The 57,671-nt window shown below is 73.4% G+C and carries 49 protein-coding genes (2 of these 49 only partly in view); 37 read left to right on the forward strand and 12 right to left on the reverse strand.

The window, feature by feature from the left end:
• Together LNK82_RS21610 and LNK82_RS21615 are read right to left on the reverse strand one after the other, a co-directional pair.
• Positions 1–215: the beginning of an RICIN domain-containing protein gene (locus tag LNK82_RS21610; RefSeq protein ID WP_230568849.1), read on the reverse strand. The gene continues 1,204 nt to the left of window position 1, outside the view; 215 of the gene's 1,419 nt are visible here — the first part of the coding sequence; the start codon lies at positions 213–215; its stop codon lies off the left edge, out of view.
• A 28-nt stretch (positions 216–243) separates the two neighbouring features.
• A complete protein-coding gene (locus LNK82_RS21615) occupies positions 244–1,674 on the reverse strand; it encodes a pectinesterase family protein (RefSeq protein WP_230568850.1) in 1,431 nt (476 codons plus the stop codon).
• A 310-nt stretch (positions 1,675–1,984) separates the two neighbouring features.
• Between LNK82_RS21615 and LNK82_RS21620 the strand changes: the two genes are divergently transcribed.
• The 3 genes from LNK82_RS21620 (at position 1,985) to LNK82_RS21630 (ending at position 4,360) form a co-directional block, all read left to right on the forward strand.
• Entirely contained in the window at positions 1,985–3,538 is a 1,554-nt protein-coding gene (locus tag LNK82_RS21620) for an extracellular solute-binding protein (protein WP_230568851.1), read from the forward strand.
• Between the two features lie 313 nt (positions 3,539–3,851).
• Positions 3,852–4,196 (forward strand): hypothetical protein, encoded by a 345-nt coding sequence (locus LNK82_RS21625; RefSeq protein WP_230568852.1) that lies wholly within the window; start codon positions 3,852–3,854, stop codon positions 4,194–4,196.
• Positions 4,193–4,360 (forward strand): hypothetical protein, encoded by a 168-nt coding sequence (locus tag LNK82_RS21630; RefSeq protein WP_230568853.1) that lies wholly within the window; start codon positions 4,193–4,195, stop codon positions 4,358–4,360. The genes LNK82_RS21625 and LNK82_RS21630 overlap by 4 nt, the downstream gene beginning before the upstream one ends.
• A gap of 174 nt (positions 4,361–4,534) precedes the next feature.
• Here LNK82_RS21630 and LNK82_RS21635 read toward each other — a convergent pair whose 3' ends face one another.
• Positions 4,535–5,797, reverse strand: a complete 1,263-nt coding sequence (locus LNK82_RS21635; protein WP_230568854.1) for a COG1470 family protein — start codon at positions 5,795–5,797, stop codon at positions 4,535–4,537.
• Between the two features lie 171 nt (positions 5,798–5,968).
• Here LNK82_RS21635 and LNK82_RS21640 point away from each other — a divergent pair, with 171 nt between their 5' ends.
• The 20 genes from LNK82_RS21640 to LNK82_RS21735 all read left to right on the forward strand — a co-directional run bounded on the left by LNK82_RS21640 (position 5,969) and on the right by LNK82_RS21735 (position 27,117).
• Entirely contained in the window at positions 5,969–6,592 is a 624-nt protein-coding gene (locus tag LNK82_RS21640; protein WP_230568855.1) for a helix-turn-helix transcriptional regulator, read from the forward strand.
• 110 nt (positions 6,593–6,702) lie between these two features.
• Complete coding sequence (locus LNK82_RS21645) at positions 6,703–9,750, forward strand: beta-propeller domain-containing protein (RefSeq protein WP_230568856.1); 3,048 nt, start codon at positions 6,703–6,705, stop codon at positions 9,748–9,750.
• Positions 9,751–9,766: 16 nt separating this feature from the next.
• Complete coding sequence (locus LNK82_RS21650) at positions 9,767–10,438, forward strand: Pvc16 family protein (protein WP_230568857.1); 672 nt, start codon at positions 9,767–9,769, stop codon at positions 10,436–10,438.
• 88 nt (positions 10,439–10,526) lie between these two features.
• Positions 10,527–12,605: an AAA family ATPase gene (locus tag LNK82_RS21655; protein WP_230568858.1), complete on the forward strand. Its 2,079-nt coding sequence runs from the start codon at positions 10,527–10,529 to the stop codon at positions 12,603–12,605.
• A gap of 226 nt (positions 12,606–12,831) precedes the next feature.
• Positions 12,832–14,349 carry a phage tail sheath family protein gene (locus tag LNK82_RS21660; protein WP_230568859.1) on the forward strand — a complete coding sequence of 506 codons (1,518 nt, stop codon included), beginning with the start codon at positions 12,832–12,834 and terminating at the stop codon, positions 14,347–14,349.
• Positions 14,350–14,382: 33 nt separating this feature from the next.
• Positions 14,383–14,826 carry a phage tail protein gene (locus tag LNK82_RS21665; protein ID WP_053717825.1) on the forward strand — a complete coding sequence of 148 codons (444 nt, stop codon included), beginning with the start codon at positions 14,383–14,385 and terminating at the stop codon, positions 14,824–14,826.
• A complete protein-coding gene (locus LNK82_RS21670) occupies positions 14,826–15,284 on the forward strand; it encodes a hypothetical protein (RefSeq protein ID WP_230568860.1) in 459 nt (152 codons plus the stop codon). The genes LNK82_RS21665 and LNK82_RS21670 overlap by 1 nt, the downstream gene beginning before the upstream one ends.
• Positions 15,281–15,439: a DUF6760 family protein gene (locus tag LNK82_RS21675; RefSeq protein WP_230568861.1), complete on the forward strand. Its 159-nt coding sequence runs from the start codon at positions 15,281–15,283 to the stop codon at positions 15,437–15,439. The genes LNK82_RS21670 and LNK82_RS21675 overlap by 4 nt, the downstream gene beginning before the upstream one ends.
• 2,176 nt (positions 15,440–17,615) lie before the next feature.
• Positions 17,616–17,942: a hypothetical protein gene (locus LNK82_RS21680; protein WP_230568862.1), complete on the forward strand. Its 327-nt coding sequence runs from the start codon at positions 17,616–17,618 to the stop codon at positions 17,940–17,942.
• A gap of 36 nt (positions 17,943–17,978) precedes the next feature.
• Positions 17,979–18,404, forward strand: coding sequence for a phage tail protein (locus tag LNK82_RS21685; protein ID WP_230568863.1), 426 nt, complete (start codon positions 17,979–17,981; stop codon positions 18,402–18,404).
• Positions 18,405–18,413: 9 nt separating this feature from the next.
• A complete protein-coding gene (locus tag LNK82_RS21690) occupies positions 18,414–19,121 on the forward strand; it encodes a CIS tube protein (RefSeq protein ID WP_230568864.1) in 708 nt (235 codons plus the stop codon).
• Entirely contained in the window at positions 19,118–20,893 is a 1,776-nt protein-coding gene (locus LNK82_RS21695; protein WP_230568865.1) for a VgrG-related protein, read from the forward strand. The genes LNK82_RS21690 and LNK82_RS21695 overlap by 4 nt, the downstream gene beginning before the upstream one ends.
• 19 nt (positions 20,894–20,912) lie before the next feature.
• A complete protein-coding gene (locus LNK82_RS21700; RefSeq protein ID WP_230568866.1) occupies positions 20,913–21,218 on the forward strand; it encodes a PAAR domain-containing protein in 306 nt (101 codons plus the stop codon).
• Positions 21,218–21,625 (forward strand): GPW/gp25 family protein, encoded by a 408-nt coding sequence (locus LNK82_RS21705; protein WP_230568867.1) that lies wholly within the window; start codon positions 21,218–21,220, stop codon positions 21,623–21,625. Before LNK82_RS21700 ends, LNK82_RS21705 begins: the two co-directional genes overlap by 1 nt.
• Positions 21,626–23,560 carry a putative baseplate assembly protein gene (locus LNK82_RS21710; RefSeq protein WP_230568868.1) on the forward strand — a complete coding sequence of 645 codons (1,935 nt, stop codon included), beginning with the start codon at positions 21,626–21,628 and terminating at the stop codon, positions 23,558–23,560.
• The gene (locus LNK82_RS21715) at positions 23,557–24,105 is read left to right on the forward strand and encodes a phage tail protein (RefSeq protein WP_230568869.1); all 549 of its coding nucleotides are present in this window, start codon (positions 23,557–23,559) and stop codon (positions 24,103–24,105) included. The genes LNK82_RS21710 and LNK82_RS21715 overlap by 4 nt, the downstream gene beginning before the upstream one ends.
• 1 nt (position 24,106) lies before the next feature.
• A complete protein-coding gene (locus tag LNK82_RS21720) occupies positions 24,107–24,997 on the forward strand; it encodes a zinc ribbon domain-containing protein (RefSeq protein WP_230568870.1) in 891 nt (296 codons plus the stop codon).
• Positions 24,998–25,038: 41 nt separating this feature from the next.
• Positions 25,039–26,127 carry an NAD-dependent epimerase/dehydratase family protein gene (locus tag LNK82_RS21725; protein ID WP_230568871.1) on the forward strand — a complete coding sequence of 363 codons (1,089 nt, stop codon included), beginning with the start codon at positions 25,039–25,041 and terminating at the stop codon, positions 26,125–26,127.
• Positions 26,128–26,282: 155 nt separating this feature from the next.
• Entirely contained in the window at positions 26,283–26,903 is a 621-nt protein-coding gene (locus LNK82_RS21730) for a helix-turn-helix transcriptional regulator (RefSeq protein WP_230568872.1), read from the forward strand.
• A 19-nt stretch (positions 26,904–26,922) separates the two neighbouring features.
• Positions 26,923–27,117, forward strand: coding sequence for a hypothetical protein (locus LNK82_RS21735; protein WP_230568873.1), 195 nt, complete (start codon positions 26,923–26,925; stop codon positions 27,115–27,117).
• 573 nt (positions 27,118–27,690) lie between these two features.
• On the opposite strand, the gene LNK82_RS21740 is transcribed toward LNK82_RS21735, so the two are convergent.
• Both LNK82_RS21740 and LNK82_RS21745 read right to left on the reverse strand, forming a co-directional pair.
• Positions 27,691–31,143, reverse strand: a complete 3,453-nt coding sequence (locus LNK82_RS21740) for an ATP-binding protein (RefSeq protein WP_230568874.1) — start codon at positions 31,141–31,143, stop codon at positions 27,691–27,693.
• A gap of 51 nt (positions 31,144–31,194) precedes the next feature.
• Positions 31,195–34,602 (reverse strand): ATP-binding protein, encoded by a 3,408-nt coding sequence (locus tag LNK82_RS21745; RefSeq protein WP_230568875.1) that lies wholly within the window; start codon positions 34,600–34,602, stop codon positions 31,195–31,197.
• Positions 34,603–35,110: 508 nt separating this feature from the next.
• Here LNK82_RS21745 and LNK82_RS21750 point away from each other — a divergent pair.
• On the forward strand, positions 35,111–36,070 hold the full coding sequence (locus LNK82_RS21750; protein WP_230568876.1) for an ATP-binding cassette domain-containing protein: 960 nt from the start codon (positions 35,111–35,113) through the stop codon (positions 36,068–36,070).
• The gene (locus LNK82_RS21755; RefSeq protein WP_230568877.1) at positions 36,067–36,858 is read left to right on the forward strand and encodes an ABC transporter permease; all 792 of its coding nucleotides are present in this window, start codon (positions 36,067–36,069) and stop codon (positions 36,856–36,858) included. The genes LNK82_RS21750 and LNK82_RS21755 overlap by 4 nt, the downstream gene beginning before the upstream one ends.
• 10 nt (positions 36,859–36,868) lie before the next feature.
• Here LNK82_RS21755 and LNK82_RS21760 read toward each other — a convergent pair whose 3' ends face one another.
• From LNK82_RS21760 to LNK82_RS21770, 3 genes are all read right to left on the reverse strand, one after another.
• Positions 36,869–40,006 (reverse strand): ATP-binding protein, encoded by a 3,138-nt coding sequence (locus LNK82_RS21760; protein WP_230568878.1) that lies wholly within the window; start codon positions 40,004–40,006, stop codon positions 36,869–36,871.
• 57 nt (positions 40,007–40,063) lie between these two features.
• Complete coding sequence (locus LNK82_RS21765; protein ID WP_230568879.1) at positions 40,064–41,386, reverse strand: cytochrome P450; 1,323 nt, start codon at positions 41,384–41,386, stop codon at positions 40,064–40,066.
• A gap of 135 nt (positions 41,387–41,521) precedes the next feature.
• Entirely contained in the window at positions 41,522–42,163 is a 642-nt protein-coding gene (locus LNK82_RS21770) for a TNT domain-containing protein (protein ID WP_230568880.1), read from the reverse strand.
• Positions 42,164–42,406: 243 nt separating this feature from the next.
• Here LNK82_RS21770 and LNK82_RS21775 point away from each other — a divergent pair, with 243 nt between their 5' ends.
• A complete protein-coding gene (locus LNK82_RS21775; RefSeq protein ID WP_230568881.1) occupies positions 42,407–43,084 on the forward strand; it encodes a hypothetical protein in 678 nt (225 codons plus the stop codon).
• Between the two features lie 220 nt (positions 43,085–43,304).
• Positions 43,305–44,747 (forward strand): RICIN domain-containing protein, encoded by a 1,443-nt coding sequence (locus LNK82_RS21780; RefSeq protein ID WP_230568882.1) that lies wholly within the window; start codon positions 43,305–43,307, stop codon positions 44,745–44,747.
• A 73-nt stretch (positions 44,748–44,820) separates the two neighbouring features.
• On the opposite strand, the gene LNK82_RS21785 is transcribed toward LNK82_RS21780, so the two are convergent.
• Positions 44,821–45,732 (reverse strand): LysR family transcriptional regulator, encoded by a 912-nt coding sequence (locus LNK82_RS21785; RefSeq protein ID WP_230568883.1) that lies wholly within the window; start codon positions 45,730–45,732, stop codon positions 44,821–44,823.
• 74 nt (positions 45,733–45,806) lie between these two features.
• On the opposite strand from LNK82_RS21785, the gene LNK82_RS21790 reads away from it, so the two are divergent.
• The gene (locus LNK82_RS21790; protein WP_230568884.1) at positions 45,807–46,709 is read left to right on the forward strand and encodes a DMT family transporter; all 903 of its coding nucleotides are present in this window, start codon (positions 45,807–45,809) and stop codon (positions 46,707–46,709) included.
• A 22-nt stretch (positions 46,710–46,731) separates the two neighbouring features.
• Here LNK82_RS21790 and LNK82_RS21795 read toward each other — a convergent pair whose 3' ends face one another.
• A complete protein-coding gene (locus tag LNK82_RS21795) occupies positions 46,732–47,859 on the reverse strand; it encodes a transcription termination factor Rho, short form (RefSeq protein WP_308257247.1) in 1,128 nt (375 codons plus the stop codon).
• 490 nt (positions 47,860–48,349) lie between these two features.
• Between LNK82_RS21795 and LNK82_RS21800 the strand changes: the two genes are divergently transcribed.
• The 8 genes from LNK82_RS21800 to LNK82_RS21835 all read left to right on the forward strand — a co-directional run bounded on the left by LNK82_RS21800 (position 48,350) and on the right by LNK82_RS21835 (position 55,508).
• Positions 48,350–49,774 carry a WGR domain-containing protein gene (locus LNK82_RS21800; protein ID WP_230568885.1) on the forward strand — a complete coding sequence of 475 codons (1,425 nt, stop codon included), beginning with the start codon at positions 48,350–48,352 and terminating at the stop codon, positions 49,772–49,774.
• A gap of 264 nt (positions 49,775–50,038) precedes the next feature.
• Positions 50,039–50,668 carry a VOC family protein gene (locus LNK82_RS21805; protein ID WP_230568886.1) on the forward strand — a complete coding sequence of 210 codons (630 nt, stop codon included), beginning with the start codon at positions 50,039–50,041 and terminating at the stop codon, positions 50,666–50,668.
• A complete protein-coding gene (locus tag LNK82_RS21810; protein WP_230568887.1) occupies positions 50,665–51,111 on the forward strand; it encodes a pyridoxamine 5'-phosphate oxidase family protein in 447 nt (148 codons plus the stop codon). The genes LNK82_RS21805 and LNK82_RS21810 overlap by 4 nt, the downstream gene beginning before the upstream one ends.
• A gap of 85 nt (positions 51,112–51,196) precedes the next feature.
• Complete coding sequence (locus LNK82_RS21815) at positions 51,197–51,535, forward strand: PadR family transcriptional regulator (RefSeq protein ID WP_230568888.1); 339 nt, start codon at positions 51,197–51,199, stop codon at positions 51,533–51,535.
• Positions 51,532–52,452, forward strand: coding sequence for a hypothetical protein (locus LNK82_RS21820; protein WP_230568889.1), 921 nt, complete (start codon positions 51,532–51,534; stop codon positions 52,450–52,452). The genes LNK82_RS21815 and LNK82_RS21820 overlap by 4 nt, the downstream gene beginning before the upstream one ends.
• Before the next feature lie 512 nt (positions 52,453–52,964).
• Positions 52,965–53,102: a hypothetical protein gene (locus LNK82_RS21825; protein ID WP_230568890.1), complete on the forward strand. Its 138-nt coding sequence runs from the start codon at positions 52,965–52,967 to the stop codon at positions 53,100–53,102.
• Positions 53,099–54,310, forward strand: coding sequence for an FAD-dependent monooxygenase (locus LNK82_RS21830; protein WP_230568891.1), 1,212 nt, complete (start codon positions 53,099–53,101; stop codon positions 54,308–54,310). Before LNK82_RS21825 ends, LNK82_RS21830 begins: the two co-directional genes overlap by 4 nt.
• Positions 54,294–55,508, forward strand: coding sequence for a 3-deoxy-7-phosphoheptulonate synthase (locus LNK82_RS21835; protein WP_230568892.1), 1,215 nt, complete (start codon positions 54,294–54,296; stop codon positions 55,506–55,508). Before LNK82_RS21830 ends, LNK82_RS21835 begins: the two co-directional genes overlap by 17 nt.
• 19 nt (positions 55,509–55,527) lie before the next feature.
• Here the strand turns inward: LNK82_RS21835 and LNK82_RS21840 are convergent, their stop codons facing one another.
• Complete coding sequence (locus LNK82_RS21840; protein WP_230568893.1) at positions 55,528–56,895, reverse strand: permease prefix domain 1-containing protein; 1,368 nt, start codon at positions 56,893–56,895, stop codon at positions 55,528–55,530.
• Entirely contained in the window at positions 56,892–57,266 is a 375-nt protein-coding gene (locus LNK82_RS21845; RefSeq protein WP_230568894.1) for a PadR family transcriptional regulator, read from the reverse strand. Before LNK82_RS21845 ends, LNK82_RS21840 begins: the two co-directional genes overlap by 4 nt.
• 167 nt (positions 57,267–57,433) lie before the next feature.
• Between LNK82_RS21845 and LNK82_RS21850 the strand changes: the two genes are divergently transcribed.
• A protein-coding gene (locus LNK82_RS21850) for a response regulator transcription factor (RefSeq protein ID WP_443706261.1) crosses the window boundary here: on the forward strand, positions 57,434–57,671 show its 5' portion. 452 nt of this gene lie beyond the right edge of the window; 238 of the gene's 690 nt are visible here — the first part of the coding sequence; its start codon is at positions 57,434–57,436; its stop codon lies beyond the right edge, outside the window.

The following is a 57,671-nucleotide window of genomic DNA, read 5'->3' on the forward strand; positions in this document are numbered from 1 at the left end:
TGCCACTTGTCACCCGAACAGCTCCACTGCTGGACCACACCGCCGTTGGCCGTCGAGCCGCCGACGAGGTCCAGGCACTTGCCGCTCTTCGTGACGCTGACCTGGTAGGTGGTGCCCGCGACCGGCGTGGCCGCCTGAACGGGTGATGGGGCCACGACGATCGCGGCGAGGGTGGCGGCGACGGTCAGTGCCGACCGCCTGCGGTGCAAGCGCATGGGTTACCTGCCTGCCTCTCGAAGGTGGTCAGCCGACCGGGTTCCAGCCGTCGCTGCCGGCGAGGTACTTCTGCGGGGTGTGGTTCGCGGCTTGGGCGTCGGTGAGCTGCGGGCGGTTCGTGCCCGTGCCCGCGCCAGGGCCGGTGTTGCGGTACTCGGAGAACCGCGCGTTCCGCCAGCTGTTGCCCGACATGTCGGTCCACGGCTGCGAGGTCTTCACCAGCGCGTTCAGCGTGGACTCGCGGTAGACGACCTGGGCGTCCGGTCGCCACGGTCGGCCGAGGGTCGTGGTGCCGGCCGCCGCCGCGCCGGTGATCCGCGACTTGTGGAACAGGAAGCCGTACGCCTTGGTCGCGGGCGTGCTCGCGGCCGTGATCGGGCCGCCGGTCGAGCGCTTCTCGTAGATGTCGCTGTTGTCGAACACGATCGTGCCGCCGCCGAAGATGAAGTCCACGGTCCCCTCGACGTAGGAGTCCCGGACGTACGCGCGGGTGGCGTCGTTGACCAGGAACGTGTCCTGGTCGCCGAGCAGCCGCACGTTGCGCAGCACGGCGCGGTCGGCGTTGAGGTGCAGCGCCACCGCCTGGTGCCCGCTGGAGGTGGAGTTCTCGTCGAAGTCGTTGGCGATCGTCAGGTTCGTCGCCGTGAAGTCCCGGCCGTGCACGAACATCGAGGCGCTGCCCGACGTCCCGTGCGTGCCCGCGGAGTTGTGGTAGACGATGGTGACGTTCGCCGGCGACGCGCCCAGGCCCTGCAACGTGATCAGCGGCTTGGACGACGGCACCGTGACCACCTCGCGGTAGGTGCCCGGCTTGATGGTGATCGTGACGCGGGCGGTGTTGTTCGCCGGCACCGCGTCGATCGCCGCCTGCACGGTCCGGTACCGGCCGGTGCCGTCGGACGCGACGGTCGGCTGGGCGGTGGCGACCGGCGTGAACAGCCACTGCTTGTTCGTGTTGGCGGTGCAGGACTCCTGGATGATCGGCGCGCCCGACGCCGTGGACGCGTCCTTGTTGGCCAGGCACAAGCCGCTGGCCACGTTGACGATCTGGTAGGTGCCGGAGCCCGACTGCACCAACCGCCATTGCTGGTTGGACGACCCGGCACAACTCCACTGCTGGAGCTGGACACCCGAGTTCGTGGTGCCGGAAGGGATGTCGAGGCACTTGCCGCTGTTCACGTTGACCAGCGCATACGTACCGGACCCGACCGAGTTCAAGGTGAACTGCTGCCACTTGTCACCCGAACAGCTCCACTGCTGGACCACACCGCCGTTGGCCGTCGAGCCGCCGACGAGGTCCAGGCACTTGCCGCTCTTCGTCACGCTGACCTGGTAGGTGGTGCCCGCGACCGGCGTGGCCGCCTCCGCGAGTGCGGGAGCCGTGATCGCCGCGGCGATGGCGACGGCGGCGGCCGCGGTGGTCTTCGACAGGCCGGACAGCCATGGTGGTCGTTTCACGATCCTCCTCGTCGAGGACGCTATGTGAGCGTTAACATAACCGGCGGTCGTAGTGTTGGTAGCGATCCGTCGAACTGTCAAGATCGGCATCGACTCGAATCCCGTTCGACGCGCCGCCCGCCACCGGAGCGGTCCCGCTCGGCCGGACCGGGGGTGCGATCTCCGGCCGTTGTGGGTGGAATGCAATTTCCAGCCATCGTGGAATCATTCCCGCACTATTGCGGATATTTCGTCGCATTTGATATTCACCATCGTTGACACCGCGCACGAATCGGTGTAATTCCTTTGACGAGTTCGGTCGGGGGGCGGCATGACTGAGTCGACGGGCCACCGGCGGCCCGGTTTCCGAGTTCCACTCATCGTCCTGTTCGTGCTGGTCACCGCCGTGGTCACCTCGGTGTCGGCCCGCTTGGTCGCGGACGTCGCCGAGTGGTGGCGGGCGGATGGCGTCCCCTACCTCGCCGCGACCGCGGTGATGCTGGTCCTGTCCAGCGTGCTGATCAACGCCCTGCCGCGCGCGGTGAGGGAGTTCTGGCAGTGGGACGGGCCTTTCCCCGCGGCGGCGGACCGGGTCCGCAAGGCGTTGGGCAGGCCGAGGAAGGCGGTGGCCGTCCTGGTCACGGTCCTCCTCCTCGGTCTGGGCAGCTACGTGCTGCTGCCGCCACCGCTGGAGAGCGGTGAGCTCGTCCTCATGACGGCGACGGACCTGAGCCCCCGTGACCCGCGGACCACGGTGATCGAGCAGTGGAACGAGAGCCACCCGCGCAACCCGGTCAAGGTCGAAACCGCGGCGGGCGAGACCGGGGAGCAGCACGAGCGCATGGTCAACGACGTGGAAGACGGCGGCGAGCACAAAGCCGACGTCTACCTCCTCGACGTGGTCTGGATGCGGGAGTTCATCGACAACGGCTACCTCCGCGAACTGGACCGCTCGAAGCTCGCCGGCGGCCTGGACGACTTCGTCACACCGGTCCGGCGTACGTGCGAAGAGGTGGGCGGACCGCTGTGGGCGCTGCCGCTCAACACCGACGTCGGACTGCTCTACTACCGCACCGACGTCGAAGGCCTCGCCCTGCCGACCAGTTGGGAGGGGCACTCCGGCGTCCCCGCCACCCAGGCGCTCGGCGAGCTGGAGGCGGCGACCACCGCGCAGTTCTCGGACGAGATGCTGATGGTCGAGGCGCTGGAGGCCATCTGGGCGGCGGGAGGCCGGGTGGTGACCGAGGACGGCAACGTCACGCTCACCCCGGACGGCAGCCGGGTGCAGTTCACCGAGGACGACTACGAGGGCATGCGCAAGCTCAACGCGATGGCGACCACCCCGCGCGTCGCCCTCGCCGACCCGCGACCCGAGGACACCACCGCGACCGACGCCGTCGAGCAGTTCGCCGCCGGCCGCACGGCGTTCATGCGGAACTGGGCGGTCGCCGACGAGCAGCTGACCGACCTGCGGGAGGAGCTGGACGCGGCGGGCGTCACCTACCGCACCGCGCCGCTGCCCAAGTCGAGCGTGTCCGGGGCGAGCAGCGTGCTCGGCGGCCAGAACCTCGCGATCTCGGCGCACAGCGACAAGCCGAAGGCCTCGCAGGCCCTCATCCAGTTCCTTACCAGCACGCAGAGCCAGCAGATCCTCGCCGAGGTCGGCGGGTTCGCGCCGACCCGGGACTCGGTGTACGACCGGGCCGAGGGCGAGCACCTGGTGAACGTGCGGACCGCGTTGCAGAACACCGGGCTGCGGCCGAAGACCCGCAACTACACCGAGTTCAGCCAGAAGTTCCGCGAAGCCGTCAAGACCGTGGTGACCGATCAGGACGACATCTCCGACGTCGTGGCCAGGGAGTTGGCGGAGATCCTCCGGAAGTGAGGGCCACACGCCGTTCGGACGGGTGACCCGTGTCGTACCCGCACGGTGGAGTCCCGCCTTGCTGTGTCGGTTCAGGTCCAGACCTGTCACCCGTTCGGCCCAGCACGCGGGCCGCCGAGTCGACCATCGCGAGGCACGTCCCGGGTACGGACGGGCAGACCTGCCCCGTCGGACTTCCGGCGCACCCGTTCCCCGTGGTGGGCTCAAGCCGGCTCCCTGCCGCCGGGCGGACGGGGGTTCCGGAGGACCGGTACCGGCCCCGGTGCCGGTGCGGAGGTGCGAGGCGATGTGGTCCCACGAGGACGGAGGTCGCGTGGCGGACGGTTCCACGCCCGAGAGGTTCGCGGGCGACCTGTTCCTCGACCTGGCGGCCAAGGGGTGGCTGGTGGTGGAGCCGGCGGAGGCCGCGCGGGTCATCGCGAGCCTGGAGCGGACCCTGGAGGTCGTCCGGTCGCGGGCGCACCGGACCGAGGTGTCGAGGCGGCTGCGGAGCGCGGCGGGCGACGACATCGCCCCGGAGGTCGACCGGCTCGTGGTCGACACCGTGTTCGCCGAGCAGATCATGGCGGGCACGTGGGAGCGCGCGCTGGTCGAGCTGCCGAAGTACATCGAGGCGTTCCGGATGGCCGCCCGCAACGCGCCGCGGCGTGAGCCGTGAACCCCACGCAGAGCGACATCGCGTCGTGCGACCTGCGGTTCGAGCTGGCCGCGGCCATCGAGGACCTCCGCCACTACCGCGGCCACGGCGACCACGCCGCGGTCGAGCTGATGCTCGCCTGGATCGACGCGCTGCTCGACGAGTGGAACCGCCGCGCCCGGTGAACCGCGCGGGAGGGTGCTCCACGCCCGAGTCCGCGGTTCACGTGGCGGCACACAGGGGTTCCCGCACAGGTTTCACCGCTCACGAGTTCGCCGCACAAGTTCGTCCACGCACGAGTTCGCCGCGCACCACAACGGGTGCGCGGCGGTCACCGGCGCGGCGGCGCGAGGTCGGGTTCAGCCGGCGATGTCGCCCAGCTCGCCGCTGACGTTGAGCAGTTGCGCGCAGTTCGGGGCCTGCCGGCCGCTCGCCGGCGTGCCGGGCCGGGCGCAGTCGACCGTCGCGGTCACCGTGGCGTTCTCCGGGATGTCGATCGGCGTCACCCAGTGGTAGTCCTGGTTGCGGAACGTCTCCAGCGCGATCACGGTGATCGTGCGCTCCCCGAACGCGATCGTCAGCACGCCCTCGTCGCCCTGGTGGTTGGCCAGCACGATGTCGGTGATGTGGAAGACCTTGCCCGCCGGCACGACGTAGGTGCCGGTCGCACGCTGACCGGCGTTCGCGCGGACCTCGATGGTGCCCGAGCTCTGCTCGCCGCCACCGCTCGTGCCGCGGCCCTGCCCCTGGCCTCGTCCCTGCCCCTGCTCGCCGGCGGGCTGCTCTTCCGGCGCGCCGCCGGGCTGGTCGGCCGGCGCCTGCGGCTCGACGGCCTGCGCGATCTCCTGGGCACGCCCGTCGGCCGCTTCCCGTGCCGCGCTGAGCACCGCCGGGCGCACCAGCAGCAGCCACGCCAGCAGCAGCGCCACCAAGGCGCCCAGCAGCGACAGCAGCCACCTGGACAGGATCGGCAGCTGCACCAGCTCGCCGGCCAGCTCGTGCTCGTGCCGCTCGTCCGCCGCCAGCGCCACCGCGTCCAGCCGCACCGGCCACACCGCGGGCTTGCCGAACCACAGCAGCTTCGCCACCCGCGCGCGCAGTTCCAGCTCGGCCTTCGCTCCGGGGTCCACAGTGGACGGTGCGGTGGACACGGCGATCTTCAGGTGGTCGTCGGTTTCCGGCAACGAGAGCGTCACGACGGTCGGCGTGTTGCCGTTGTTCTGCACCTCGACGCGGTAGCGCGCGCTGCGCCACGCGCGACGGCGCTTGGGGATCAGCCGGGCCCGCTGGTGCGCGAACGGTTCGACGATCACGGTCGTCTCGGTCACCACCACCGACTCCGGCCGTTCGGCGGGCAGCACCCGCACGCCGAGCGGCACCTCGCCGGCGCGCACCTCGGGTGATCGCGGGGGGCGCAGCACGATGGCGACCTGCTCCGAGGTCCCCGGGTACAGCGACAGCCGTGCCGGTTCGACGGTGGTCCAGGGGGCGCACCCGCCCACCACCTCGAACTCGTACGCCTCGACTATGTCGCTGTCGTTGCGCACCGTCATCGTCGTGCTGGTCTCCTGACCGGGCGTGACAACCACGGTGGGGAGACCGAACTCGGTCGTTGTGGTCACCCGACGAACGGTAGGGACGCCGCACCGGCCCGGACAGGGAGAAAAGGGCACCGTGCGGGCAAACCCGTGCACCGAAGGGCCCCGCGCCGGTGCCCCGGAGCCCGCCCCCGGCACACGATGGTCACGACGAGCCGACACCGTGCGGCCCGGCTGTTCCACAGGAGGGTTGTCATGACCAGGATTCCGGTGGCCGTGTACGCCGAGGACCCGGTGCTGAGGGCGGGCATCACGCACCAGCTGCGGCCACGGCCCGAGGTCGAGGTGGTGCGGCCGGACGAGGAAGCGCGCGCCGTCGTGTCGCTCGTGGTGGTGGACGGGGTGGACGAGGAGACGACGCGGTTGCTGCGCCGGTTGAGGCAGTCCGCCACCACGCGCGTCGGCCTGGTGGTGGGGCGCTTCGACCAGGACGCCCTCCAGATCACCATCGACTGCGGCGTGACGGCGGTGGTCCGCCGCTCCGAGGCGCACCAGGACCGGCTCGTGAGCACGATTTCCGCGCTGGTCAAAGGGGAAGCGGTGCTGCCGGGCGACCTGCTCGGCACGCTGCTCGACCACGTGGGCCGGTTGCAGCGCAGCGTGCTGGACCCCGACCGCCCGTCGCTGTCCACGCTCACCGCACGCGAGGCGGACATGCTGCGGCTGGTGTCGGAGGGCTTCGACACCGCCGAGATCGCCTCCAAGACGTCGTTCTCTGAGCGGACGGTGAAGAACGTCCTGCACGAGGTCGCCACCCGGCTGCAGCTGCGCAACCGCGCGCACGCCGTCGGCTACGCGATGCGGCACGGCCTGATCTGAGTTGCCCGAACGGCCCGGCGCCGTGCCCCGACCGTGCCCGCCGGGACCTCCGCGCCGCGCGGTCCGCCAGCCGACGATTCTCCGCACACGCCCCAGACGGAGGTGGGACCTTGTCGAGCTGGTTGCCGACCCGACCCCTCGCCACGATCGGCGCGGCGGTGGCGCTGAGCGCCGCGGTCGTCGCGGTGCACGACGTCGCCACATCGGTGTCGGCGGCAGTGCTCCAGGACGACGCCGTGTCCGGCCGGATCGCCTACGCGGGCACCGGGCACCGCAGCCTCGGCGCGGTCACCGGTCCCGTGCCCGATCAGCTGCGGCCGAGCGCGCCGCTGTTCGGCGCCGGACCCGCGCACCACGACGACCACGTCTCGGCGCGCGGCGGGCTGGTGGTGTTCACCAGCCTGCGCGACGGGCCGCAGCCGCAGGTGTACCTGCGCGCGACCGACGGTTCGGTGCGCAGGCTCACCGAGGGCCTCGACGCCGGCCACCCCCGCCTGTCCCCCGACCTGCGCACGGTGGTGTTCGACTCGCGCGAGGACGGCGCGCGCGACCTGTGGCTGGTCGGCGTGGACGGCACGGGGCTGCGCAGGCTGACCGACACGCCGTCCGACGAGACGTGGCCGACGTTCGCACCGGACGGCGCGAGCGTCGCGTTCTCCGGCGACCGCGACGGCGAGCGGGAGATCTACCGCGTCCCGGTGGGCGGCGGCCGGGTCACCCGGCTCACCGACGAGCCGGACGGCGACGCGGGCGAGCCGGACTGGAACCCGCGTGACGGCCGCATCGCCTACACCCTGGACGTCGGCGGCGTCCCGCGGCCACGCGTGCTCGACGGCGGCCGGGTCGGCGCGCCGGTGCTGGGCGGTGACCAGGCCGGGTGGCGTGGCCGCTGGCCGGTGTGGCAGCCGGACGGCGCCGGTCTGCTGTTCCTCAGCACCGACCAGGTCTGCTCGTGCCCGGCCGACCCGGACGTGGAGAAGGTGTACCGGGTCGACACCGGCCCGGGCCTGCCCGTCACGACCGCGCCCGGCCTGCTGCTGGCGGAGAACCGCGCGGTCACCTCGCCGACGTGGCTGGTGGACGCGCGCGGCGAGCACCTGGTCGTGGCCCGCACGACCGCCGAGACCTACTTCACCGCGACGCTCCAGGACGTCCGGCCGGACGGCTCGGACCCGCGCGACCTGGGCGTGCCCGTGCTGCGCGAGGACCCCGGGGTCGCCGACGACCCCAACCTGCTGTTCCGCCCTCGTGCCGGCTACGACCCGTGGACGCAGCGGCAGTCCTACTCCCCCGACGGCCGCACCATCGCGCTGAGCCGGTTCGAGGACGCCGACGGCCGGCGGGTGCAGCGGCTGTGGCTGGTGGACGCGGACGGCGGCAACCCGCGCCGGCTGCCGGTCGCCGATCGGCAGCCGGCGGACTGGGAGTTCGACGCGGTCTGGTCGCCGGACGGCCGGTTCCTGGCGTTCGCCCGCCGCACGCCCGGCGGGGTGCGACCGGACAGCGGCGCGAGCCGGATCGTGGTGGTCGAGGCCGCCACCGGCGCCGTGGTGGGGCGGCTGAGGCCGCCGCCGTCCGCCGCCGACCAGGAGGACACGCAGCCCGCGTGGTCGCCGGACGGCACGACGCTCGCGTTCACCCGCGGTCGGGTCTTCGACGGCCCCACCGGCGAGGTGCGCGACAACCACGTGTGGACCGCCCGTGCCGGGACGCTGGACCGGCAGCGGGACGTGTCGGCGGCGGTCTGCGGGTTCGACTGCGAGGTGACCGACGACAGCTCGGTGTTCAGCCCGGACGGGCGCGCGTTGGCGTTCAACCGCGAGGCCGACGGCGTGCTGCTGGTGTCGTTGGCGGACGACGGGTGCCGCGTGGTGCTGCCGGCGGGGGCGAACACGTGCGCCACACCGCTGACCGCGCCGCCCTCGGGGCCGTTCCAGCCCAGGGACGTGTCGTTCTCGCCCGACGGCGACCGCGTGGTGCTGACCGCGCGCCGCGTGGGTGATCTCCGGTCGCCGGAGGAGCTGGCCGTGGTCGACCTCGGCACGGGCGAGGTGCGGCGGATCACGGCCGACCTGCCGGGCAGGCAGAAGGAGCCGACCTGGCAGCAGACGGTCGACCTGGCCGTGCAGGCGCCGGGCACCACGCCGGACGCGGACACCGGCACGACCACGCCGGTGACCGTGACCGTGGTCAACCGGGGTCCGGCCACGTCGCCCGGCACCGCGCTGACCGTGGCGGTCCCGGATGGCGTGCGGCTGGAGGCATTGCGCCCCGCGCGCGGCACGTGCGACGTGGCCGGGTTGCGGTGCGACCTCGGTGTGGTGGAGCCGGGCGGGTCCCTGGACGTCGTCGCCGACGTGGTGGGCGTGGTGCCCGGACGGCGCAGCGTCACCTGGTCGGTGGCGGGCGCCGTGCTCGACGTGCTGCCGTCCGACAACGCCGCGGCGACGGCGATCCCGGTGCGCGACCCGGTGACCGGACCGCCGCCGCCCGCCCCGCCGCCCGCCGTGCCGCCGGCCGGTCCTTCGCTGGCCGTGGTGGTGCAGCCGGATCCGTCCTATGTGGGCGGACGGGCGACGGTGAGCTACACGGTGCGCAACGGCGGCGGAGCCCTGGCCACCGGGCTGCGGCTGGACTTCGCGCTGCCCGCGCAGGTGCCGGTGGCGACCCTGCCGCCGGGGTGCGCGAACACCGGGTGCGCGCTGCCGGACCTGCCGCCGGGCGCGTCGCAGGTCGTGCAGGTCGTCCTCGCGCCGAACGCGCCGCTCCAGACCACCGTGCGCGGGACCTTGCGCACGACCGGCACCGACGCCGACCCGGCGGACAACGCGGCCGCCGCGCCGATGCGCGTGCTGCGCCCCCGGATCGTGGCCGTGCCGCCGATCGGCGAACCCGGTTTCGTCACGTCGGTGCGCGGCGTGGACTTCCCGCCCGGCGTGCCGGTGCGGCTGTCCTGGTCGCCCGGCATCACCGCGGCGGCGGCACCGACCGTCCCGCGCCCGGACGGCGGGTTCACCGCGCAGTTGCTCGTCCTCGCCAAGGACCAGACCGGACGGCGGACGATCACCGCCGCCGGGGCCGGTTTCGAGCCCGCCACCACCGAGTTCCTCGTCGTGCCCGGCTCCGTGGGGCCGCCCGATGAGGTCCGGCGCAGGTGACGACGAGGAGGTTGCGGTGATCCATGAGGTCGACGAGGGGATCCGCCGGCTGCTCCAGGCCGGCGGCGTGCCCGGTGGCGGTGGTGAGCTCGCGTTCGAGGCGCCGACCACCGACTGGACGGCACGGCGCAACGCGCCGACCGTCAACGTGTTCCTCTACGACATCCGCGAGGACGAGAGCAGGCGCAGCGCGGGCGACCTGGAGGTGTTCGAGGGCGGCGAGCTGGTCGGGCACCGCAGGCCGCCGCGCTGGTTCCGGCTGTCCTACCTGGTGACGGCGTGGACGAACCGGCCGCAGGACGAGCACCGGCTGCTGTCGGGGGCGTTGGTCTGCCTGGCGGGCCACAGCAGGCTGGCGTCCGAGTGGCTGACCGGGTCGTTGGCCGAGCTCGACCTGAGCGTGCTGCTGGAGTCGGGCGGCCCGGTGTCGGAGGGCCGTGCGGCGACGGACGTGTGGTCGGCGCTCGGCGGGCGGCTCAAACCGGCCGTCAACCTGGTGGTGACGGCACCGGTGGCCGGCGTCCTGACCCCGCTCGCCCCGCCGGCCGCCGGTGGTCTGGTGCTGATCGGCGGCCCCGAGGAGGACGCCCGCAGGCTGCGTTACGACGACGTCGCCGGCGACAGCGGTTTCGCGCCCGCCCGTGCCCGCCCCGCCGACCGGCGGCGACGCGGCGGCCCGATCCGATGACGACGGCGGCTCCCTCACGCGCGCGGACCGCCGTGATGCCCGGCAGGCCCACAACCCGACGCCGTGACCGACAGGGTGGTGCGAACCGATGACCGTGACGACCGGGACGGCGACGACGGCCGAGGCGCAGGACCTGGCCTACCTGTGGGCGAGGCTGGGCGCGGTCGAGTGGCGGGTGCGCCGGGCGGTCGCCGTGCGGATGGCGGACGACCCGTCGCCCGACGACCCGAACCGCGGTCTCTACCTGACCGCCGACGCGGTCGGGCGCATCCTCGACGGGCACCCGGAACCGCTGCCGCCACCGGACGCGGACCCGGACCTCGACGTGCTCGCCCCGCTGGTGCCCGAGCCCGGGCCGCGGCTGCTGACCCTGGCCCGGCGGTTCGGCCTCGAACCGGTGGACGTCGAGTTCCTGCTGGTGGCCCTGGCGCCGGACGTGGACGCCCGGTTCGAACGCCTCTACGGCTACCTCAACGACGACCTCACCCGCCGCCGCGCGACCGTGGGGCTGGCGCTCGAACTGTGCGGGCTGCCCGCGGCCGGCTCGGGACGGTTCCGGTTCGCCGCGTCCGCGCCGCTGGTCGCCGCCGGCCTGGTCGAGGTGCGGGACGAGGGGCTGCCCGCGTTGTCCCGGTCGTTGCGCGTGCCCGACCGGGTGGTCGCCCACCTGCTCGGCGACGACGAGCCCGACCCGGCGATCGGCGGCACGGCCCGCCTGGCGCCCGCGGGCGGCGACCCGGAGCCGTCGGCCGGTCGGCTCGCCGCGGGGCTGCTGGCCGGCATCCGGTCGGTGCACCTGCGTGACACCGACGGTGACGCGGGCCGGCTCGCGGTGGACGCCCTGGCCGCGGCCGGTCGTGACGCCGTGGTGCTGGACGTCGCGGCGTTGGCCGACCGGCCGCACCCGCCGCTCGCGGAGGTCGTCCGGGAGGCCCGGTTGCGCGGCGCGGGGCTGGTGCTCGGCCCGCTGGAACCGCTGCTGCCCGAACGCGCCCGGCTGATCCGCGACCTCACCGTGCTGGTCGGCGACGTGCCGCTGTTCCTGCACAGCAGGCGGCACTGGGACCCGCGCTGGACGGCGCACCCGGTGGTGTCGGTGCCCGTGCCCCCGCCGCCCGCGGACCGCCGGGCCGAGCGGTGGGCGCGGGCGCTGGCCGACGTCACCGGCACGGCGGCCGATCCCGCGCTGGTCGCGAACCTGGCCGGGTACCGGCTGGGCACCGACGAGGTGGACCGCGCGGTGACCGTCGCCGCGCGCCTGGCGCTGCTGGAGGACCGGCAGGTCGACCTGGCGCACGTCCGGGCCGGGGTGCGCGCGCAGAACGGGGCCGGGTTGGAGCGGTTGGCCAGGCGGATCACCCCCGGCGTCGACTGGGACGACCTGGTCCTGCCCGAACCGACCAGGCGACAGCTGGACGAGTTGGTGCTGCGCGCACGGCACCGGGAACGGGTGCTGGGCCAGTGGCGGATGCGGCCCGGCGGCGGTCGTGGGCGCGGGGTGGTGGCGTTGTTCGCGGGCGAGTCGGGCACGGGCAAGACGATGTCGGCCGAGGTCGTGGCCGGCGCGGTCGGCATGGACCTCTACGTGGTCGACCTGTCGTCGGTGGTGGACAAGTACGTCGGCGAGACGGAGAAGAACCTGGAACGGATCTTCACCGAGGCCGCGGGCGTGCACGGCGTGCTGCTGTTCGACGAGGCGGACGCCGTGTTCGGCAAGCGTTCGGAGGTCAAGGACGCGCACGACAAGCACGCCAACATGGAGTCGGCGTACCTGTTGCAGCGGATGGAGTCCTTCGACGGCATCGCGGTGCTCACCACGAACCTCCGGTCCAACGTGGACGAGGCGTTCACGCGGCGGATCGACGTGATCGCCGACTTCCCGGTGCCCGGCGCGGCGCAGCGGCTCGCGCTGTGGGACCGCTGCCTCGGCTCGCGCATGCCCCGGGCGGACGACCTCGACCTGGCGTTCTGCGCCGAGCGGTTCGAGCTGGCGGGCGGGTCGATCCGGGCGTGCGCGGTGACCGCCGCCTACCTGGCCGCCGCCGCCGAGCGGCCGGTGCGGATGGCCGACGTGCTGGCCGCCGTGCGGCAGGAGTACCGCAAGCTCGGCAGGCTCGTGCTGCCCGGCGAGTTCGGCTCGTGGCCGGAGACCGACCAGGCGCGGTGACGGCCTCGGACCACTCCCGCCCGCCACGGGCGTTCTTCGGCGTGCCTGCACGGCCGGTGATCTTCGGCGCGCGCGATCTGCCGCTGTCCTCCCGCGCGTCCCGGGCGGCCGATTGCCTGTTGGTGCACCGGGAGTGCCCTCGACCGGGGCCCGCCGGTCCTGCCGCCGCGGTCGTGCGCGGGCGACGCTGGTGGTGCCAGAGCGGAAGAGCAGACAAGGAGCGACCATGCCGCAGTACCTCTCGCCCGGCGTGTACGTGGAGGAGGTCCAGACCGGTGCCCGCCCGATCGAGGGAGTCGGCACCGCGGTGGCCGCCTTCGTCGGCTTCGCCGAACAAGGCCCCTTCCACCAGCCGACCCTGGTCACCAACTGGAACCAGTACGTGCGCGACTTCGGCGGCTTCACCGAGGACGCCTACCTCCCGCACGCCGTCTACGGCTACTTCGCCAACGGCGGCGGCGCGGCGTACGTGGTGCGCGTGGGCGGTGCCGCCGGCAACGGTGAGGACGTGCCTGCCGCACCGGTGCCCGTGACGCTGGGCGGTCTGCGGATCTCCGCCCTGCCCGCCGCCGGCCCGGACGTCTCCGTCGAGGTCTCCGACGCCGACGGCGAGAGCCCGCCGGAGGACCGCTTCAAGCTGCTGGTCCGCCAGGGCGACAAGGTCGTGGAGACCTTCGACGTGTCGACCCGCAAGAACCTCAAGAACTACGTGGTGACCCAGGTCGCCGAGCGTTCGAAGCTGATCGAGGTCACCGAGCAGTCCGGCACGGCGCTGACCAGGCCGGACAAGCAGTCGGTCCCGCTGCCCGCCGCGAAGGCGGCCGCGCCCGTGAAGCTCGACGCGCAGGAGTACGTCGGCGACGCGGCGGCGCGCACCGGGTTCGGCGGCCTGGAGAACGTCGACGAGGTCACGATGGTGGCGGTGCCCGACCTGATGAGCGCCTACCGGCGCGGCCTGATCGACCTGGAGGGCGTGCAGACCGTGCAGGCGGCGGTGATCTCGCACTGCGAGCAGATGGGCGACCGGGTGGCGGTGCTGGACGCGCCGCCCGGGATGTCGCCGCAGCGGGTGCACAAGTGGCGGATGGAGGAGGCGAACCACGACTCCCGCTACGCGACCGTGTACTACCCGTGGATCAAGGTCTTCGACCCGGCGAGCGGCCGCAACGCGTTCGTGCCGCCGTCCGGTCACGTCGCCGGCGTGTGGGCGCGCAGCGACGCCGAACGCGGTGTGCACAAGGCGCCGGCCAACGAGGTGATCCGCGGCGCGGTCGACCTGGAGGTCTCGCTCAGCAAGGGCGAGCAGGACCTGCTCAACCCGGTCGGCGTGAACTGCGTGCGCACGTTCCCCGGCCGCGGCATCCGCATCTGGGGTGCCCGCACGCTGTCGTCCGACCCGGCGTGGCGCTACCTGAACGTGCGGCGGCTGTTCAACTACTTGGAGGAGTCCATCCTCCTGGGCACGCAGTGGGTGGTGTTCGAGCCCAACGACGACCGGCTGTGGGCCGGTATCCGGCGCAACATCACCGCGTTCCTCACCGAGCAGTGGCGGCAGGGCGCGCTGTTCGGCCGCACGCCGGACGAGGCGTTCTACGTCAAGTGCGACCGCGACAACAACCCGCCGGAGTCGGTCGACCTCGGCCAGGTGGTGTGCGAGATCGGCGTGGCGCCGGTCAAGCCCGCCGAGTTCGTGGTCTTCCGCCTCGCCCAGTTCTCCGACAACACCAGCCTCGTCAGCGAATAACCCCGCGCGGATCCCCGAAAGGCAGCACCAGTCATGGCAGACGGCGACGCTCTCTCCACCCACATCTTCGGCCTCCAGCTCGGCGCGTACATGGTCGAGTCCTTGCAGGAGGTCAGCGGGGTGACGATCGAGGAGGACGTGGTCGAGATCTCGCAGGTGACCCCGCAGGGCAAGCCGTTGCTGCGCAAGCAGCCCGGCGCCCGCAAGGGCGGCGAGATCACGGTCACCAGGGGGATGGACAAGAGCAAGGAGTTCACCAAGTGGCTCAAGGAGACGGTGAACAAGGGTGACGTCGAGACGGCGCGCCAGAACATCACCATCGAGATCATGAACAGCAAGGGCGAGACCGAGCGGCGGCTGAACCTGGTCAACGGGTGGGTCAGCCGCTGGGAGGGCCCGTCGCTCAAGGCGGGCGAGTCCAGTGCCGCGTTGGAGAAGGTGACCATCACCTTCGAGGACATCACCCTGGAGGACTGATGAGGCGTCGGGTGATCGGGCTGGACTCGTTGGACGAGCTGGCCGAGCCCGCGGACGTGGCGCCACCCGCCGTGGCGCGGGAACCCGCGTTGCGCACCGAGTTCGAGTTCGAGCTGCCGCGCGGCTACGTGGACGCGGAGGGTTCGGTGCACCGCACCGGGCGGATGCGGCTGGCGACGGCGCGCGACGAGCTGCGCCCGCAGATCGACCTGCGGGTCAAGGAGAACCCGGGCTACCTCAGCGTGCTGCTGCTCAGCATGGTGATCACCGAGCTGGGCACCGTGGACGAGGTGAACGTCGGCGTGGTGGAACGGATGTACGCCACCGACATCGCGTTCCTCCAGGACTTCTACCGGCGGATCAACAGCGAGGGGCACACGCGCGCCGGGGTGACGTGCCCGTCGTGCGGCAGCGGGTTCGAGGTCGACCTGGCCGGTGGTCGCCTGGGGGAATCGTGACGTACGCGGCCGACCGGCTGCACGAGGAGGTCGCGTACGTGGCCTACCACTTCCACTGGGAGCGGGACCGGATCCTCGACCTGGAGCACCACGAGCGCAGGCGGTGGGTCCGGGAGATCGCACGGATCAACACGCGGGTGAACGAAGGGGGGTGACCTGATGGGCTTCTGGGACAGGTTCCGCCGCAAGGCCGTGGCGCCGGCACCGGCTGCGGTGTCCGCTCCGACTCCTGGGTCCGATTCGGACGGCGGCTGGCGTGCGACCCGGCCGATGGAGGGGGTGATCCAGCGCAAGGGCATCGCGGTGAGTGACGGACTGCGGTTCCGGGGTGGCCTGGCGGCTTGGCAGGACCACACGTTGAGCGGCGACCTCGGCCACGCGGTCCTGCCCGGCGCTCCGGTCGGTGTGATGCACGGCCTGGCGCGACCCACCGGCGGGTCCGGCGGCTACGCCGGGAAGGACCAGCTCACAGTCGCTCAGCCCGACATTCCTGCTGGTCAAACTTCCCGCTCCCCCACCACCGGCACCACCGCCCCGGTCGGCAAACTCGGCCAGGGCGGCAAGGCCGGCAAGGCGGGCCAGGGCGAACAGACGGGACAGGTCGACCAGAAGCCAACGGTGGCACAGCGGTCACCGGCCACCCCAGTCGCCCGACTCACCCCTCCGCCCCCGGTGCCTCCGGCGGCTCCGGTGGCTTCGGCGGCTCCGGCGGCTCCGGCGGCAACAGTCGCGCAGCGATCACCCGCTGACTCGCCCGCCCGGGCTACCCAAACCACCCGAGCCGCTCGGATCGCTCCGGCAGGCCCAGCCGCCCCGGCCGATCGGGTCGGCCCGCCCATTCCAGCCACCCCGATCAACCCGATCGCTCAGGTCAGCCCGGTCGCTCAGGTCAGCCCGGTCAACCCGATCGCTCGGGTCAGCCCGGTCGCTCAGGTCGAGCCGGTCGAGCCGGTCGGGCCGGAGCCAAGGATCGTGCAGCGGTCACTCGCCACCCCGAGCGCCCCTGCCACCCCGACCTCTGCCCCTGCCTCCCAGGTCGCACCAACCGCACCCGTCGCCCAAGCTGCCCAGGAGCCGACCGTCGCGCAGCGGTCACCCATATCGCGCCCCTCCGTCACGCCGGTCGCCCCCATCTCCCCACCGGCGCAAGAGCCGACAATCGCGCAGCGATCACCGGTCACCCCGATGTCCCCGGTCACCCGAGTCGCGCCGGAGCCGCCTGTCCCGCAGCAGTCACCCGCAACACCGGTAGTCCCCTCCACACCAGCCACCCCAGCCGGCCAAGCGGCCCAACCGGTCCGAGCCAGCCAAACCACCCAAACGATCCGGGCCGTCCAGGATGCCCCCGTCGTCCCGGTGGCGCAGCGGCCGACGATTGCGCAGCGATCATCAGCCGGCCCGGTCCCACTCCGCCCCCTCGGCACCCCGCTGACCCTGGCACGCCGGGACGTGACACCGCTGCGGCCGATCCCGGTCGCCCGGACGACGAGCACACCGGCGGTGCAGCGCCGGGTCGTCGCCGAAGGAGCACCGACAAGACAAGAGTCGACCACCACACCCCGGGCCGCCGAGTCACCGATCGCACCGCCGGGACCGGGCGAGCCGGTCACTCCGGTGGCACACAGCTCGACCACGTCACCACTACCAGCCGGCCCCAGCGCCGGGCCGCAGCGGGCGTCGCGGACGGCGGCGGTCCTGGGCGAGCCGATTGCCCGGATACCGGCCGATGCCGTCGTGCAGCGCAAGCCGGAAACCGGACCGGCGCACCCACACCGCCCGTCCGCCCGCAGCAAACCGAGAACGGGACCGGCCCTGGGCGAGCCACTCGCGCGGATACCCGCCGACGCCGTCCTACCTCACGACACCGCTACCAAGCCGACCGGCGAACCAGCGCGAACGGCGACCGGAGACGTGGTGCAGCGCCGAGCGACAACCGCAACCACCGCGGACCGGCCGGCCGCACCGCACCGACGAACCGCCGGCGACCCGGACCACCAAACCGACCGCACCGCACCGACACCACGGCCACCAGACCGGGCACCACTTCCGGTCGTCCCGCTGACCCGCCCGACCGTGCAGCGCCACATCACCACCACACCCCTGCTCCCGAACCGGCCACTGATCTCCCCCGCCACCCCCGACCTCCCGCGGAACACGGCGAACCGGGCGGTCCCACTGAGGTGGACGCCCCGGGGTTCGGTGGCCCGCCGGCCCTCGGGCAACGGGAGCACCGGGCCCGATGTCCAACGCGCGCTGATCAAGGGGGACGCGCGTAGGCATCCGGCCCCGGCGCCACCCGGCACCAAACGGGCAGAGGACGGCCGGCGCGCCGTGGTCCGCCCGACGCCACCGGCCGATCTACGAGAAGCCGCGCACCAGCCGGTCAAACACCCGCCCGTCACCACGTCGAAGCCACCGACACCGCCGAAGCCGGTCCAAGCGGCGCCGGCGGTCCGCGTCACCACGACGTCCGCACCCGTCCAACGCGCCCCCGAACGCACCACCACCCCGAAACCCGCGGCCGAACGGCCCGGACCCACCCACCACGACCTCGACGACCTGGCCCGCCGGCTGCTCGAACCGGTCGGCAGGCTCCTGCGCGCCGAGCTGCGCCACGGTCGCGAGCGCGCCGGCCTGCTGCACGACCGCCGCCGCTGACCAAGCTGAACCGGGTCGACAACCAGGAGGCACCCGATGTCCGACACCCTCTTCGCCACGAGCGTCTTCTTCCGGCTCTCCATAGCGGGCAACGACCTCGGCGCCTTCCACACCTGCGACGGCATGGGCGCGCAGATGGAGGTGGAGCAGTTCGCCGAGGGCGGCAACAACGGCTTCGCCTGGCAGCTGCCCACCCGCATCACCTGGTCCAACATCACCATGACCCGCCCGGTCACCTCGGACACCGCCAAGGTCGTCAAGTGGCTCAACGAGGTCATCAAGAAGGTCGAGCGCAAGGACGGCGAGATCGTCGCCCTCACCCCGGACGGCACCCGGATCGCGGGCTGGCAGGTGCAGGGCATCGTCCCGGTCCGCTGGCAGGGCCCGTCGTTCGACCCGTCGAGCTCCCAGGCCGCCGTGGAGACCTTGGAGTTCGCCCACGAAGGCATCGACGCGTCCTGAGAGGTTGACATGGCAGGCAAACCGGGAGCGAGCCTCACCCGCGCCCAGCTCGTGATCATGGAACCGCCCGTGCGGGCCGGCGCGAAGCCGGGCGCCAAGCTGGCCACGGTGAAGTTCCAGTTCAACCCGAACACGCTGGCGCTGAGCAAGAACACCGAGTGGCGCCGCAACCCGTCCCGGCTGGCGGACGAGACGTCGATGCCGGAGTTCGTCGGCAGCGGACCGCGGAACCTGTCGGTCGACGTCTTCCTCGACGCCACCGCCACGCACGACAACTCGGTGGAGACCAGGGTGGAGCAGCTGCTCACCGCCTGCGTGCCGACCAAGAAGAGCCTGGCCACGAAGAAGCCCGCGAGCCCGTGGGTCCGCTTCGAGTGGGGCACGTCCAAGACCACGTCGTTCGACGGCGTGCTGTCGAACCTGTCGGTGGACTACTCGCTGTTCGACGTCGACGGCCGGCCGCTGCGCGCGAAGTGCTCGCTGTCGATCGAGGAAGCCGGCAGCGACACGCCCGGCCAGAACCCGACGTCCGGGTCGCGCGAGGCCCGCCGCACGCACCGCGTGGTGGCCGGCGACAGCCTGCCGCAGCTCGCCTGGCGCGAGTACGGCGACGCCACCGCCTGGCGGGTCATCGCCGAGGCGAACGACGTCGACGACCCGATGCTGCTCGTGCCGGGCGCGGAACTGCTGGTGCCCGCGATGGAGGAGGCCCGATGACACCGCCCGCGGGCAAGTCGTTCCGCTCGTTCGCCGCCGACCCGATCGTGACGGCGGCCTCGCTGTCGAGCACGTGGGACAAGAGGCTGGTCAGCTGCGTGGTCGACGAGAACGTCGGCCTGCCGGACCTCGCCGTCCTGACCTACCGCGACGGCAACCACGAGCTGCTGACCGACAGCAAGATCAAGATCGGCACGCCGTTGACGGTGTCGGTGATGACGGTCGAGAGCAAGGCGCAGGTGCAGCTGTTCGGCGGCGAGGTCACCGGGCTGGAGACTGACGGCGACTCGACCGGCTCGTTCACCGTCATCCGCGCGATGAGCAAGGCGCACCGGCTGTTCCGGGGTCGCCGGGTGGAGGCGTTCCACAACGTCCCGGCCACCACCGTGGTGCGCCAGGTCGCCCGCAACGCCGGGCTCACCGTCGGCCGCGTCGAGCTCTCCCCCGTCCGGTACGCGCAGCTCAGCCAGGCGAACGTGTCGGACTGGGAGTTCCTCCAGCAGCTAGCCCACGAGCACGGCGTGACCGTCCAGGTGGACGACAAGGGCACGTTGGAGCTGCTCAAGCCCAAGCCCGCGTCCGGCGCGCCCGCGCTCACCGACAACAGCCCGCTGGTGCTGCGGCACGGCGACCTGCTGTCCCTGCGCGCCTCGCTGACCGCCGCCGACCAGGTGGAGAAGGTCGAGGTGCGCGCCTGGGACGTGGCCACGAAGAAGGCGTTCGTGTCGGTCGAGCCGGCTATCCGGAGCAAGACCGTGCTGCCCGGTTTCGGCGAGTCCGTGGCCGGCAGGCGGACCACCACGCTGGTGGCGGACACGCCGTACAGCACGCAGGCCGAGACGGACACCGCGGCGCGGTCGCTCGCCGAGTCGGTCAGCGCCGGGCACGCGGAGATCGAGGCGGTCGCCAAGGGCCATCCGCGGCTGCGCGCGGGCGTGCCGATCGCGTTGGCCGACGCGGGGCCTGCGTTCAGCGGGCGCTACACCGCCACGTCGGTGCGGCACGTGCTGGAGCCCCAGCACGGCTACCGCAGCATCGTCACGGTGAGCAGCTCGCCGGACCGGTCGCTGGCCGGGTTGGCGCTGGGCGGCAACGCGCCCGGCCGCTCGCCGCGGATGCCGGGCCTGGCCACCGGGATCGTCACCGATATCAAGGAGGTCGGCCGCGACCAGCGGGGCTGGGTGCGGCTGAAGTTCCCCTGGCTGGACGACAACTACGTCACCGACTGGGTCCGCACCGTGCAGTGGGGCGGTGTCCGCGGCGGCGGCGTGTTCAGCCCCGAGGTCAACGACGAGGTGCTGGTCGGCTTCGAGCAGGGCAGCCTGGACCGCCCGTACGTGCTCGGCGGGCTCTACAACGGCGTCGACCAGCCCTCGCCGCACGACGTGCCGCTGGTGGACCGCACGAGCGGCCGGGTGAACCGGCGGTCCCTGGTGTCCCGCACGGGCAACCGGCTGGAGCTGCTGGACGGCCTCACCGCCGCCGGCGTCCGGCTCCAGACCGGCGACAAGCGGTTGGACATCACGCTGGACGAGAAGACCGGCGGCATCGACATCCGGGTGAGCACGCCGCGCGGTCGTCGGGTGCTCGGCTCGATCAGCCTGGACGCCCGCGGGATCACCGTGGACGCGGGGCTCGGCGACCTGGTGCTGAAGGGCAGGACGGTGTCCGTCGAGGCGACCACCTCGGCGTCCGTGCGGGGCGGCACCGACGCCTCCGTCGAAGGACGCGCCCAGGCCGTGCTCAAGGGCGCGATCGTCCGGATCAACTGACCCGAAGGAGATCACCATCATGTTCCCCGCCGCCCGGCTGGGCGACAAGACGTCGCACGGCGGCGCCGTCGGCACCCCGCCGCCCGCGGTGGCCGCCAAGGTCGCCACCGTCCTGATCGAGGGCAAGCCCGCCGCCGTCGGCGGCAGCCTGCACGTGTGCGTCATCCCGAAGGACGCCGTCCTGGGGCCCGCCAACGTCGTCAAACCCCGCATCGGCGGCCAGGTGCTCATCGGCGGCGTGGTCGCGGCACGGGTCGGCGACAGCACCACCTGCCAGGCGAACGTCCTCACCGGCGCGCCGACCGTGCTCATCGGGGGCCGGTGATGAGCGAGAGCTTCATCGGACGCGGCTGGGGTTTCCCGCTGCGGACCGGGCCGACCGGCGGCATCGGGATGGTCGAGCGCGAGCAGGAGATCACCGAGGCCATCCGGCTCGTGCTCGGCACCGCGCCGGGCGAGCGGCCGATGCGCCCGGAGTTCGGCTGCGGCATCCACGAGCACGTGTTCGCCTCGGCGGACGGCGCCACGGCCGGCCACGTCGCCCGCGAGGTGCGCGCCGCGCTGGACCGCTGGGAGCCGCGCATCGAGGTCGACGACGTCGTGGTCGCGTTCGACGCCGTCGAGGTCGGCACGCTCTACATCGACGTGCGCTACACCATCCGGTCCACCAACGACCAGCGCAACCTGGTCTTCCCCTTCTACACCATCCCGGCCGAAGGGAGCGCGGAGTAGATGGCGCTGCCCGCACCCAACCTGGACGACCGGCGCTTCCAGCAGCTCGTGGACGAGGCCAAGCGGTACGTCCAGCAGAGCTGTCCGGAGTGGACGGACCACAACGTGTCCGACCCCGGCGTCACCCTCATCGAGACCTTCGCGCAGATGGTCGACCAGCTCGTCTACCGGCTCAACCGGGTGCCCGAGCGCAACCACCTGGCGTTCCTGGACCTGCTCGGCGTCACGCTGTTCCCGCCGACCGCCGCGCGCGCCGACGTCACGTTCCGGCTGTCCGCGCCGCAGCCGCAACCCGTCGTGCTGCCGGTCGGCACGGAGGTCGCCACGGCGCGCTCGGAGAGCTCCGAGGCGGTCGTGTTCGCCACCACCGACGAGCTGGCCGTGGTGCCGTGCTCGGTCCGGCGGCTGGTGACCAGGGCGGCGTCGGGTGAGCACACCGACCGGACCAAGGACCTGGAGGCGGGCCACGACGTGCGGTGCTTCCAGGCCACGCCGACGCCCGGCGACGCGACGCTGTTCGGGCTGTCGGCCGCCGTGCCGCGCTGCGTGGTGGTGCTGCGGCTGGACAGCCGGGTCGAGGGCATCGGCGTCGACCCGCGGCAGCCGCCCCTGGTGTGGGAGGCGTGGAACGGGCAGGACTGGCAGCCGTGCGAGGTGGACGAGGACAGCACCGGCGGCCTGAACCGGCCCGGCGAGGTCGTGCTGCACGTGCCCGCCGGGCACACCGAGTCCGCGGTGGCGGGCCATCGCGCGGGGTGGCTGCGCTGCCGCGTCACCGAGCCGGTGCGGGAGCAGCCGTTCTACTCGGAGTCGCCGACCGTGCGGGAGGCCGAGGCGTTCACCATCGGCGGCACCACCGCGGCCGAGCACGCCGAGACGGAGACCGACGTGCTGCTGGGCGAGACGGCGGGCGTGCCGGGGCAGCGGTTCACCGTGCCGCGCGCGCCCGTGCTGCTGGACGGCGACCCGGTGGTGGTGCGGGTGTCGGCGGGCGACGGCTGGCAGGACTGGACCGTGGTGGACCACTTCGGCGAGTCGACGCCGCAGGACCGGCACGTGGTACTGGACGCCGTGCGCGGCGAGTTCCGGTTTCCGCCGGCGGTCCGCGAGGCGGACGGGACGCTGCGCCGCTACGGGGCCGTGCCGCCGAAGGGTTCGGTGGTGCAGGTGCCCCGCTACCGCACGGGCGGGGGACGGGCGGGCAACGTGGCGCGGGGCGCGATCTCCGCGCTGCGCAGCTCGGTGCCGTACGTGGCGGCGGTGGAGAACCGCGAGGCCGCGCGTGGCGGCGTCGACGGTGAGACCGTGGCCGAGGCGAAGGTGCGCGCGCCGCACCAGCTCCGGGTGCAGGAACGCGCGGTGACGGCCGCCGACCACGAGCACATCGCCAAGCTGGCCGCGCCGTCGCTGGCCAGGGTGCGGTGCCTGCCCGACGGTCCGGGCGCGGCGCGGGTGCTGGTGGTGCCCGACGCCGTGGCCGACGAGGGCGACCGGCTGCGGTTCGAGCAGCTGGTTCCGACCGAGGACGTGGTGTCGGCGGTGGCGCGGCGGTTGGACGAACGGCGGCTGCTCGGCACCCGGCTGGTCGTGGAACCACCGCGCTACCAGGGCATCACGGTGGTCGCGCGGGTGGTGGCGCCGGCCGCGGAGGGCAACCGGGTGCGTGAGGACGCGCTGGACGCGCTCTACCGCCACCTCAACCCGCTGCGCGGCGGCACGGAGGGCGCCGGGTGGGAGTTCGGCCGGCCGGTGCAGTACGGCGAGGTCTTCGCGGTGCTCCAAGGCGTCGGCGGGGTGCGGCTGGTGGAGGAGATCCGGCTGTTCCCGGCCGATCCGATCACCGGGGCGCGTGGCGCGCCGGTGGACCGGGTCGAGGTCGCGCCGAACGCGCTGGTGTTCTCCTTCCAGCACCAGATCGTGGTGGTGGGGTCGTGAGCCGCGCCGCGCTCCCGGAACTGCCCAGCCGGTACCCGCTGGGCGCGATGCTGCCCTCGCTGTACGCGGCCGACGACTTCGCCCAGCGGTTCACCTCGGGCCTGGACGCCGTGCTGTCCGCGATCCTGTCGACCCTCGACAACCTGGCGGAGCACTTCGACCCGGACCTCGCGCCCGCGGACTTCGTGACCTGGCTGTCGTCCTGGGTGGCGGCGGACCTCGACCCGGCGTGGCCGGAGCCGCTGCGCCGGGAGGCGGTGCGCCGCGCCGTCGAACTGCACCGCCTGCGCGGCACCGCACGTGGTCTCGTCGCGCGGTTGGAGCTGTGCCTCGGCGTGCGGGCGGAGGTGGTCGACGGTCCCGGCGCGACGTGGTCCACCCGGCCCGACACCGCCCTGCCCCGCGCGTCGGACGTCGTGCTGGTGCGGGTGCGGCCGGGCCGGTCCGGCGCGGTCGACCGGGAGCGGGTGGTGGCGCTGGTCGACGCGGTGTGCCCGCTTCACGTGACCTGCGCCGTCGAAGTGCTCAGCGGGAACGGGGACTGACATGCGCCTGTGCACGCAGTGCGGCGCGCCCGTGCGCGACGCGGACGACTTCTGCGGCAACTGCGGCACCTACCTCGGGTGGGCCGCGGAACCGCCGGCACCGCAGGCGTCGGCGGACGCGGCCGAGGAGCGGCCCGGGCCGGTGCTGCCGGGTCGGCCGGAGGCGCGACGTCCGCTGCCCAGCGCGCTGGACGACGAGGTGGTCGTCGGGCCGCCGTGCCCGGCGTGCGGGGTCGCGAACCCGCCGGGACGCCGGTTCTGCCGCCGGTGCGCCACGCCGTTGCGGCCCGGCGTGAGCGAGGCGCGGGGTCGGCAGGCACGACGGCGGTGGCGGTGGCGCGGCGACACCTCGCGGTGGTTGCGCCGGCTCGTCGCGTTCGCCGCGGGCGCGGTGCTGCTCCTGGCCGCGATCGCGTTCTACCCGACGGCGTTGGCGCTGGTCGAGGACGTGCGCGACAAGACGTCCACCCCGGTCGCCGTCGGGCCGACCAGCACCACCGCCACCGCCGAGGTGCCCGGTCACCCCGCGGCGGCGGCCGTGGACGGCCTGTCGAACCGGTACTGGGGCGCGACGGCCGTGGGCGACGCGGTGGAGTTCGGCTTCGCGACCCCGTACCGGCTGCTGTCGGTGGTCGTGCACACGGGCGCCGGCGTGGAGGAACGCGCGTTCACCGGGCAGGCGAGGGTCGCCGCGATGGACATGGTGGTCATCACGGCGGACGGGGGCAGCCGCACCGTCCCGCTGCCGTTGGCCGACCGGGTCGGTCCGCAGCGGGTCGACACGGCGGTGAGCGGCGTCGTGCGGATCCGGCTGGTGGTGCGGGCCGCGGCAGGGCAGGCGCAGGGGCGGCACATCGCGTTGGGCGAGGTGGAGTTCTTCCGCCGGCCCTGAGTGTCCATTGCAGACTCGAGGACTTCAGGAAGGAGCGGCACGTGGACGTGGTAGTGGTCACCGGATCGGCGGGCCTGGTCGGTGGTGAGGCCGTGCGGGCGCTCGCGTCGAGGTTCGACCTGGTCGTGGGCGTGGACAACGGGATGCGGCGGCAGCTGTTCGGCCCGGCCGGCTCCGTCGCGGACAACCTGGCCGACGTCGAGCGCATCCCGAACTACCGGCACCACCGGGTGGACGTGCGCGACGGGAGCGCGCTCGGCACGTTGTTCGGCGAGTACGGCACGGACGTGCGGCTGGTCGTGCACACGGCCGGGCAGCCGAGCGGCGTGTGGGCGGCCGACCGGCCCGTGGCGGACCTGGAGGTCAACGCGGTCGGCACGATGACCGTGCTGGAGGCGGTGCGGCGGCACAGCCCCTCGGCGGTGGTCGTGCTGACGTCCACCACGAAGGTGTACGGCGACCTGTCGGACTCCCTGCCGTTGGTGGAGACCGACACGAGGTGGGAGATCGACCCGGCGCACCCCTACCACGAGCACGGCGTCGACGAGTCGGTCCGGCTGGGCGGGAACCGGACGTTCTCCGCGGTGTCGAAGCTGGCCGCCGACCTCGCCGCGCAGTCGTACGCGGGCCTGCTGGGGCTGCGGGTCGGCGTGTTCCGGTGCGGCAGCGTGACCGGGGCCCGGCAGGCGGGGGTCGAGCAGAGCGGCTTCCTGTCGCACCTGGTGCGCAGCGCCGTGCGCGGTGCGACGTTCCCGGTGATCGGGCACGGCGGCAAGCAGGTGCGCGACGTGCTGGACGCGCGTGACCTGGTGGAGATGTTCTGGCACTTCTACCTGGACCCCCGTCCCGGCGAGGTCTACCACGCGGGTGGCGGGCGGGAGCGGAGCACGTCGATCCTGGAGCTGATCGCCCGGTACGAGTACCTGACAGGGCAGGAGGTGCGGTTCGAGTACGTGCCCGAGCACCGGTTCGCGGACGTGCGGTGCTGGATCACCGATACCCGCAAGTTCCGGCGCGACTACCCGGGTTGGCGGCCGGCGCACGACCTGGGCGACGTCCTGCGGTCGGTGCACGAGCACTGGGTCGAGGTCGACCCGATCGGGCTGAGCGGTTCACCGGTCACCTCTTGACCGGCGGCTGTTCCCCGGTGTTGAGTTCGGAGCGCGTCTCTTCACGTCTTCACGTCATCCAGCGGGCGTGAAGAATCCTTTTAGACGCCCTTGAGACCGCGTGAAGCCGCGGCTCGCAGACTCGGTGGTGCAATCCGAGACTGCGGGAGGCAGCGGTGGAGCGAATCCGGGTCGTCGTCCAAGCGGCGGATCACCTGAGCATGACGGGCCTGATCACCTACCTCGGTTCGAGGCCCGACGTGGAAGTGCTGGACGGCGGCGTCCACGTGAAGCCGGACGTGGTCGTCATGGCGGTCGACCGGTTGGGGGCCGAGGTGGTGGGGCGGCTGCGCCGGGCCGCCGCGCACGTCGGCGCGCCGGTGGTGCTGATCCTCGACGAGGTCGGTGAGTCCGACGTGCTCACGGCCGTGGAGTGCCGGATCGTGGCGATCCTGCCGCGGGCCGCGGTGACCGACCAGCTGGTGCTGCGCAGCGTCCTGACCGCGGCGGCGGGTGGCGGTGCGATGCCGCCGAACATGGTGGCCGAGCTGCTGCGGCACGTGCAGCGGTTGCAGCGGCAGGTGCTGGAGCCGGATGGGGGACGCGACCGGCTGTCCGCGCGGGAGACGGACGTGCTGCGGTTGATGGCCGACGGGTTGGACACGGCCGAGATCGCGGGCCGGCTGTCGTACTCGGAGCGGACCATCAAGAACGTGTTCTACGGAATCACCACTCGGCTCAATCTGCGCAACCGGCCGCACGCGGTCGCTTATGCCCTTCGGAAGGGGATGATCTGACATGTCGGAGGCTCAGCCCGTGGCGAGGAAGGACGTGACGCGGAAGGACCCGGCCGCGCTTCGGCACGTGGTGGACCTGGCGCTGCGGGGCATTCGGGCCAAGGCCCGCACCCCCCACCCGGTGCGCCCTCATGGCGAGGCCAGGTGGGTGATGTCGTCGGACGGCGTCATCAACGCCCCCTCGCACGACGAGCCCACCACCACCGAGGCCTGACCCAACCCATTCGCCACCCACCTCACTCGCTTCGGAGATCACCCAAACGTGGCACAGGCGTCGGGGATGAATGGAAACGGTAAATTTGTTGCCGGGAAAAGAAGGTGTGGCACGACGGCCCGGAACGATCTGCCCAGCCCACCACCGCGCCTCCTCAACCCAACCCCGCGACCGACCAACCCTCACCCAACGACCCACCAGCCCACGTCCGCCACCCACCAGTCCCCGCCGCGGTCCACGAGACCTCGCCCAACGACCCACACCCAGCCACTGCCCCAGCGCCCGACGACCCGCCCGACGACCGGTGCCCAGCCGACCGTCCGCCAGGCCCAGCGACTCGCCGCCAGCGCTGCCCTGCGAGCCGCCAGCCCAACCCGACCCGCCGCTCAGCCCGAGCCGACTCAGCCCGACCCGCCTGGACCACTCGCCAGCCTGCTCGCAGTCCGCACGCTGGCTCAGCCCGAGCCGCCAGCCCGCAAACCAACTCGGTCCGACCCGCCGACCTCGCAAGCCCGCACGCCCGCTCAGCCCGACCCGCCCGACCCGCACGCCGGCTCAGCCCGACCCGCCGGCTCAGCCCGCCTCCGCGACCCGTGCGGCGGCCCGCCTCACGTCCCACCGCGCGCCGAAACCGCGGTAGAGGTCGATCGCCTCGCCGACGACGCCGGCGGCCTCCGCCGCCTCACCGCGACGGGCGAGCAGCACGGCCTGGTCCTCGAGGGTCTGCGCCAGCTCGAACGTCCGGCCCACCGCGCGGTAGTGGCCGATGACGGGCACCAAGCCCTCCGGGTCGGACGCCAGCACGCTCCGGCACCGCCGCGCCGCCGCAGCGGCACGGGCCGCCTTGGTCTCCCGAGCGGCCTCGGCCTCGCAGGCCTCGACGGCCGCTCGGGCCGTCGCCTGATCACCGCACGCCAACGCCTGGCGCACCAGCTCGGGCAGCCACTGGTGCCGCAGCATCATGTCCGCGTACCGGGTGTCGAGGATCGTGCCGAGCACCGCGACGGCACCCGCGTGATCACCCTCGCGGGCCGCCGCCATCGCCTGCGCAGCGACGAGGAAGTCGCAGTTCTCCCGATACGCCTCCGTCACCAGCGGCAACGTCAGTCCGGTGGTCAGGTGGGTGTCGAGCCGCTCGCCGTCGTCCCGGTGCGCGGCGATCAGCGCGACCACGCCGTGCAGCAGCACGGGCCCACCCTCGCGCAGGCCGAAACCGGTGAACTCGGGATCACCTACGACCGCCTCCAGCCGCCCCACCGCCTCGTCCCAACCACCGAGCCAGAACTGGTGCACGGCGGCGGCCAGGTGCAGGCCCGCCACCGGCGTCCCGCGCCCGGCCAGCTCGAACGCCGCCCGCAAGCTCGACGTCGCCTCCTCCAACCGGTCCAGGCACTGGAGCGTGAAGATCCGGTTGTCCAGCAACAACAGCCGCAGGTCGGTGAGGCTGACGTCGGTGCCGACCACGTCCAGCGCCTGGTCCAGGTACGCGACGGCCCGGGGGTAGTCCCGGCGCACGGCCTCGACCTGCCACAACACCTCCAGCGCCTGACCGATGGCGAACGGGTCGGCCGCACGCTCACCCGCCTCGATGGCCGCCCGCGCGCTGGTCTCGGCCCCGTCCAACTCTCCGACGCCCGCCCGCTGCACCAACGCCAGCAACGACAACAGCCGCGCACGCCACATGTCCGACAGCACGGGATCGGCCAACGCCTCCCGCGACGCCGTCACCGCCTCCTCCGCCCGCGCACCCCGGTAGGGCATGTACGCCAACGTCCAGCGCACCTCCGCGATCAGGTCCGGCGACCGCAACCTCGGCAACGCCCGGCGCGCGTGCTCCTCGGCCTCCGCGTCCCGCCCGATCCGGAACAACGCGCTGCTGAGGTGCGCCATCAACGTCGCGTCACGCTCGTCCCGCGCGACCGACGACCCCAGGCAGCGCTGCAACAGCTCGACCGCCACCAACGGCGCCCGGTAGACCAGGGCGGGCGCCTGCGCGACCAGCCAGTCCACCACCCACGAACCGACGTCGCCGGACGCGGCCAGCAGCTGCTCGGCCACGTGGTCCACGGGCGCACCGGACGCCGCGAGCGCTTGCGCGGCCTGCTGGTGCAACGCGGTGCGCAGGGCGGCGGGCGTCCCCTCGTACAGGGCCTGCCGGATGAGCGGGTGCCGGAACGCCATCCGCGGACCGGCGTCACGCAGCACTCCAGCCGCGACGGCCTCCTCCAGCCGTCCGGCGAGGTCGAACACGGGCGTGCCGAGCACCACCGACAGGTCGCCGACCGCGAACTCGCCGCCGAGCAGGGCCGACCACCGCAGCACCTCCCGGGTCGGGTCGGACAGGAAGTCGAGCCGGCCGGTCACCGCGGACACCAGCGACACCGGCACCCGGTCCAACGCGTGCGCGGCGACGTCCGCCACCCCGGTGTCGACCTCGACGACCCGTTCGCGGACGAGCGCGTCGGCGACCTCGCGCAGGTACAGCGGGTTGCCGCCGGCGCGGGCGGCGATCCGCCGCAGTCCCGGTCCGGGCGACGCGCCGACCAGCCGTCCGACGAGACCGGCCACCTCGGTGTCGGCCAACGGCGCCAGGTCGAGCACCGCGCCACCGCCCGACTCGACGTCCCGGCGCAGTCGCGCGACCTCGGCCCGGTACGGCACCGGCCTGGCCGCGCCGACGAGCAGCAGCGGCAGCCGGCGGGCCACGGTCGTCAGCCGGTGCCACACCTGGGTGCTGGTCTCGTCCGACCACTGGAGGTCGTCGAGCGCGAACACCAGCGGACCGTCCGCGCACAGCTGTTCCACCAGGGCCACCAGCCGGTCGACCGCGCCGAACACCGGGTCGGAGTCGGCGAAGATCGACCCGGCGGGCCGTTCCTGGCGCAACGCCCTCGCGGTCGCCGCCCGCCTCGGGTCGGGCGAACGCGTCTCGACGCGCAGGCAGTCCAGCGCGAGCCGCAGCGGGAACCGGCTGCCGAGCTCGTCGGCCACGGCGTGGGCGACCTGGTGCCCGGACCGGGTGGCCTGCGCCAGCACCGCGCCCAGCAGCGCCGACTTGCCGATGCCCATCTCGCCTTCGATCCACAGCAGCCGGCCCGCGCCGGTGGTGACGTCGTCGACCACCCGGCGCACCGCCGCCAGCTCCACGTCCCGGCCCACGAGCCCCGCGTCGGACGGCGGGTCGACGGGCTCTACGAGGGACGGTCGTCGCACGGCGGTCACCGGCTCCGGGTCCGTGCCGCTGAGGATCTGCTCGTGCGCGGCGCGCAGCCGCCGTCCCGGCTCGACCTCCAGCTCCGCCACCAGGACCCGGCGCGCGTCGCGGAACACCTCGAGCGCTTCCGCGCTGCGCCCGGACCGGTGCAGGGCGAGCATCAGCAGCTCACGCGCCCGTTCCCGCAGCGGTTCCTCGGCCACGAGGTCGACCAGCTCGGCGACGACCTCGGCGTGCGCGCCGGAGGCGAGCGCGGCCTCGGCGCGCAGTTCCCGCGCGGTGGTCCGCGCTTCGCCGAGCCTGCGCCGCTGCGCCTCGGCGAACGGACCGGTCAGCCCCGCCAGCGCCTCGCCGCGCCACAACGCCAACGCCTCGTCCAGCGAGCGCCGGGCGGCGCCGGGGTCGCCGTCGGCGAGCTGCCGCCGGGCCTGGTCCCGCGACGACTCGAACGCCGCCACGTCCAGCCCGCCGTCCACCAGCAGCCGGTAGCCGGAGCCGACCGACAGCAGCGACCGCGCCGGGACGCCACGCGGCCGGTCCGGTTCCAGCGCCTTGCGCAGCGTCGACACGTAGGTGTGGACGCTGCCTTCGGCCGTCGGCGGCGCGTCGGCACCCCAGACGCCCGCCACCAGCTCGTCACGCCCCACGCCTCCGGAGCGCAGCGCCAACATCGCGAACAGCGCACGTGGCCGCGAGGAGCCGAGGTCGACCTCCCGCTCACCCCACCAGGCGCGCACCGTACCCAGCAGTTCGACCCGCAACGCGCCCGTCATCCCGCAGACCACCTCTCGTCCGACACCCTGCCCGCGCACCGCGGCACCTCGACCCTCACCCCACCGACCGCCCCGCCCGACCGCGGTCCCTCAGCCGGCACCGACCCATCCGGACTCCTGCCCACGCATCCGGACCCGCGCCCGTCGCACGTCGTGCACCGCGCCCAGCCTTTCGTAGCCCGCCAACGCCTCGCGGAACGCCGCCTCGGCCGCCGCGCGGTCACCCCGTGCCGCGAGCAGCACCGCCGCGTCCTCCAACGCCTCCGCCAGCTCCACCGGCCGTCCCACGGCCCGGTACCGCGCCGCCGCAGCGAGCACCGGTTCCGGGTCTCCCTCCACCAGTCCTCGGCAGCGGGCTTCGGCGGTGGACGCCCGGCCGGGAACCCGTTCCAGCGCGGCCTCTTCGACGGACGCGGCCAACGCGCGCTCGGCGATGTCCGACCGCCCGGTCCGGATGGCGAGCCGCGCCACGTCGGGCAGCCACTGGTGCCGCCGGGGCAGGTGCGCGGGGTTGGAGGTCAGCAGTGGCTCCACGGCGGCGAAGGCCTCGTCGAGCCGGTCCGCGCGCTCGGCCAGCACCGCCCGTGCGACCAGCAGGAAGTCGCCGTTCTCCCGGTCGGACGGGGTGGCGGGTGGCAGGTCGGCGGCGACGCCGAGGTGGTTCTCCGCCACCAGGGTCCGGCCGCGTCGGGCGGCGATCAGCGCGGCGACACCGTGCACGAGCAGGAGCGGCCCGCGTTCACCGAGCCCGCCGGCCGTGCTGCCCGGGTCGTCGCGCAGCGCGTCCGCCTCGGCCAGCGCCCGGTCCCACCGACCGCGCCAGTAGTCCTGCACGGCGGTGGTGACGTGCGGGCCCATCCCGCCGGACCGGGCCAGGTCACGGGCCGCGCGCAGCACCTCGTCGGCCTCGTCGAGCCGGTCCAGGCTCTGCAGCGTGAAGGCCTTGTCGTCCAGCAAGCCGAGCCGCAGCGTGCCGAGGTCCCGGTGACCGTCGGTCAGGGCCAGCGCGCGGTCGACCCGCTCCAGCGCCTGCACGTGGTCGCGGCGGACCGTGCTGACCTGCCACAGCCCTTGCAGCGCGTGGGCCACGGCCAGGTCGTCACCCACGTCCTCGCCGCGCCGCAACGCGCGGTTCGCCGTCTCCTCGGCGGCGGCGACGTCGTTGAGGCCTTCCCGCTGCACGACCGCCAGCAACGACTCCAGCCGCGCGCGCCACAACGGCGGCACGGCGTCGTCCGCCACCGCCGCCCGCAACGCGTCGACGGCCTCCGCCACCTGCCCGTCCCGGTACCGGGTGTAGGCGAGGATCCAGCGCATCCCGGCGGCCCGGTCGGCGTCCCTGGTGCGGGCCAGCACGTACCGCGCCGCCGCCTGGGGCGAGCGGCCCAGCCAGAACATCAAGGTGGCCAACAGGGCGGCCAGCCGCTCCCGGCGTTCGCCGTCCACAGTGGACTCGGCGATCACCGCGCGGAGCAACTCGACGGCCGGGTCCGGCGCCCTGCTCACGAGCACGACCGCGTGCGCGACCAGCCAGTCCGCGGCCCACTCGTCCACGGTGCCCGGCGCGGCGGCCAACTGCCCGACGACCAGTTCGACGGGGGCGCCCGCCTCGGCCAGCGCGTCGGCGGCCTGGCGGTGCAGCGCGGCCCGGACGCCGGCGGGCACGGAGAGGTAGAGCGCCTGGCGGACCAGCCGGTGGCGGAACGCCAGCTTCGACCCGCCGTCGTCCAGCACGCCGGCGGCCGTCGCCTCTTCCACCGCGGCGACGAGGCTCCCCAGCCCGCGGCCCGTCACGGTCGCGACGTCGCCGAGGGCGAACTCGTCGCCCAACAACGCCGCCGAGCGCAGCACGTCCGTCGTGGCGGCGGACAGGAAGCCGAGCCGGCGGGCCATCACCGACACCAGCGGGCGGGGTAACTCCTGGTCGGCGTCCGCCGCCGTCTCGGCCAGGCCGCCGACCACCCGCACCGCGCGTTCGCGCAGCAGCACGTCGACGAGATCCTTGGTGTAGAGCGGGTTCCCGGCGGCCAGGTCGGTGAGCGCGCGCAAGCTCCGGCCGGGAGGAGCGCCGAAGCGCGCGGTGAGCAACGCGGTGACCGACTCGTCCGACAGCCTGCCGAGTTCGACTACCCGGCCGCCGGAGCCGACGACCGCGCGGCGCACCTGGTCCACGTCGGCGCGGCGGGGCACGGGCCGACCGGCGGCGACCAGCAGCAGGGGCCACTGGCGCGCCACCCGCAGGAGGCGGTGCCACAGCAGGACGCTGGCCTCGTCCACCCACTGGAGGTCGTCGACCACGATCACCAGCGGCGCCTCGTCGCACAGCTCGTCGACCAGGCCGATCATCCGCTCGATCACCAGCGGCACCGGGTCGTCGGACGCGTCGGCGGGGCGGCGCAGCGCCTGCGCCAACGCGGCCCGGCGCGGATCGCCGGAGGACTCGGTGACGTCGAGGCAGTCGAGCAGCACCCGCAGCGGGGTGCGCGGCCCGAACTCGTCGCCCGCCGCCCACGCCACCCGGCACCCGGCCTCGGCCGCCCGGGACAGGCCGGTGGCCAGCAGGGCGGACTTGCCGATGCCCGGTTCGCCGCCGACCCACACCGCGCCGCCCCGACCGGCGGTCAGGGCGGAGACGGCCGCGCGCAGCACGTCCGCCTCCTCCTCCCGCCCGACGAACACCGCGGGCTCGATCATGGGCGAGGCGCCGACCCGTGGCGCGGGGACGTCGTCGGCCTTGTCCTCCAACACGACCCGGTGCGCCTGCCGCAGCGCGGAGCCGGGCTCGATGCCCAGTTCCTCCACGAGCACCCGCCGTGCGTCGTGGTAGACCTCCAGCGCCTCCGCCTGCCGCCCGGCCCGGTGCAGCGCGGTCATGAGCAGGGCGCGCAGGCCCTCCCGCACCGGGTGCTCGCGGGTCAGCGCCGCGAGGTCCGCGATCACGTCCTCGTGCCGCCCGACGACCAGCGCCAGTTCGGCCCGCCGTTCCGCGGTGGCCAACCGCAGCTCGTGCAGTCGCGACCGCTGCGACTCCGCGAACGGGCCGGGCACCCCGGACAGCGCCTCACCCCGCCACAACGCGTGCGCCTGCTCCAACTCGGCCAACGCCAAGGCTGGTTCGCGGTCGGCCAGCTCCCTGGCCCGTTCGCGGTGGCGTTCGAACCGGTGCACGTCCACGCCGTCCACCGGCACGCGCAGGCAGTACCCGGACCCGGCGGAGGTGAGCACCACCCCGGCGGACCGCTTGGGCCGCTCCGGCTCCAACGCCCGGCGCAGGCCGGAGATGTAGGTGTAGAGGCCGGCGCCGGCCGTCGCGGGCGGCGAGTCGCCCCACACGCCGTCGATCAGTTCGTCCTTGGACACGGCCTGCCCGGCCCGGAGGGCGAGCAGGGCGAACACCGCGCGCTGCCGGGCGGTGCCCAGGTCGACCTCGATTCCGTTGCGCCAGGCCCGGACCACGCCCAGCAGTTCCACCCGGACGGGCACGGGCGCAGCCGTCACCGCGTCCGCCCGCCGCGGCCGGCGGGCCAGGCCACAAACAGGATTGCGCGTTGTCGCGGATTCCGATCGCACTCGCGGCGCCCACGTCGACCGCGCCATTCCACCGGACGGGGAATGGCGTCCGCCGCGCATTCGACCGCCGACATCGGATCACCACACCCCTCGTCCTCCGACCTGCGGCAATCGGCCCGCTCGCGGAGCGGTGCACGATCACACTCCACCATAACCACAGGGAGCCACTCCTGGTCGCCAACCGTAGCGGTAAACACTGCCGCGACCGGAGGTGTGAAACACGGGGTTAACGGACTTCCGCGAGTCGCCACATCGGCCGATGTGCCGATGTCGGAGCAGCCGGATCCGCCGCATGGTCGATGGGGAGTCGACGACGTCCCATTTCGCTCCACGAAACTGTTGCGACCTCGATTCCGGGTGAATACGACGACTGCTCGGAAGGTGCTGAAACCGCGGTGAAACCGCCGTGATCCGATGCGGCGGCACTGTCCTCCGCATGACGAACAACCCCGCGATCGCGGTGACCGGTCTGCGCCGGTCGTACGGCAGGCAGGTGGTGCTCGACGGCATCGACCTGCACGTGCCCGAGGGCACCGTCTTCTCGTTGCTCGGCCCCAACGGCGCGGGCAAGACGACCGTTGTCCAGGTCTTGTCGACCCTGATCCGCGCCGACGCGGGCGAGGTCCGCGTCGCCGGGCACGACGTGCTCCGCGAACCCGACCTCGTGCGGGCCGCGATCGGCGTCACCGGTCAGTTCTCCGCGGTCGACGACTTCCTCACCGGCGAGGAGAACCTGCTGCTCATGGCCGACCTGCACCACCTGGGCCGGGCCGAGGGCCGACGACGCGTGGCGGACCTGCTCGACCGGTTCGACCTCGGCGACGCGGCGAGGAAGGCGGGCGTGACCTACTCCGGCGGCATGCGGCGTCGGCTCGACCTCGCCATGGGCCTCATCGGCGACCCGGAGGTGGTCTTCCTCGACGAGCCGACCACCGGGCTCGACCCGCGCGGCCGGCGGGACATGTGGCAGATCGTCCGCGACCTGGTCGCCCGGGGCGTGACGATCTTCCTCACCACGCAGTACCTGGAGGAGGCCGACCAGCTCGCCGACCGGATCGCGCTGCTCGACCGCGGCGGGCTCGTCGCCGAGGGCACCCCGGCCGAGCTGAAGCGGCTGGCGCCGGGCGGGCACGTCGAGCTGCGGTTCGCCGACGACCGCGCCCTGGTCGAGGCCGCCGCCGCCCTGGGCGTCGCGCCGGACCCGGCCGACGAGCCGCTGGTCCTGCGGGTGCCCGGCGACGGCGGCGTCCGCTCGCTCAAAGCCCTGCTCGACCGCCTCGACGACGCCTCGGTCGACGTGGACGGGTTGGCCGTGCGCACACCCGACCTCGACGACGTGTTTTTCGCCGTGACGGGCCGTCCCGTCACCCCCTCCCAGGAAGTGACCACCCGATGACCGCGATCTCCTTGGCCGTGCGCGACTCGACCACGATGCTGCGCCGCCAGTTGCGGCACATGTCCCGCGCCTGGTCCATGACGCTGATGCTGCTCGCCGTGCCGATCGTCTTGCTGCTGCTGTTCGTCTACGTGCTCGGCGGCATGCTCGGCGACGGCCTCGGCGGCGGGTCGGGCGGTCGCGGCGCCTACGTCGGCTACGTCACGCCCGGCATCCTGATCGTCACCATCACCGGCGCGGTGCAGGGCACCGCGATCTCGGTGGCGATCGACATGACCGCGGGCATCATCGCCCGGTTCCGGACCATGGCCATCGCACGGGTGTCCGTCCTGACCGGGCACGTGCTCGGCAGCGTGCTGCACACCCTGGTCAGCCTCGCCGTCGTGCTCGGCGTGGCCGTGCTCGTCGGGTTCCGGCCGAACGCGACCGCGGTCGAGTGGCTGGCGGTCACCGGCGTGCTCGCCGCGACGACGTTCGCGCTCGTGTGGCTGGCCGTCGCCATGGGGTTGGTGACGAAGACCGTCGCGGCGGCGAGCAACCTGTCCATGCCGCTGACGCTGCTGCCGCTGTTCGGCAGCGGGTTCGTGCCGACCGACTCGATGCCGGCCGGGTTGCGGTGGTTCGCCGAGCACCAGCCGTTCACGCCGGTCATGGAAACGCTGCGGGGCCTGCTGCTCGGCACGCCGATCGGGACCAGCGCCGTGCTCGCGCTCGGCTGGTGCGCCGTGATCGCACTGGCCGGGTACGCGTGGGCGAAGCGGCTCTACAACCGGGACCGCACGCGCTGAGCCGTCCCGCTCAGCGGCCGACCGGACGTTCCCGCACCAGGTCGAGCGCCGCCGCGCGGAGACCGGCCCGGTCCAGGGCGGCGTACGACGACACGGCTTCGTCGTACGCCGCCCGGTCGGCCCGCTCGGCGTCCGCCCGGATCGTGGCCGGGGACATCGTCGGCTGGAAGTCGCACCAGAACCGGAACCGCTCGGCCAGCGCGAACATCCGGGCCGCGGACCGCGCGAGGCACGGGTCGCCGGCCTGTCGGGCGCGGGCGAGGTCCGCCGTGGCGACGGCCACCAGCAGCGTGCCGCACAGCGACTGCTCCGCCGGCGGCGGCGGGTCGGCCAACGGCCGGGCCACCAGGTCGGCCAGCGGTCCGGGCAGCGCGTCGGCGACGTCGGCCACGAGGTCGAGCCGGCCGTGCCGGGCGTGCGCGACGACGGCCGCCGACCGCGCCTGCACCGCCCACGGGTCCAGGCCGGCGTCGCCGACCCGGTCCACGGCCCGCCGCCACAGCCGCAGGCCGGCCTCCACCTCGCCGCGGGCGAACCGCACCTCGGCCCGGATGCCGAGGTCGTAGCCGACCGAGTCGGTCTCCTCTTCGTCAAGCGCGACCTGCGTAAGACCGTCCAGCCACCGCTCGGCCTCCGCCGTGTCGCCGAGCTGGAGGTTGGCCAGCACGAGCCACGCCCGGACACCGACCGCGTCGACCCGCGCGCCGAGTCGCTGGAGCAGCGGCAGCGCCGCGAGCAGGTGGTCGCGGGCCTGCGCGCCACGCCCGGAGCGCAGGCAGATCTCGGCGACCCGGCCGTGCCCGAACGAGCGCGGCCACGGCAGGTCGTGCCCGGTGAACACGTCGAGTGCCAGCCGGGCCGCCTCCAGCGCCGCGTCCACGTCACCGACGGCTTCCCGGTAGTAGCCGACGAAGGCGTTCGCGACGCCGGCCAGCAGCGGCTCGGCGCTGTCGCACAGCCGGCGCAGCTCCACCCGGTCGCCCAGCGCGGCGACCACCCGGCCGAACGCCCGGACCACCGTGTCCGGCTCCGCCACCCCGAGCCGGCGCAGCGCGACGACCGACCGCGACGACCTCGGACCACCGGAGCCGAACGCGTACGCCACGGCCACGGTGAGGGCGGTCCGGGTCACCTCGACGAACGCGGGCTCCGGCCGGTAGTGCGACAGCGGCCACGAGGTCTGCCGGATCAACGCCGTGAGCCGCGGGTAGTTCGATTCCAGGCTCCACATGCCGCCGAGGATCGCGGTGATCGCCGCGACGGTGGGCCGGTCGTCGCGGCGCAGCGCCGACCGGAGCGCCTGGAGCAGGTTCTCCTGCTCCGCCTTGACCGCGGCGGCCGTGTCGTAGGGGTCGGAGTCGAACAGGTTCGCGTGCTCGGCCACCCCGAACGCCCGCGCCCACCCCAGGAAAGCGGTCGTCACGTCGTCGGCCTCACCCGCCGCCTCCAGCCGCGCGGCGCTGAACTCCCGGACCGTCTCCAGCATCCGCAGCCGGGTGCCCGACGGCGTGTCGGACACCTTGAGCAACGAGTGGTCGACCAGGTGCTCCAGCACCACGTCCACGTCAGGCGTCGTCGTAGGCAGCCCACCGAGCAGCACGCGCGCCGCGTCGGCGGTGAACCCGTCGGTGAACACCGACAGCGCGCGCATCGCCACCCGACCGGCCGGGTCCAGCAGGTTCCAGCTCCAGTCCACGACCGCGTGCAGCGTGTGGTGGCGTCGCGGCGAGTCCCGGGCACCGCCGCGCAACAAGGCGAACCGGTCGTCGAGCCGTCGGGCGATCTCCGCCACGGACATGGTCCGCACGCGGGCGGCGGCCAGCTCGACCGCGAGCGGTAGCCCGTCGAGGTGGCGGCACAGCTCCGCCACGGCCGTCGCGGGCAGGTCGACGCCGGGCCGCGCCGCCCGCGCCCGGTGCCCGAACAGCTCCACGCTCGTCGCCAGGCACAGCTCCGGCAACTGGTGGACCGACTCCGACGACAGGCCGAGCGGTGTCCGGCTGGTGGTGAGGACCCGAGGCTCGGCGGTCAGCGACACCAGGGCGCGGACCAGGTCGGCGACGCCGGCGACGACGTGCTCGCAGTTGTCCAGCACCAGCAGGTACGGGCCGGCGAGCTTGGCGGCGATGGCGGCGACGACGTCACCGCCCGTGACGTGCCCGCCCGGCGTCCGCTGCCCACCCACGCCGAGGGCCATCGCCACCTCGTGGACCACGTCGTCGTCGGTGGTGACGGCGGCCAGCGGCACGACGGTCACCACCGACGCCTCCGCGCGGCGGGCGACGGCGTGGGCGAGCCGGGTCTTGCCGAGGCCGCCCGGACCGACGATCGACGTCACGCGGGAGGTGCGCAGCAACGCCTGCACGGCGGCGATGTCCTCGTCCCGACCCAGCAACGTGTTCGGCTCGTGCGCGACACCGTGCCGGACCGCGGGCGCCACGCCTTGGAGCAGCCGCCGGTGCTCGGCCCGCAGCGACGGGCCGGGGTCCGTGCCGAGTTCCTCGCGCAGCGCCCGCCGGTAGGCGTCGTAGCGGTCGAGCGCCGTGGCCGGGCCCACTGTCGCCGCCTCGCACCGCAGCAGCTCGACCAGCACCTCCTCGTCACGCGGGCGTGCCGCGACCAACTCCGCCAACGGGCCCGCCGCTTCCGCGGGCCGGCCCAGCCGGGCCAGGGCGAGCGCGCGAGCCCGGACCAGCGCGCGATGGGCGGCGGCCCGCTCGGCCCGCAACGCGGTGACGGGATCGGCGTCGTCGCCGGGGTCGCCGTTCCACAGGGCCAGGCCCGCGGCGGCGTGCGAGAGCGCGGCGGCGTGGTCACCGGCCCGCGAGCACCGGGCGGAGTCCTCGGCCCGGAGCAGCAGCGCCGAGCTGTCCACCTGGTCCTCGGTCAGCGCCAACCGGTAGCCGGTCGGGGTCCGCACGATCACGTCGGCCCCGAGCCGGGACCGTGCCCGGGAAACGAGGATCTGCACGGCCTTGGGCGGGTTCTCCGGCCGCTCGTCCGGCCACAGCCCGTCGACCAGCCGCCCGGCGCCGCAGCCGGCGCGCAGGTCGGCGGCGAGCAGGGCGAGGAGACCGCGCAGTCGCGGACCCGCGACCTCGTGGCCGCGGAAGGACACCCCGGACAGCAGGACGAGATCGGGGGTCACGGCGCCAGCGTATCGACCCGGACCGGGCGGCTGGTGCGCCGGCCGCCGGTCACGGCACTAGGACACGCGACTCGTCGCACGCATCCGCAGCCGACGCGGCCGGATCACCGCCGCCGCGGCGGGTCGGACGTCCACGCCGCCGGGCACGTGCCGCAGTCGCCACCGGGCGACGATGGACGCCAGCGCCAACGTCGCCTCCATCAGGCTGAACTTGTCGCCGATGCACTTGCGCGCGCCGTTCGCGAACGGCACGAACGCGTGGCGCGCGGGCTTGCGGGCCGGGTCCCAGCGGTCGGGGTCGAAGCGCTGCGGGTCCGGGTGCAGGTCGGCGTTGTGGTGGATGGGGTACGGGCTGTACGCCAGCACCGTGCCCGCCGGCAGCGGGTGCCCACCGAGCTCGGTGTCGGCGGTGACCTCGCGGGTGAGGACGTACACCGGCGACCGCAGGCGCAGCGTCTCGGTGATCACGCGCCCGGTCAGCTCCAACGCGGCCAGGTCACCGGGCCCCGCGGTCCGCCCGGCCAGCACGGCGTCCACCTCGGCGTGCAGGCGGCGTTCGACGTCGGGGTGGCGTGCGATCAGGTGCAGCGCCCACGCGAGCGTGACGGCGGTCGTCTCGCTGCCGGCGAGGTGGAAGGTGAGCATCTGGTTGACCACTTCGTGGTCGGACAAGGTCCGGTCCGCGCCGGTGGACTCCTCGTCGTACCCGGCCAGGAGCGCGGACAGCAGGTCGCCCCGGTCGCCGCCCTCCTCGCGCCGGGCGCGGACGATCGCCTCGATCATCGCCCTGAGCCGGGTGTGCGCGCGTTCGAACCTCATGTTGACCGGCAGCGGCAGCCTGGTGAGCGCCTTGGGCATCATCATGCGCGGCAGGACGTCGGTGGCGAGCACGTCCGCGTCTTCCTGCGACCGCTTGAGCTGCGCGGGCGACAGCGTGTCGGAGAACATGGTGGCGGTGAGCACGTTCGTGGCGAGCATCCCCATCTCCGCGGGCACGTCGAGCACCTGGCCGTCGCGCCACGCGTCGACGCGGTCGGCGATCTGCGCGGACATCGTGCGCCCGTAGGCGTCGAACCTGCCGACGTGGAACGCGGGCTGCAGCAGCCGCCGCTGCCTGCGGTGCTCGTGGTGCGGGCAGGTGGACAGGTTGTTGCCGACCACGTCGCGCACCCGGTCGGCGAACGGGCCGCCCTTGTCGAACGTGCGGTCGTCGCGGAACATCTGCTGCGCCAGCTCGGCGTCGCAGACGACGATCGCCTTGACCGGCCCGAACGCGATGCGGACCAGGGGTCCCTGGCGGGCGAGGGAACCGAGGAAGCCGAGCGGGTCGCGCATCATCGGCCAGGCGTGCCCGACGACCGGCAACCGACCTCGTGCCATGGGAATCCGCGTTGCCGGGTCCACTGGCCGCACCTCCCGCGCTTTCCCCCCATCGTGGCGGTGCGGTCGCGGTGCGTCGACTACGGTTTGCCGATCGAGCCGTTCACACAGTGCGGTACCAGGGCGAGGTCGCCGTCAGCGCAGTCGGACGAGGTAGTCGTGCTCCAGCAACCACGCCACGTTCAGCCGCTCCGGCGCGTCCGGCACGTACGCGCCCCGCAGCTGGTACTGCCTGCCGCCGCCGGACTGGGCGAACCACGGCGCGATCGGGCCCGCGTCGACGTCGAAGTCCCTGGTGACGAGGTAGACGTGGTAGTTGCAGTTCTCCGCCGGCGTGCCGACGAGGTTCTGCGGCGGGATGGAGCGGCTGGTGTAGGGCAGGCCCTCGGGCGCGAGGAACGCGCCGTACTCGCTGCCGTAGCGGTCGATCCACTCGCCCTCGTTCAGGGTCTCCTGCTGCTTGATCGGGTTGCCGTCCTGGTCGACCTCGTAGCCGTCCGCCGGCGGGTAGCGCCACGAGTTCGCGGCGCTGTCGTAGTAGGTGTCGAAGAACTCCTCCTCGGACAGGCCGCCGGTGCGGTCGTACCCGACCAGCTGACGGCCGACCGGGCCCGCCACGGGCAGGCGCTCGGGTCCGAGCCTGCGGTCGTCCTGGTACAGCGCCGCGGAGCACTCGGTGGGATCGTTCTGGACCGCGTGGGCGGTGGGGGCGGCGGCCAGGGCCGATGCCAGCAGGACTGACGACACGGCGGCGGCGAACTTGGCGAACCCTCGCATCCGACGACCTCCTCGTGCTCGACGGCCGGACGCGGGGAACGCTAGCGCCGTTGCACTCCCGGTTGGAGGCGTCGAAGGTGGGTTCACCCGATCCATCACGGCACGTGAGCCGGTCGAGTGCACGGTTCCGCTGCGTAGCCGCCGACGGCGCACTGCCATGGGGCGCGGCCAATTCGCTGGTCGTCGGTGGGCGCCGATGCCTACAGTGTCGCCGTCGATCGACACCGGGGAGAGGGTGGACACGTGCGGCTGGCCGGACGGGAGTGGCGGACGCTCGTCAGCGCCGTGCGGTTGGGTGGCGACGGCTACCGGGTGATCCGTCCCTCGCGACCGATCTCCCACGCGTCACTGCGCGAAACCTCGCGCGGCGCGCAGATGTCGGTGGACAAGGCCGCGACCGTGGACCTCGCGTTCGCCTGGTGGCTGGCCGCGCGTTCACCCCGCAGCCTCGTGTACCTGCCGCTGCGGTCGAGCCCGGTCCGCTGCGGTGAGGAGTACGGCGGCGGCCGGAAGCTGGACCTCGTGCTGCTGCACCACAGCCTCCAGTTCCCCGTGTCGCGGTGGAAGCGGGTCCGCGCCGGCCTGTCACCGGCCGCCGTCCACAAGGTGGCGCTGCCGACCGACGCGTTCCGCGCGATCGGGCGCGAGGAGCACGATCGGCGCCACCACCGCGAGTTCCGCGACCACCTCCGCTGGACCATCGCCGCCGACACCCTCTTCGTCGTCGGCAGCCGGCAGGCCTACGAGCTCCAAGGCGACCAGGTGCGCGGTCTCGCCGAGGACTGCCCGGCCCACATCGCCACCCTGCCCGACACGCACTGCTGCGCGGAGATCGGGCTGGGACGCCACCGGTGGTCCAACCCGGACGCCCGCAACCCCTTCGTCGAGCTGCACGTCGAGTGCTGCAACCGCCACTGGTGAACCACGCGAGCCGAGGCACGATCACCGCCGGTTCCACCGCGTGACGTCACCGCTCCCGCCGCGCCCGCCCGAGGGTTGACGCCGGCACGGCGCACTGCGAGCATTGGTCCCGATGTTTGCGTAAACATTGCGTGGGACGGCGCCGCCGCCAGCGCACGGAGTCGCCCACGCCGGGCGCTGGCCGTTCGATCCCCGTGGTGGGCCGGACAAAGGAGTCCAGATGTCCCGCTTGTCCCCGAGGCGGTGGCGTGCGGCGTTGACCGCCGCGGCCGTCGGCCTGGCCACCCTGCTGCTACCCGGCGGCACGGCGCACGCCGCTCCCGTCACCGTTGACGTGGGCGTGCAGTTCACCGACACCGGCGGCAACCTCGTCCAGGCGCACGGCGGTGGCGTGATCAAGGTCGGCAGCTACTACTACTGGTTCGGCGAGAACCGGCACCCGGACAACCTGTTCCGCGCCGTCTCCGTCTACCGGTCGACCGACCTGAAGACCTGGGAGTTCCGCAACAACGTCCTCACCCAGAACAGCCACTCGGAACTGCGCACCTCCTGGGTGGAACGGCCGAAGGTCGTCTACAACGCGTCCACGGGCCAGTACGTCATGTGGATGCACTGGGAGAACGGCCAGCACTACGGCGAGGCGCGGGCCGCCGTGGCGTACTCGTCCACTGTGGACGGCAACTACACCTACCAGGGCAGTTTCCGGCCGCTCGGGCACATGTCGCGTGACATCACCCTGTACAAGGACGACGACGGCACCGCGTACATGATCTCGGCCGCGCGGGAGAACTACGACCTGCACATCTACCGCCTCAACGCCGACTACCGCGGTATCGCGCAGCTGGTCGGCAACCCGTGGCCGGGTGGGCACCGCGAGGCGCCGGCGTTGTTCAAGCGCAACGGCGTGTACTTCATGCTCACGTCCGGCGCCACGGGGTGGTCGCCGAACCAGGCGAAGTACGCCACCGCCACCAGCGTGTCCGGTCCGTGGAGCGAGATGCGCAACGTGGGCGACTCCACCACGTACCGCTCGCAACCCGCCTACGTGCTGCCGATCCAGGGCACCCAGGCGACGTCGTACCTCTACATGGGCGACCGCTGGGCGGGAGCCTGGAACGGACCCGTGAGCGACTCCAGCTACGTCTGGCTCCCGATCACGTTCTCCAACAACACCACCATGAGCCTGTCGAACGCCGGCCAGATCGTCATCGACACGGCGACCGGCACGATCAGCCCCGTGGCCCTGACCTACAACCGGATCAGCGTGCGGCACTCCGGCAAGTGCCTCGACGTCGCCAACGCCAGCGGCGCGGACGGCGCGGCGTTGATGCAGTACCCGTGCGGCAGCGGCACGAACCAGCAGTTCCGCTTGCAGTCCGCGGGCGGCAACCACTACCAGGTGATCGCCCGGCACTCCGGCAAGTGCCTCGACGTGAGCGACGGCAGCACGGCCGACGGCGCGGCCGTCGTGCAGTGGAGCTGCAACTCCGGGCAGAACCAGCAGTGGTCGCTGGTGGATGCCGGGTCGGGCTACTCCAGGCTGGTCGCGCGGCACTCCGGCAAGTGCCTGGACCTGCCGTCCAGCTCGCAGGACAACCTGCAGTTCAAGCAGTACCCGTGCAGCTCCGGGCAGAACCAGCAGTTCCAGCTGACGCGCGTCTGAGCGCGGCCTTCACCGGCGCCCGCCTCCGACCGGGACGATCCCCGGTCGGGGGCGGGCGCTCGGGCGCCCGTCGTCAGGCGAGGTGCTGGAACCTGGTCGCCGCCGCCGTCAGGGCGTCCACGCAGGCCCTGATCGCACCCCGGTCGTCGTCCTCGGCGCGGTTGATCGCGTAGATGGTGCGGTTCAGCGCCGGGCGGGTGGTGAGGAGCCGCACGCCCTCGGGCACGGAGTCGCGGCCCAGGCGCGGGATCGCGGCCGCGCCCACGTTGCCCGCGACCAGGGCCAGCTGGGTCGGGTAGCTGCCGACGGTGCAGGTGATCCGCGCGCCCAGGCCCTGCTGCCGCAGCACGTGCACGAGCCAGTCGTGGCAGCTCGAGCCCGCGCTCCAGGCGATCCACGGCAGGTCGTCCACCTCGGCCAGGTCGACGGCCTTGCGGTGCGCCAGGCGGTGGCTCGCGGGCACGGCGAGGTCCGCCACGTCGGACAGCAGCGTGGTCCGCGAGGTCGACGGCGGCACGGTGACGGGTCGGTGCTCCCAGCTCTCCAGGACCGCCACGTCCAGCCTGCCGTCGACCACCAGCGGCATGGTCTCCTCGGCCTCGCCCTCGTGCAGGGTCACCTCCAGGCCGGGGTGTTGCGCGCGCAACGCCGCCAGCACGGGCGGCAGCAGGGCGTGCACGGTGGTGGGGATGGCCCCGATGCGCAGGGGGCCGGTGATGTCCTCGCGCAGCAGCTCCAGGTCCGACCGCGCCTTGTCGACCTGGGCCAGGATGGTGGCCGCGTGGCCCGCGAGCACGTGCCCGGCGGTGGTGAGGCGGACGGTGCGGCCGTGCGGCTCCAGCAGCCGTTGCCCGGCTTCCCGTTCCAGCTTCGCCAGTTGCTGGGACACGCCGGACGGGGTGACGTGCAGCGCCGTGGCCGCCGCCGCGACCGTCCCGTGGGTCGCCACGGCGTGCAGCGCACGCATCCGCTCCAAACCGAACACGGTAGAGATGCTACCGAATTCCGCTGACGACAATTCGCTTGTCCTTGATGGTCGGTGGACCTCAGGGTGGACGGGTGACCACGACCGAAGCCCGACCGGCGCCCGTGTTGCCCGGCACGCGGGTGAACCCGGCGCTGCTCGCGATGGCGGGCAGTCTCTGCATCGCGCTGTCGTCGGTGTTCATCAAGGTGTCCGGCGCCAGTGGCAGCACCAGCGCGTTCTGGCGCTGCCTGTTCTCGCTGCCGGTGCTGGGCGTGCTGGTGTGGTGGGAACGGCGGCGGGGCACGGCGCGGCGGCGGTTGCTGCTGCCGGTGCTGGCCGGTGTCGGGCTCGGCGTGGACTTCGTGCTGTGGGGTGACGCGATCGCCCTGGTCGGCGCGGGCATCGCGACCGTGCTGCTGTCCGTGCAGGTGGTGATCGTGCCCGCGGTGGCGTACCTGCTGTTCCGGGAACGGCCGTCGAACCGCTTCGTGTGGGCCGCGCCCGTGCTGCTGGGCGGGATCGTGCTGGCGGGCGGCCTGGCGGGCACGCCCGCGTTCGGCCCCGACCCGGTCCTGGGCGCGGTGCTGGCGTTGGGCGCGGGGGTGGGGTTCGCGGCCTACCTGGTGCTGATGCGCCGCAGCACCGGTCCCGGCGCCCGCGACCACACGTTGTTCCTGGCCACCGTGTCGGCCGGGGTGACGGCGGTGGCGATCGGCGTGCCGACGGACCGGCTCGACCTGTCGCCGAGGTGGTCCGTGCTCGGCTGGCTGGTCGCGTTGGCGCTGATCGGGCAGATCGCGGGCTGGCTGCTGATCTCCACGGCGCTGCCGCGGCTGTCGAGTGCGACGGGCGCGACGATGATGCTGTTGCAGCCGGTGGGCGCGATCCTCATGGGTGTCGTGCTGCTGCACGAGCGGCCGAGCGCGCCGCAGCTCGTCGGGTGCCTGGTGGTGCTCGGCGTGGTCGCCTTCGTCAGCGCCGGGTCGCGCCGCTGACCGCGCTTCCGGCACGTGGGCGTCAGCGCGGCGTGGTGTTCGTGAGGCGGACGAGGAACTCGGCGTTGTCGCCGGTCTTGCGCAGGCCGTCGAGGAGCACGTCGACCGCGTCGTCCTTGCCCGCGAGGACACGGCGCAGCAGGCGGGTCGCCGTCGCTTCGCGGGGTGTGAGCAGCAGGTCGTCGCGGCGCGTGCCGGACTGGGTGACGTCCACGGCGGGGAACACGCGCCGGGCGGCGGCCTTGCGGTCCAGCCGCAGTTCGGCGTTGCCGGTGCCCTTGTACTCCTCGAAGAGCAGCGCGTCGCCCGCCGAGCCGGTGTCGACCAGCGCGGTGGCGATGATCGTCAGCGAACCGCCGCCCTCGACGTTGCGGGCGGCGCCCAGGAACCGCTTGGGGCCGGTAAGGGAGCCGGCGTCCACGCCGCCGGACAGGGTCCGGCCGGAGACCGGTGCGGCGAGGTTGTAGGCCCGGCCCAGTCGGGTCGCGGAGTCCAGCAGCACCACGACGTCGCGACCCAGCTCGACCAGGCGTTTCGCCCGTTCGACGGCGAGCTCGGCGAGCGCGGTGTGGTCGCGGGGCGGGTGGTCGAAGGTGGCGGCGACGACCTCGGCGGGCACGGCTCGGGCGAGGTCGGTGACCTCCTCCGGCCGTTCGCCGACCAGGACCAGCATCAGGTGGCACTCCGGGTGGTTCTTGGCGAGGCCGTGCGCGACGGACCGCAGGACGGTGGTCTTGCCGGCCTTGGGCGGTGCGACGATCAACGCGCGCTGCCCCTTGCCGATGGGCATCACCAGGTCGACCACGCGCGTGGTCAGCTCGTGCGCCTCCGTCTCCAACCGCAGCCGTTCGTCCGGGTGGGCGGGCAGGAGGTCGGCGAAGGACGGCCGGGACCGGGAGTGGCGCGGGTGCGCGCCGTTGACGGCCTCGACCGTGACCAGCGAAGGCGGTTTGCCTTCCCCGGGCGCGGGCGCCACGCGGCCGTGCACCTCGTCACCTCGCCGCAGGCCGTGTTCGGTCACGAGGTGCTGCGGGACGGTGACGTCGAGCGGTCCGGGCAGGTAGCCGTCGGTGCGCAGGACGGCACGGCGGTCGACGACGTCGAGGACGCCGGAGGTGAGCCGGGTGTCGGAAGGATCGTTGTGGTTCAAGGGTTTCTCCCTGATCGCGGGAACGGGTGGAGTGCGCGGCGACGCCGCGACGGGACCCGGGGACACGTCGGGAAAGGCTCGACGAGCCACGTCCGACCGGTACCGGGGATTTCGCGAGATTTCGCGGGAGGGGCCAGGGCCACCTACGTCCGCGAGAACGAGATGACACACAGCATAGCCGTCTACCAGGACATCGCGCAACCACCGTCCGCGAACCTGTCGAGAGAGATCGCCCGTGGTCGCCGACCGGCGGCGTCGAGCGGGAGATCCACAATGGACTCCCGGCCGACTCGTCCGACCGTGGTTGTCCACAGAGGACAGTGAGTCGGGAGCAGCTCGCCCGCCGGCGTGGTTCATGAGGAACGCTCGACTTCGGAGACCGGCCCGGCTCGCGTCACCGCGTCCGATCCACGCCCCGACCGCCTCCGCGCGGAATTGTCGGTGTGGCTCGATAGCGTGCCCTCAGATCACGTGAAGAAGGAGCGAACGCATGTCTGCCACGACGTACCTGGAGCTGTCCGAGGCCGACGGCGGCGCGCACAAGTTCTACGAAGTGCGGGTCGACGGCACCGAAGTCACCATCACCTACGGGCGGATCGGGGAGCAGGGGCAGGTCAGGAGCGCGACCTTCGCCGACCACACCAAGGCGCTCAAGGCCGCCGAGAAGAAGATCGGCGAGAAGGTGCGCAAGGGCTACGCGCCGGCGGTCAAGGGCGTGCGCCAACGCCGGTCGGTGAGCAGGCGGCAGATCGTCAGCACCCGCTCCACCGCCACCCAGGCGCCGGTGCTGTGGCGGTTCGCCTCCGGCGCTCCGGCGTTCGGGATCTTCATCGGCGAGGACCACGCGTGGGTCGGCAACGAGAACGGCGACGTCTACACCCTCACCCACGACGGCCGGGTCACCGGGCGGTTCGGGCTGCCCGACGCGGTGAAGTGCATCGTGGCCGACGACTTCTGGATCTACGCGGGGTGCGACGACGGCCAGGTGTACGACCTCGGCGCCAAGGTGCCCCGGGTGGCCTACGAGATCGCCGACGACGTCGACATCTACTGGCTCGACATCCACGACGGCGTGCTCGGCGTGTCCGACCGCCAGGGTCGGGTGACCGTGGTGGACCACGAGGACGAGTTCCAGTGGTCGGTGCCGGCCACCGGTGACAGCGCCTGGATGGTCCGCTGCTCGCCGGAAGGCGTCTTCCACGGCCACTCCCGCGGCGTCACCCACTACACCGGCCGCGGGCACCGGGCGTGGCACGCCGACACCGTCGGCCAGGTGCTGTTCGGCTGGCAGGAGCGCGACGACGTCTTCGCGGGCACCAGTCGCGGCCGGGTGCACCGGTTCGCCAAGTCGGACGGGCGCATGACCGGCGACTACCGCTGCGACGCGGCCGTGTTCTCCTGCGCCACGTCGCCCGACGGCGAGTTCGTCTTCGCGGGCGACAACCAGTCCTCGGTGTACTGCTTCGCCGCCGACGGGACCCGGCTGTGGAAGCTCGCCACGGGGTGCGGTTCGGCGTTCTCCATGCAGTACCGCGACGAGCGGCTCTACCTGGTGACCACGGACGGCTCGCTCGCGTGCCTCGACGCGAGCCCGGCCGCCGTGCGCGCGGCCGAGCAGGGGCAGCTGCCGCAGCGCCAGGACATCAAGGCGGGCGCCATCGACCGGGTCGAGGCGACCGCGGAGGTCGAGGTCGTGTCGGACGTCGCGCCGGGTGACGGCGTCGTGGTCGAGTGCGTGCAGGTCGGGGGCCGGGTCAGGGTGCACGTCGTCTCGGAGGGCTACGACCGGACGTGGGGCGTGCAGTTCCCCAAGAACATCCGCGTGCCCGGCGCGCGGTACCTGGTCACCGAGGTGCTCACGTCGGCCAGCGGATCGTTCTACCGCACCCGCGGCGAGATCAAGCGCCTGCGCTGAGCACCGGCGCCGGCGGCGACCTGTCGACGGGGGTCGCCGCCGGCGCGCCGCGTCGCGCCGACCGGACCGGTGGCCGGCCGCCTCGTCGTGCTCCGGCCGGCGAACCGCGCCCGCCCGGGTTCGGCACGCCCCTCACCTGATCGCCGAGGTCGGACGTCGCGGGTTGCGCCACGGCACCCCCGCGCAGGTCTGCACCGGCCCCGCACGGGGACCGGTCAGGAATCGAGAAGCGCGGGCAGTGGGGCCGGACCTAGCGTTCTCCCCATGGCAAACATCGCATCCGTCACCCTCGACGTGGCCGACACCACGGCCGCCCACCGCTTCTACGCCGACGCGTTCGGCCTGGACGGGCAGCTCCGCCTGCGGGCCTCCGAGGCGCCGACGACCGGCTTCCGCGGGTTCACGCTGGCGCTCACGGTCTCCCAGCCGTCCACCGTGGACAGCCTCGTCGCGACCGCCCTCGACGCCGGCGCCACCACGCTCAAGCCCGCCTCGAAGTCCCTGTGGGGCTACGGCGCCGTCGTGCAGGCCCCGGACGGCGCGATCTGGAAGATCGCGACCTCGGCCAAGAAGGACACCGGTCCCGCGACCCGGCGGATCGACGAGGTCGTGCTCCTGCTGGGCGTCGCGGACGTGGCCGCGAGCAAGCGGTTCTACACCGGACGAGGGCTCGCCGTCGGCAAGAGCTTCGGCCGCGTGTACGTCGAGTTCGCCGCCGGGCCGGGCCCCGTCAAGCTGGCGCTGTACCGGCGTCGCGCGCTGGCCAAGGACGTCGGCGTCGCGCCCGAGGGCACCGGGTCGCACCGGCTCACGATCGGCGGCGACGCCGGGGACTTCACCGACCCGGACGGGTTCGCCTGGGAGGCGTCGGCCCGGCTGGCGACGAACGCATGACGGCCGCACCGCCGCGCGGCCTCGACGAGAGGCTGCGGGACACCCGGGCGAGGTTGGCGGCCGACGTCGACCTCTGGCTCGCGACGGGCGGACCGGCCGGCGTCCACCTCGTGCCGCTCTCGTACCTCTGGGACGGTGCGGCGTTCCTCATCTCGACGCCGCGGTCCTCCGTCACCGGCCGCAACCTGCCGGCGGACGGCCGCGTGCGGCTCAGCCTCGGGCCGACGCGGGACGTCGTCATGGTCGACGGGACCGCCGAGCCGGTGGACGATCTCGCCCCTGAGGCGGGCGACGCGTTCGCGACCAGGACCGGCTTCGACCCGCGCGAGGAGGACGAGCCCTACCAGTACTTCCTGATCCGGCCGCGACGGATCCAAGCCTGGCGCGAGGCCGACGAGCTCCGGGGGCGCACCCTCATGCGCGACGGCCGGTGGCTCGGCTGACCACCGCGGCGTGACCGGCCACCCGATCGTGGGCGATCACGCGTCCGAACTTGCCATAGTCTGATGATCGGTATATACCGATCACGTGAAAGACAGTCCGTTGAGGGAGCCGACGTTCCTGATCCTCACGGCGTTGGCCGCGCGGGCGCAGCACGGCTACGGCATCCTCCTCGACGTCGAGGAGATCTCCGCCGGCCGGGTCAAGCTGCGCGCGGGCACCCTCTACACCGCGCTGGACCGGTTGTCCGCGGACGGCTGGGTGGCGGTCGACCGGGAGCAGGTCGTCGACGGCAGGCTCCGCCGCTACTACCGGCTGACCGACGAGGGGGCAGCCAGGCTGGAGACCGAGGTGCGGAGGTTGCGGGCGCAGACCCAGGCCGCGGAGCGACGCTTGCGGCTACGACCGGCGGGGGGCACGGCGTGAGCGAGTTGGAACGGCGCTACCGGCGACTGCTGGCGCGCTACCCGCGCGACCACCGCGAACGCCACGGCGAGGAGATGCTGGCGGTGCTGATGTCGGGCGCCGGCGAGCGGACCCGACCGAGCCGGCGCGAGCACGTCGACCTGATGTGGGCCGCGGTGCGGCTGCACCTGCGGCGGGTGGTGGCGGCCGACGGCATCGACGCCCGGGACGTGCTGGCGATCGTCAGCCTGCTCGGGCCGGTGGCGCTGCTGGCCGGCGCGACGACCGGCGTGCACGAGGTCGCGTGGTTCGTGAAGGCGGGCGCGCTGGCGGACATGCCGTGGTCCACGCAGTTCCCGGACGCGCCGGCGTGGGTCCTGTGGGGCGTGGTGGCCGTGCTCGTCCTGCTCGGGCGGTCGCGTGCCGCCGCGGTCCTCGCCTGGCCGGCCGTGGCCTGGTTCGTGGTGGTCGCGACGTTCCTCCCGCACCAGCACTGGTGGACCGGGATGGACGCGGGGTGGGTCCTGGTGGGACTGCTGACCGCCGTCGCGCTGACGTGGTCGCCGGGACCGGCGCGCGGTCGGGAGCTGGTCGGGCCCCGGGCGGTCCTCGTGCTGGCCGCGACGGTCGGCCTGACCGTGGCGCTGGGTGTCCTGGCGCACGGCGTGGCGGTGGTCGAGTTGCTCCGGTTCGTCGTGGTGATCGGCGGCACGGTGGTGGCGTGCGGCCACCGGTCGCGCGTCGGCCGCCGGGCCGCGTTGATCCTGCTGCTGCCGACGGTGACCGCGGTGCTGGGCTTCGCCCAGCTGCTCATCTCGCTGCGCATGCCGACCTCGTTGGAGGTGGCGGTCTTCTACGGCCTGCCGTTGCTGGCGCTGCTGGCGTTGGGCGGCCTGCCACGCCGCGTGCGCCGGCGTCCCGACCGGCCGGTCACCTGACCAGGCGGTGGACGAGGTCGCCCGGCGTCGACCGGGCGACCGTCATTTCCCTCCGTCGGGTGGTCTTCCGCCCGCCGGAACCCCGGCGTGACACCTCTGTGCGAAGCCGGATCACCACGCGTCACGAAATCAACTCCACCCTCGTCCGACCACTCATCGCGTGGCAGGACGTACCCCGACGAAGGACTTCGCGCTGACGGGGCGTGACCTGCGACGTTCCGCTCACCACGAGGACGGGGCGACGTCACCGCCACCGGTGACGAGGGTGTCCGGTCCGGCACGCCGGACGGGCCGATCCCCGACCCGCCCGTCGACCGCCGGGGCGGTCCCGGACCGCCCCGACCGCGATTGCCGCCCCCGCGACCGGCGCATACGCTCGGCGCACAGCACGGCCCGTGATGCCGCCCGCGAGGATCGGACGCCCGTACGGACGACACCGGATGGCAGGTCGTGGACCCGATGACAGGTCGGGGTCCACCGCGTCGCGCCGTGACTTCCGCGCAGGAGCGACCATGCCCGAAGTCCCACTCCAGTCCACCACCCCTCCCCTGACCGGCGACGGCCACCGCGACGGTGACGCGACCGGGCGCCCGGCGTTCCGCGACGACCCCCGGGTGACGGCGCACGACGCCGTCGCCGGTGCGCCGTGAGCGCCGAGCACGTGCCGGTCGCCGTGGTCGGCGCGGGGATCGGTGGCCTGGTCACCGCTCTGGCGTTGCGCCGCGCGGGGGTCCGGGTCGTGGTGTTCGAGCAGGCCGACGCGCTGAGCGAGGAAGGAGCGGGGCTGGCCCTCGGCGCGAACGGCACCCGGCCCCTGCTGCGGCTCGGCCTGGGCGCGGAGCTGCGGCGGATGGCCTTCCAACCGGGGCGCGTGGTGTTCCACCACTGGCGGACCGGCGCGGTGCGGCAGGCGCTGCCGCTGGGCCGCGACTACGAGGACCGCTTCGGCGCGCCGTTCTACACCTTCCACCGCGCGGACCTGCAACGGCTGCTGGCCGAGCGGTACCGCGACGAGGGCGGCGAGCTGCGCACCGGGCACCGCTGCCTGGGCGTCACCCCGCTGGCCGACCGGGTCGTGGTCGAGTTCGGCGGTGACCGGCGGGTCGAGGCCGGGGTGGTGGTGGGTGCGGACGGCGTGCACTCCACGGTGCGGACGGACGTCGTGGGAGCCGATCGCGCCGTCTACTCGGGCAGATCGGGCTATCGCGGCCTGGTCGCGGCCGACCTGGTCGGCGACGCGGTCGACGACGCGCTGTCGTTCCACCTCGGACCTGCGAGGCACCTGGTCGCCTACCCGGTGCACGGCGGCGACACGGTGAACTTCCTCGCCGTGGTGCGCGACCCGAGGTGGACCCGGGAGTCGTGGGTGCGCCGCGGCCGGGTCGCCGACGTGCTGGCCGCGTTCGCCGGGTGGTCGCCCGCGGTCACCCGGATCGTCGGCGCGGCCGACGAGGTGTCGCACTGGGGCCTGTTCGACCGCGAGCCCGTCGACCGCTGGAGCCTGGACCGGGTGACGCTGGTCGGCGACGCCGCGCACCCGATGCTCCCGCACCACGGCCAGGGCGGGAACCAGGCGGTCGAGGACGCCGTGGTGCTGGCGGCCTGCCTGCGCACGTGGCCGGACCGGCCCGCGCTGGCACTGGACCGCTACGAACGGGCCCGGCGCACCCGGACCCGCATGCTGCAACGGGGTTCGCGGAGCAACGGCGAGTGCTACCAGCTCCCCGACGGGCCCGCCGCCGACGAGCGGGACGCCAAGCTGAGCCGGCTGCCCGAAGACCTGGCCTGGATCCACGGCTACGACGCGGAGGCCGCGCTGGCGACCTCGGAGGAATCCCACCATGGCGAACTCGTCTGAGCCCGGCGGCACGGCCCCGACCGTCCACCCCCCGCCGCGGCGGGTCCAGCCGGAGGGCGCCACTGCTGACGCCACGCCCGAGGTCGTGCTCACGCCGCCGTCGCCGAGACAGGGCGGCACGCGCGAGTCCGACCAGGCCGCACAAGCCGAAGGGTCCGTCCTGTCCGCACGGTCCGGCTGGGCCGACGAACGGCACGTGCGCCCGGCACCGATCCGCACCCCGGCGCTCGTGCTGCCGCAGCAGTGCGACCGGCTCACCGCGGAAATCGGCCAGGTCGCCACCGGGCAGGCGCTGCTGCTGCACGGCGGCCCCGGCGCGCAGACCTCCGACGACGTCTCCGGGTACCGGTTCACGCGCGAGCTGGCGCTCGTCCTCGGCCACGCCGCGTGCCTGCCCGTGGTCACCGTCGGCCGGGTCGTCACCGCAGGCCCGGACACCCGCCGCCGGTACCGCAACTCGGCCCGCTACCTGGACGCGCTGCGCGCCCTGGTGTCCGACCCGGCCACCGCCGACGCGGCGCGGGAATCGCTCGACCGACGCCTGGCCACGACGCCGGCCGCGGCACGCCACGCCGACGTCGTCGCCCTCGTGCGGTCACGGCTGGCGGGCCCGCACCCCGGCCCGCCTGACCTCTTCGTCAGCCACGAGACCGTCCCGCTGGACTACGAGTTCGCGCTTACCCGGACCGACCCGCGCACCGGACGCCGGTTCGGCACCTCCGGGCACCTGCTGTGGGTGGGCGACCGCAGCCGTGCGCACGTCGACTTCCTGGCCGGGATCGACAACCCGGTGGCGGTCGCGCTCGGCCCGGGCGCCACCGCCCGGGACGCGGCCGGGCTCGCCCGCAGGCTCAACCCCGACCGCGTGCCCGGACGGCTGACGTTCATCACCCGTCTGGGTGCCGGGCAGGTGCGCGGGGTGCTGCCGCGGTTGCTCGACGCCGTCACCGACACCGGAGTCCCGGTCGGCTGGGTGTGCGATCCCCTGCACGGCAACACCTTCACCGCCACCACCGGCGACCTCGACGACGTGGTGGCCGAGGTGCTGGCCTTCCACGACGCGCACCGGGCCGCCGGCACCCACGCCGGGGGCCTGCACGTGGACCTGGTCGACGACGTGTCGACCGACGGCCCGCGCCTCAACCGCGACCAGGCACTGGAACTGGCGCTGCGGACCGCCGAACGGTGCGCGCGGTGACCCGGCCCGGCGGCACGCGTCACAGGTAGCCGAACAGCGGCGGGAAGAGCAGCACGACGACCCAGGCCCACACCGCGTACACCGGCAGGTAGGCCGTCTGCCACCGCTCCAGCGCGGTGAACGGCGCACGGCGGCGGATCAGGGACAGCAGCAGCCACGCCGTCCACGCCAGGTTGGCCAGCAGGATGACGTTCTCGCCCAGCGCCGCCGCCTTGTTGGGCGTGGTGCCGTACTCCGTGATGCGGCCGGTGATCTCCAGCAGCACCAGCACGTCGATGAGCAGCGCGCTGACCACGAGGGCGAGTTGCAGCTTGTCGAACACGCCGGGCGGGGCCAGCGGATCGCGCGCCGAGAACGAGTAGAGCAGCAGGCCGAGCACCACGACCAGCAGGAGGTCGAACAGGATCAGCGCCTGCCGTTCCAGGTCGATGCCGGCACTGGTGACGCCGAGCGTGACCAGGAACGCCAGCAGCACCGCGGTGAACAGCGGGGTGAACAACCGCGTCAGCACCGGGGCGATGTTCTCCACCACGCTCTGCTTGGCCTCGACCAGCCACCCGGCCACGACCACCGCCGCCGCGGCGCCGCACGGGAGCACCCACTGCGAGATGGCGGTCTCCGGTGAGATCCCGATCGCCTCGAACGTGCCGAACACGAACGCGATCAGCACCCCGCCGCCGAGCGCGATGAGGACGTAGTAGATGAACCACTCGCCGGTGAAGCGGACGAAGTCCATCCGCCGCCGGGACGACCGCACGTCGTCGGACACGTACGCCAGACCGACCACGAACCACAGCGCGATCGGCAGGTGGATGCTGGTCAGCACCACCGACTGGGAGTCCTCCGCGAGCGGGTAGGCGTTGGCGGCCACCGCGCCGAGCGCGAACAACGCCACCAGCACGCCGATCACCCCGGCCGTCGCCCGACGGCGCCAGGCCAGGAAGCCCGCCAGCCACGGCAACGCGAACAGGGCGACGTTGGGCGCGTAGAACGCGGCGTCGTCCTCCAGGCTCAGGCCGAACAGCTCCGGCGCCTTGATCGACACCGCCGCGCCCGCCGCGCAGCCCACCATCACCAGCAGGTCGCGCCGCGACCGCCCGCCCGCCGCCGGGCCGTCGGACCCGCCGGTCAGCACCAGCTGCTTCCACAGCCGTTCCGAGTGCTCCCGGGCGAACTCGCGCGACAGCTCGTCCAGGCTGCCCATGCGCTTGACCGCGACCAGGAACGCCTCGTCGGCGTGCAGGCCCGCGGCCAGGAGGTCGTCGACCGAACCCCGCAGGTGGTCTTCGAGCTCGTCGACGTCGGTCTGCCGCAGCTCCCGTCGCCGTTGCACGTAGTGCCGCCACTGGGCGAACTGCGCGTCCAGGTCGCCCTGATCGTCGGTCATGCGAACCCTCCCAGCGGCAACGTCCTCAACGGCCGCGAATCGTCCGGACGGGGCCAGATCTCCTTGAGCGCGTCCACCACCGCGTCCCACTGCCTGCGCTGCTCGGCGAGTTCGGCCAGGCCGCTGCGCGTGATCCGGTAGTACTTGCGCCGCCGCTCGCCGGCCACCGACTGCCAGGTCGACTCCACGTGCCCGAGGCGCTCCAGCCGGTGCAGCAACGGGTAGAGCAGCCCTTCGGTCCAGTCCAGCTTCCCGTCGGACAGCTCGTTGATCCGCCTGAGGATGGCGTACCCGTAGCTGTCCTCCTCGGCCAGGATGCCCAGCACCATCGGCGTCGCCGAGGCGGCCACGAGGTCCTTGGCGACCTTCACCCTGCCCTCCCGAAGACGTACCCTAGATGTGCAAGGCATAGTACTTCTAGGTATCGCGTCGTAGCAAGCAGCGCGGAATGGACCATTCGGGACGCGGGGCGGCGGAACCCCGATGGTCGGCCCTCTCATCACGTTGACCGAACACCCGGAAGTGGGATTCTGGTGGCGTGCAGGGCAACTCCAGATCCTGGCCGGCCAACTGCTTCCGGTTGCTGCTGGTGGAGGACGACCGCGAGCTCGTGGAGTTGCTCGCCGCCGCGTTGCGCGACGAGGGGTACACCGTGGACGTTGCCCTGGACGGGCAGCGCGGGCTGCACCTCGGCCTCACCCGCCCGTACGACGTGGTGGTGATCGACCGCGGCCTGCCCGCCCTCGACGGGCTCGACCTCCTCGTGCGGCTGAGGT

The organism is Saccharothrix luteola (genome assembly GCF_020859565.1).
GTDB classification, from domain to species: Bacteria; Actinomycetota; Actinomycetes; order Mycobacteriales; family Pseudonocardiaceae; genus Actinosynnema; species Actinosynnema luteola.

Coding starts and splice junctions, on each gene's coding strand:
- LNK82_RS21690 (WP_230568864.1), top strand. CDS start 18,414: ATGGCAGGCAAACCGGGAGCGAGCCTCACCCGCGCCCAGCTCGTGATC.
- LNK82_RS21660 (WP_230568859.1), top strand. CDS start 12,832: ATGCCGCAGTACCTCTCGCCCGGCGTGTACGTGGAGGAGGTCCAGACC.
- LNK82_RS21695 (WP_230568865.1), top strand. CDS start 19,118: ATGACACCGCCCGCGGGCAAGTCGTTCCGCTCGTTCGCCGCCGACCCG.
- LNK82_RS21750 (WP_230568876.1), top strand. CDS start 35,111: ATGACGAACAACCCCGCGATCGCGGTGACCGGTCTGCGCCGGTCGTAC.
- LNK82_RS21780 (WP_230568882.1), top strand. CDS start 43,305: ATGTCCCGCTTGTCCCCGAGGCGGTGGCGTGCGGCGTTGACCGCCGCG.
- LNK82_RS21665 (WP_053717825.1), top strand. CDS start 14,383: ATGGCAGACGGCGACGCTCTCTCCACCCACATCTTCGGCCTCCAGCTC.
- LNK82_RS21800 (WP_230568885.1), top strand. CDS start 48,350: ATGTCTGCCACGACGTACCTGGAGCTGTCCGAGGCCGACGGCGGCGCG.
- LNK82_RS21805 (WP_230568886.1), top strand. CDS start 50,039: ATGGCAAACATCGCATCCGTCACCCTCGACGTGGCCGACACCACGGCC.
- LNK82_RS21825 (WP_230568890.1), top strand. CDS start 52,965: ATGCCCGAAGTCCCACTCCAGTCCACCACCCCTCCCCTGACCGGCGAC.
- LNK82_RS21700 (WP_230568866.1), top strand. CDS start 20,913: ATGTTCCCCGCCGCCCGGCTGGGCGACAAGACGTCGCACGGCGGCGCC.
- LNK82_RS21840 (WP_230568893.1), bottom strand. CDS start 56,895: ATGACCGACGATCAGGGCGACCTGGACGCGCAGTTCGCCCAGTGGCGG.
- LNK82_RS21720 (WP_230568870.1), top strand. CDS start 24,107: ATGCGCCTGTGCACGCAGTGCGGCGCGCCCGTGCGCGACGCGGACGAC.
- LNK82_RS21755 (WP_230568877.1), top strand. CDS start 36,067: ATGACCGCGATCTCCTTGGCCGTGCGCGACTCGACCACGATGCTGCGC.
- LNK82_RS21765 (WP_230568879.1), bottom strand. CDS start 41,386: ATGGCACGAGGTCGGTTGCCGGTCGTCGGGCACGCCTGGCCGATGATG.
- LNK82_RS21770 (WP_230568880.1), bottom strand. CDS start 42,163: ATGCGAGGGTTCGCCAAGTTCGCCGCCGCCGTGTCGTCAGTCCTGCTG.
- LNK82_RS21655 (WP_230568858.1), top strand. CDS start 10,527: ATGACCGTGACGACCGGGACGGCGACGACGGCCGAGGCGCAGGACCTG.
- LNK82_RS21835 (WP_230568892.1), top strand. CDS start 54,294: ATGGCGAACTCGTCTGAGCCCGGCGGCACGGCCCCGACCGTCCACCCC.
- LNK82_RS21670 (WP_230568860.1), top strand. CDS start 14,826: ATGAGGCGTCGGGTGATCGGGCTGGACTCGTTGGACGAGCTGGCCGAG.
- LNK82_RS21710 (WP_230568868.1), top strand. CDS start 21,626: ATGGCGCTGCCCGCACCCAACCTGGACGACCGGCGCTTCCAGCAGCTC.
- LNK82_RS21810 (WP_230568887.1), top strand. CDS start 50,665: ATGACGGCCGCACCGCCGCGCGGCCTCGACGAGAGGCTGCGGGACACC.
- LNK82_RS21620 (WP_230568851.1), top strand. CDS start 1,985: ATGACTGAGTCGACGGGCCACCGGCGGCCCGGTTTCCGAGTTCCACTC.
- LNK82_RS21705 (WP_230568867.1), top strand. CDS start 21,218: ATGAGCGAGAGCTTCATCGGACGCGGCTGGGGTTTCCCGCTGCGGACC.
- LNK82_RS21640 (WP_230568855.1), top strand. CDS start 5,969: ATGACCAGGATTCCGGTGGCCGTGTACGCCGAGGACCCGGTGCTGAGG.
- LNK82_RS21685 (WP_230568863.1), top strand. CDS start 17,979: ATGTCCGACACCCTCTTCGCCACGAGCGTCTTCTTCCGGCTCTCCATA.